General features: G+C 69.2%; 52 protein-coding genes, 1 tRNA gene and 2 pseudogenes. 34 read left to right on the top strand and 21 right to left on the bottom strand.

The features are described 5' to 3' along the window. Positions 1 to 12: 12 nt before the first annotated feature. Positions 13 to 195, top strand: a complete 183-nt coding sequence (locus ACQPXB_RS28130; RefSeq protein ID WP_432845012.1) for a hypothetical protein — start codon at positions 13 to 15, stop codon at positions 193 to 195. Positions 196 to 362: 167 nt separating this feature from the next. Here ACQPXB_RS28130 and ACQPXB_RS28125 read toward each other — a convergent pair whose 3' ends face one another. After that, positions 363 to 995 carry a hypothetical protein gene (locus tag ACQPXB_RS28125; protein WP_432845011.1) on the bottom strand — a complete coding sequence of 211 codons (633 nt, stop codon included), beginning with the start codon at positions 993 to 995 and terminating at the stop codon, positions 363 to 365. A 200-nt stretch (positions 996 to 1195) separates the two neighbouring features. On the opposite strand from ACQPXB_RS28125, the gene ACQPXB_RS28120 reads away from it, so the two are divergent. From ACQPXB_RS28120 to ACQPXB_RS28095, 6 genes are all read left to right on the top strand, one after another. Next, positions 1196 to 2053 (top strand): universal stress protein, encoded by an 858-nt coding sequence (locus ACQPXB_RS28120; protein ID WP_432845010.1) that lies wholly within the window; start codon positions 1196 to 1198, stop codon positions 2051 to 2053. 156 nt (positions 2054 to 2209) lie between these two features. Continuing rightward, positions 2210 to 2392, top strand: coding sequence for a hypothetical protein (locus ACQPXB_RS28115; protein ID WP_432845009.1), 183 nt, complete (start codon positions 2210 to 2212; stop codon positions 2390 to 2392). Then, a complete protein-coding gene (locus ACQPXB_RS28110) occupies positions 2389 to 2649 on the top strand; it encodes a flavodoxin domain-containing protein (RefSeq protein ID WP_432845008.1) in 261 nt (86 codons plus the stop codon). Before ACQPXB_RS28115 ends, ACQPXB_RS28110 begins: the two co-directional genes overlap by 4 nt. A 66-nt stretch (positions 2650 to 2715) precedes the next feature. Then, positions 2716 to 2961 (top strand): hypothetical protein, encoded by a 246-nt coding sequence (locus ACQPXB_RS28105; protein ID WP_432845007.1) that lies wholly within the window; start codon positions 2716 to 2718, stop codon positions 2959 to 2961. Positions 2962 to 3126: 165 nt separating this feature from the next. Then, entirely contained in the window at positions 3127 to 3432 is a 306-nt protein-coding gene (locus ACQPXB_RS28100) for a hypothetical protein (protein WP_432845006.1), read from the top strand. Between the two features lie 58 nt (positions 3433 to 3490). Beyond that, positions 3491 to 4576: an acetate/propionate family kinase gene (locus ACQPXB_RS28095; RefSeq protein ID WP_432845005.1), complete on the top strand. Its 1086-nt coding sequence runs from the start codon at positions 3491 to 3493 to the stop codon at positions 4574 to 4576. Between the two features lie 957 nt (positions 4577 to 5533). Here the strand turns inward: ACQPXB_RS28095 and ACQPXB_RS28090 are convergent. After that, positions 5534 to 6013, bottom strand: coding sequence for a universal stress protein (locus ACQPXB_RS28090; protein WP_432845004.1), 480 nt, complete (start codon positions 6011 to 6013; stop codon positions 5534 to 5536). Between the two features lie 192 nt (positions 6014 to 6205). Here ACQPXB_RS28090 and ACQPXB_RS28085 point away from each other — a divergent pair, with 192 nt between their 5' ends. The 6 genes and pseudogenes from ACQPXB_RS28085 (at position 6206) to ACQPXB_RS28060 (ending at position 12562) form a co-directional block, all read left to right on the top strand. After that, positions 6206 to 7198 (top strand): Acg family FMN-binding oxidoreductase, encoded by a 993-nt coding sequence (locus ACQPXB_RS28085; protein ID WP_432845003.1) that lies wholly within the window; start codon positions 6206 to 6208, stop codon positions 7196 to 7198. Beyond that, complete coding sequence (gene ppsA, locus ACQPXB_RS28080; RefSeq protein WP_432845002.1) at positions 7195 to 9435, top strand: phosphoenolpyruvate synthase; 2241 nt, start codon at positions 7195 to 7197, stop codon at positions 9433 to 9435. The genes ACQPXB_RS28085 and ppsA overlap by 4 nt, the downstream gene beginning before the upstream one ends. A gap of 133 nt (positions 9436 to 9568) precedes the next feature. After that, positions 9569 to 10570: pseudogene (locus tag ACQPXB_RS28075) on the top strand (Acg family FMN-binding oxidoreductase); the annotation flags it as partial. 124 nt (positions 10571 to 10694) lie between these two features. Continuing rightward, positions 10695 to 11315 carry an Rv1733c family protein gene (locus tag ACQPXB_RS28070; RefSeq protein WP_432845001.1) on the top strand — a complete coding sequence of 207 codons (621 nt, stop codon included), beginning with the start codon at positions 10695 to 10697 and terminating at the stop codon, positions 11313 to 11315. 28 nt (positions 11316 to 11343) lie between these two features. Further along, positions 11344 to 11850 carry a universal stress protein gene (locus ACQPXB_RS28065; RefSeq protein ID WP_432845000.1) on the top strand — a complete coding sequence of 169 codons (507 nt, stop codon included), beginning with the start codon at positions 11344 to 11346 and terminating at the stop codon, positions 11848 to 11850. 10 nt (positions 11851 to 11860) lie between these two features. After that, the gene (locus tag ACQPXB_RS28060; RefSeq protein ID WP_432844999.1) at positions 11861 to 12562 is read left to right on the top strand and encodes a CBS domain-containing protein; all 702 of its coding nucleotides are present in this window, start codon (positions 11861 to 11863) and stop codon (positions 12560 to 12562) included. 64 nt (positions 12563 to 12626) lie between these two features. Here the strand turns inward: ACQPXB_RS28060 and ACQPXB_RS28055 are convergent, their stop codons facing one another. Further along, on the bottom strand, positions 12627 to 12863 hold the full coding sequence (locus tag ACQPXB_RS28055) for an SHOCT domain-containing protein (protein WP_432844998.1): 237 nt from the start codon (positions 12861 to 12863) through the stop codon (positions 12627 to 12629). Positions 12864 to 12886: 23 nt separating this feature from the next. Beyond that, positions 12887 to 13906 carry an Acg family FMN-binding oxidoreductase gene (locus ACQPXB_RS28050; RefSeq protein ID WP_432844997.1) on the bottom strand — a complete coding sequence of 340 codons (1020 nt, stop codon included), beginning with the start codon at positions 13904 to 13906 and terminating at the stop codon, positions 12887 to 12889. A gap of 497 nt (positions 13907 to 14403) precedes the next feature. Here ACQPXB_RS28050 and ACQPXB_RS28045 point away from each other — a divergent pair, with 497 nt between their 5' ends. The 6 genes from ACQPXB_RS28045 to ACQPXB_RS28020 all read left to right on the top strand — a co-directional run bounded on the left by ACQPXB_RS28045 (position 14404) and on the right by ACQPXB_RS28020 (position 20166). Further along, on the top strand, positions 14404 to 15762 hold the full coding sequence (locus ACQPXB_RS28045) for an MBL fold metallo-hydrolase (RefSeq protein WP_432844996.1): 1359 nt from the start codon (positions 14404 to 14406) through the stop codon (positions 15760 to 15762). Between the two features lie 392 nt (positions 15763 to 16154). Next, entirely contained in the window at positions 16155 to 16394 is a 240-nt protein-coding gene (locus ACQPXB_RS28040; RefSeq protein WP_432844995.1) for an SHOCT domain-containing protein, read from the top strand. Then, positions 16391 to 17851 carry a multicopper oxidase family protein gene (locus tag ACQPXB_RS28035; protein ID WP_432844994.1) on the top strand — a complete coding sequence of 487 codons (1461 nt, stop codon included), beginning with the start codon at positions 16391 to 16393 and terminating at the stop codon, positions 17849 to 17851. Before ACQPXB_RS28040 ends, ACQPXB_RS28035 begins: the two co-directional genes overlap by 4 nt. Positions 17852 to 18187: 336 nt before the next feature. Continuing rightward, complete coding sequence (locus tag ACQPXB_RS28030; protein WP_432844993.1) at positions 18188 to 19093, top strand: universal stress protein; 906 nt, start codon at positions 18188 to 18190, stop codon at positions 19091 to 19093. A gap of 322 nt (positions 19094 to 19415) precedes the next feature. Next, positions 19416 to 19646, top strand: a complete 231-nt coding sequence (locus ACQPXB_RS28025; RefSeq protein ID WP_432844992.1) for a hypothetical protein — start codon at positions 19416 to 19418, stop codon at positions 19644 to 19646. Positions 19647 to 19659: 13 nt separating this feature from the next. Continuing rightward, positions 19660 to 20166, top strand: a complete 507-nt coding sequence (locus ACQPXB_RS28020; RefSeq protein ID WP_432844991.1) for an NUDIX domain-containing protein — start codon at positions 19660 to 19662, stop codon at positions 20164 to 20166. Between the two features lie 346 nt (positions 20167 to 20512). Here ACQPXB_RS28020 and ACQPXB_RS28015 read toward each other — a convergent pair whose 3' ends face one another. Next, complete coding sequence (locus ACQPXB_RS28015) at positions 20513 to 20968, bottom strand: 5-formyltetrahydrofolate cyclo-ligase (protein WP_432844990.1); 456 nt, start codon at positions 20966 to 20968, stop codon at positions 20513 to 20515. Between the two features lie 432 nt (positions 20969 to 21400). Between ACQPXB_RS28015 and ACQPXB_RS28010 the strand changes: the two genes are divergently transcribed. Then, positions 21401 to 21907, top strand: a complete 507-nt coding sequence (locus ACQPXB_RS28010; RefSeq protein ID WP_432844989.1) for a hypothetical protein — start codon at positions 21401 to 21403, stop codon at positions 21905 to 21907. A gap of 607 nt (positions 21908 to 22514) precedes the next feature. Here the strand turns inward: ACQPXB_RS28010 and ACQPXB_RS28005 are convergent. Together ACQPXB_RS28005 and ACQPXB_RS28000 are read right to left on the bottom strand one after the other, a co-directional pair. After that, a complete protein-coding gene (locus ACQPXB_RS28005) occupies positions 22515 to 22709 on the bottom strand; it encodes a hypothetical protein (RefSeq protein WP_432844988.1) in 195 nt (64 codons plus the stop codon). Positions 22710 to 22923: 214 nt separating this feature from the next. Further along, positions 22924 to 23532, bottom strand: a complete 609-nt coding sequence (locus ACQPXB_RS28000; RefSeq protein ID WP_432844987.1) for a TetR/AcrR family transcriptional regulator — start codon at positions 23530 to 23532, stop codon at positions 22924 to 22926. Between the two features lie 214 nt (positions 23533 to 23746). Between ACQPXB_RS28000 and ACQPXB_RS27995 the strand changes: the two genes are divergently transcribed. The 6 genes and pseudogenes from ACQPXB_RS27995 to ACQPXB_RS27970 all read left to right on the top strand — a co-directional run. Then, the gene (locus ACQPXB_RS27995) at positions 23747 to 24511 is read left to right on the top strand and encodes an SDR family NAD(P)-dependent oxidoreductase (RefSeq protein WP_432844986.1); all 765 of its coding nucleotides are present in this window, start codon (positions 23747 to 23749) and stop codon (positions 24509 to 24511) included. Between the two features lie 52 nt (positions 24512 to 24563). Then, complete coding sequence (locus ACQPXB_RS27990; protein ID WP_432844985.1) at positions 24564 to 26651, top strand: hydantoinase/oxoprolinase family protein; 2088 nt, start codon at positions 24564 to 24566, stop codon at positions 26649 to 26651. Further along, the gene (locus tag ACQPXB_RS27985) at positions 26651 to 28948 is read left to right on the top strand and encodes a hydantoinase B/oxoprolinase family protein (RefSeq protein ID WP_432844984.1); all 2298 of its coding nucleotides are present in this window, start codon (positions 26651 to 26653) and stop codon (positions 28946 to 28948) included. The genes ACQPXB_RS27990 and ACQPXB_RS27985 overlap by 1 nt, the downstream gene beginning before the upstream one ends. Further along, positions 28948 to 30471, top strand: coding sequence for a class I adenylate-forming enzyme family protein (locus tag ACQPXB_RS27980; protein ID WP_432844983.1), 1524 nt, complete (start codon positions 28948 to 28950; stop codon positions 30469 to 30471). The genes ACQPXB_RS27985 and ACQPXB_RS27980 overlap by 1 nt, the downstream gene beginning before the upstream one ends. Beyond that, a complete protein-coding gene (locus tag ACQPXB_RS27975) occupies positions 30468 to 31979 on the top strand; it encodes a flavin-containing monooxygenase (RefSeq protein WP_432844982.1) in 1512 nt (503 codons plus the stop codon). The genes ACQPXB_RS27980 and ACQPXB_RS27975 overlap by 4 nt, the downstream gene beginning before the upstream one ends. 272 nt (positions 31980 to 32251) lie before the next feature. Continuing rightward, positions 32252 to 32518, top strand: a pseudogene (locus ACQPXB_RS27970) (SAM-dependent methyltransferase); the annotation flags it as partial. Between the two features lie 428 nt (positions 32519 to 32946). Here ACQPXB_RS27970 and ACQPXB_RS27965 read toward each other — a convergent pair. Then, positions 32947 to 35439, bottom strand: coding sequence for an FtsX-like permease family protein (locus tag ACQPXB_RS27965; RefSeq protein WP_432844981.1), 2493 nt, complete (start codon positions 35437 to 35439; stop codon positions 32947 to 32949). Continuing rightward, complete coding sequence (locus ACQPXB_RS27960) at positions 35439 to 36185, bottom strand: ABC transporter ATP-binding protein (RefSeq protein ID WP_432844979.1); 747 nt, start codon at positions 36183 to 36185, stop codon at positions 35439 to 35441. Before ACQPXB_RS27960 ends, ACQPXB_RS27965 begins: the two co-directional genes overlap by 1 nt. 134 nt (positions 36186 to 36319) lie before the next feature. Here ACQPXB_RS27960 and ACQPXB_RS27955 point away from each other — a divergent pair, with 134 nt between their 5' ends. Genes ACQPXB_RS27955 through ACQPXB_RS27945 form a run of 3 tightly spaced genes read left to right on the top strand, consistent with a single transcriptional unit; the run spans position 36320 to position 38624 of the window. Next, positions 36320 to 37012, top strand: coding sequence for a response regulator transcription factor (locus ACQPXB_RS27955; RefSeq protein ID WP_366576930.1), 693 nt, complete (start codon positions 36320 to 36322; stop codon positions 37010 to 37012). Continuing rightward, on the top strand, positions 37005 to 38459 hold the full coding sequence (locus ACQPXB_RS27950; protein ID WP_432844978.1) for a sensor histidine kinase: 1455 nt from the start codon (positions 37005 to 37007) through the stop codon (positions 38457 to 38459). The genes ACQPXB_RS27955 and ACQPXB_RS27950 overlap by 8 nt, the downstream gene beginning before the upstream one ends. 15 nt (positions 38460 to 38474) lie before the next feature. Then, on the top strand, positions 38475 to 38624 hold the full coding sequence (locus ACQPXB_RS27945; RefSeq protein WP_432844977.1) for a hypothetical protein: 150 nt from the start codon (positions 38475 to 38477) through the stop codon (positions 38622 to 38624). Positions 38625 to 39004: 380 nt separating this feature from the next. Here ACQPXB_RS27945 and ACQPXB_RS27940 read toward each other — a convergent pair. From ACQPXB_RS27940 to ACQPXB_RS27930, 3 genes are all read right to left on the bottom strand, one after another. Further along, a tRNA-Val gene (locus ACQPXB_RS27940) sits at positions 39005 to 39146 on the bottom strand. Between the two features lie 572 nt (positions 39147 to 39718). Beyond that, positions 39719 to 41740, bottom strand: a complete 2022-nt coding sequence (locus tag ACQPXB_RS27935) for an ABC transporter ATP-binding protein (RefSeq protein WP_432844976.1) — start codon at positions 41738 to 41740, stop codon at positions 39719 to 39721. A gap of 1162 nt (positions 41741 to 42902) precedes the next feature. Continuing rightward, a complete protein-coding gene (locus tag ACQPXB_RS27930) occupies positions 42903 to 43295 on the bottom strand; it encodes a hypothetical protein (protein ID WP_432844975.1) in 393 nt (130 codons plus the stop codon). 596 nt (positions 43296 to 43891) lie between these two features. Here ACQPXB_RS27930 and ACQPXB_RS27925 point away from each other — a divergent pair. Beyond that, positions 43892 to 44218 carry a YkvA family protein gene (locus tag ACQPXB_RS27925; protein ID WP_432856816.1) on the top strand — a complete coding sequence of 109 codons (327 nt, stop codon included), beginning with the start codon at positions 43892 to 43894 and terminating at the stop codon, positions 44216 to 44218. Between the two features lie 183 nt (positions 44219 to 44401). On the opposite strand, the gene ACQPXB_RS27920 is transcribed toward ACQPXB_RS27925, so the two are convergent. Continuing rightward, a complete protein-coding gene (locus ACQPXB_RS27920) occupies positions 44402 to 45133 on the bottom strand; it encodes an SDR family oxidoreductase (protein WP_432844974.1) in 732 nt (243 codons plus the stop codon). A gap of 116 nt (positions 45134 to 45249) precedes the next feature. Between ACQPXB_RS27920 and ACQPXB_RS27915 the strand changes: the two genes are divergently transcribed. After that, the gene (locus ACQPXB_RS27915; protein WP_432844973.1) at positions 45250 to 45717 is read left to right on the top strand and encodes an RrF2 family transcriptional regulator; all 468 of its coding nucleotides are present in this window, start codon (positions 45250 to 45252) and stop codon (positions 45715 to 45717) included. 232 nt (positions 45718 to 45949) lie between these two features. On the opposite strand, the gene ACQPXB_RS27910 is transcribed toward ACQPXB_RS27915, so the two are convergent. The 8 genes from ACQPXB_RS27910 to ACQPXB_RS27875 form a co-directional block, all read right to left on the bottom strand. After that, entirely contained in the window at positions 45950 to 46180 is a 231-nt protein-coding gene (locus ACQPXB_RS27910; RefSeq protein WP_432844972.1) for a hypothetical protein, read from the bottom strand. Next, positions 46177 to 47495 (bottom strand): IS3 family transposase gene (locus ACQPXB_RS27905; protein ID WP_432844971.1). Its coding sequence is split into 2 segments (ribosomal slippage): positions 46177 to 47201 and positions 47201 to 47495, totalling 1320 coding nucleotides; the frame shifts between segments, so codons are not numbered across the junction. Before ACQPXB_RS27905 ends, ACQPXB_RS27910 begins: the two co-directional genes overlap by 4 nt. Before the next feature lie 20 nt (positions 47496 to 47515). After that, on the bottom strand, positions 47516 to 48364 hold the full coding sequence (locus ACQPXB_RS27900) for a hypothetical protein (protein ID WP_432844970.1): 849 nt from the start codon (positions 48362 to 48364) through the stop codon (positions 47516 to 47518). A 701-nt stretch (positions 48365 to 49065) separates the two neighbouring features. Further along, a complete protein-coding gene (locus tag ACQPXB_RS27895) occupies positions 49066 to 49776 on the bottom strand; it encodes an isochorismatase family protein (protein ID WP_432844969.1) in 711 nt (236 codons plus the stop codon). 1095 nt (positions 49777 to 50871) lie between these two features. Beyond that, positions 50872 to 51330 carry a carboxymuconolactone decarboxylase family protein gene (locus ACQPXB_RS27890; RefSeq protein WP_432844968.1) on the bottom strand — a complete coding sequence of 153 codons (459 nt, stop codon included), beginning with the start codon at positions 51328 to 51330 and terminating at the stop codon, positions 50872 to 50874. 198 nt (positions 51331 to 51528) lie between these two features. After that, positions 51529 to 51912 carry a cupin domain-containing protein gene (locus tag ACQPXB_RS27885; protein ID WP_432844967.1) on the bottom strand — a complete coding sequence of 128 codons (384 nt, stop codon included), beginning with the start codon at positions 51910 to 51912 and terminating at the stop codon, positions 51529 to 51531. 243 nt (positions 51913 to 52155) lie between these two features. Beyond that, positions 52156 to 52401, bottom strand: a complete 246-nt coding sequence (locus tag ACQPXB_RS27880) for a hypothetical protein (RefSeq protein WP_432844966.1) — start codon at positions 52399 to 52401, stop codon at positions 52156 to 52158. A 157-nt stretch (positions 52402 to 52558) separates the two neighbouring features. Beyond that, on the bottom strand, positions 52559 to 53050 hold the full coding sequence (locus ACQPXB_RS27875; protein WP_432844965.1) for a MarR family winged helix-turn-helix transcriptional regulator: 492 nt from the start codon (positions 53048 to 53050) through the stop codon (positions 52559 to 52561). Positions 53051 to 53454: 404 nt separating this feature from the next. Here ACQPXB_RS27875 and ACQPXB_RS27870 point away from each other — a divergent pair, with 404 nt between their 5' ends. The 3 genes from ACQPXB_RS27870 (at position 53455) to ACQPXB_RS27860 (ending at position 56206) form a co-directional block, all read left to right on the top strand. Beyond that, on the top strand, positions 53455 to 54033 hold the full coding sequence (locus ACQPXB_RS27870; RefSeq protein WP_432844964.1) for a VOC family protein: 579 nt from the start codon (positions 53455 to 53457) through the stop codon (positions 54031 to 54033). An 80-nt stretch (positions 54034 to 54113) separates the two neighbouring features. Then, positions 54114 to 55133 (top strand): iron-containing alcohol dehydrogenase, encoded by a 1020-nt coding sequence (locus tag ACQPXB_RS27865; RefSeq protein WP_432844963.1) that lies wholly within the window; start codon positions 54114 to 54116, stop codon positions 55131 to 55133. After that, positions 55130 to 56206, top strand: coding sequence for a maleylacetate reductase (locus ACQPXB_RS27860; RefSeq protein ID WP_432844962.1), 1077 nt, complete (start codon positions 55130 to 55132; stop codon positions 56204 to 56206). The genes ACQPXB_RS27865 and ACQPXB_RS27860 overlap by 4 nt, the downstream gene beginning before the upstream one ends. Positions 56207 to 56309 lie beyond the last annotated feature (103 nt).

Raw genomic sequence — 56309 nt, 5'->3', positions numbered from 1 at the left:
TGAGCCGAGCAAATGCCGGCGGCGGGGGAGATCATGCTGTCCGACCGCGCCTGGTACAACCGGGCCGGCGTCGAACAGGTCCTCGGGTCCCGCAATCCCGAACAGCACCGGCGATCCTCCGACAGTGCCCGGTCTTCGAACGACTGCTTCTTCACCCGAGCGTGCCGTGCTACGAGGCACCTCGCCATGCGGTGACCCTGACGCCGAGACCGGAGCCCACCGGCTACTCGGGCACGGACCGGCGGCTCCACACGAGCGTCCCGGACCACGACGCCGGTTGCACGCCCACCGAGGCGAACCGGGGAACGCGAACCCGCTGAACAGCGGGCGGTCTCCCACCGCGGGGCAGGAGGCCGCCCTGGTCACCCGTCGTCGGTGCGCCGGTACGAGCCCAGTGCCTGCTCCCGCGCCACGGCGGCGATCGTCCGCAGCAGCGCCGTGTGCATCGCGCCCGCGACGGGGTACGCGACCCGCCAGTACCGGCGGAACTTCACCCAGCTCGGCGGGTCGGACAGCTGCACGCGGGTGTCGATCGTCAGCAGGCTCCGGTGCGCGCCATACGGCCGGACGCTGAAGGTGACGGCGAGCTTGCCGTAACCCGGCTCGGCGAATGAGGCGAACTCGGCGGGTTCGACGCGCCGCCAGGTGATGACCGGACGCCAGAACTTCCCCGCGACGCCGAGGGCGAAATCGCTGCCCGGGTGTTCGCCGAGCAGCGCCCAATCGGACCCCGCGTCGAGGTCGTCGATCGTGAGCCGGGTCGGGCGCCGAGGCGGGCCGTGCCCGCGGTCGCGCCAGCGCTCGGGCAGTTCGCTGACCCATCCGGCGGCCGAGATCAGCCCATTGTGGATGTTCGTCAGGTCCAGGTCGCGAGCTGCGAAATACGTTTCCTTGACCGGCGCGTCCACGATGAGGTGGCGCACGAGCGTGAAGTGGGGGTGGGGAATGAGCCGGTCGCCCAGCAAGTCGGCACCCGGCTGGTCCTGTTCCGTCATGGTTCCTCCTGCGGCTGGTGGAAGAGGTTTCCAGGATCGGCTGGTACTTCCCGCGGAGACCAGGATCGAGTGACCTCGCGCTGCCCGATTTCGTCATCGGCGGAGGGGACTTCATGCCCTGTCGGGGATTCGACCGGGCGGGCCACCGTTGGCTGCAAACGGCGTTGGCGACGTCGCGGTGCGGCGGAAGGAGGTTGATGATGCCCGGGACCGGAGTCGACAACGCCATTGTCGTAGGCATCGACGCTTCCGAGCCTTCGCTCGCGGCGGTCCGGTGGGCGGCGGAAGAGGCAGTGCGACGGGGGAGCGTCCTCAGGGTCGTCCACGCCGCGTTGTTCGACGAAGCGGACCTGGCACCTCGCGAGAGAGCGCACGGCGATGAATCTGCGCTCCTGCTCGAGCCCGCTCACCGCTGGCTCCAGCGCGCCGAAGCCGTCGCTCGTGAGGCCGCACCAGGGGTTCGCGTCGAATCGTCAGTCTGCCTCGGGCTCGCGGTCGAGCTGCTGATCGAGCTGTCGGAGGACGTACCGCTCGTAGTACTGGGCTCGCACGGCTCGGGCGGCCTTCGCGGCGCGGACATCGGCTCCGTCGCGCTACGCGTGGCCGCTTCCGCGCGCTGCACAGTGGTCGTCGTCCGCGGGCCCCCGCGGAACACCGGCCCCGTGGTGGTCGGCGTCGGCCCTGAGACCGAGGACGAGCGGGTGCTGGCCGTCGCCCTCGAAACCGCCGCCGGGCGTGGTGTGCCGCTGCTTGCTGTTCGCGTCCGGCGTGACGTCCTGTGGTGCGACGAGCTCGTGCAGAAGGAACCAGACGTCGAAGCGGAGCGCGGGTTGGCAAGCCGGCTCTCGGGTTGGATCGAGAAGTACCCGTCAGTGGCCACGCGGGCTTTGCTCGTGCGCGATCGGTCGACGGGCCACGCGTTGCTGGACGCGGCGCCCGATGCGCAGCTGATCGTCGTGGGCACCCGCGGCAGAGGGCCCGTCTCGGGAGGCTTGCTCGGCCCCACCGGCAACCGTCTGCTCGCGCACGCGCCCTGCCCCGTCGCCGTGGCGCGGTGACCGGGCCGTCCAGCGGAGGTGTGCCGTGCCGGCACGGGAGATCATGCCCAGTCCGGTGGTGCGGGTCGATCCCCCGCGACCCGGGTTCGCGAGGGGATCGCGTTGCTCACCGAGCGCAGTGTGGCGGCATCGCCGGTCGTGGACGCGGAGAACCAGGTGACCGGGTTCACGGACCATTCGGGTTGTCGCGACCGCTGGACGATCTCCGTCACCGCGGGTCTGGTGACGGTCACCGGGGCCTCGCGGACGAGGCCGAGCGACGGGTCGTGGCCGCGCTCGCACGGACCCGTCCACGGCGTCGTCGACGTCGACTTCCGCACGAGGGGCGCGGGAACGTGAGGGTCCTCCTAGCGGTGGCGACCCGGCACGGGGCCACCAGGGAGATCGCCGAACAGGTCGCCCTCGCGATGACGTCCGCGCTGAACGACGCGGATGTCAGGGCGGACGTCGACGTGCTCGACGTCGCGCATGTCACCGCGGTGGCCGGGTACGACGCGGTGGTGCTCGGCAGCGCCGTCTACATCGGACACTGGCTGGAGGCCGCGCGCCACCTCGCGCGCGAACACCGCGACAAGTGGCGCCGCGTGCCCGTGTAGTTGTTCTCCAGCCGGCCTGTCGGAGAACTCGTCCGGCCTGGGGAGGGACCGGTCGACGTCACCGACGTGCCGGCCGCCACCGGCGCCCACGCTCACCGCCTCTCCGACGGGAAGATCGACCGGGCTGCGTTGCACTGCCCCGAGCGCGCCTTCGTCACCGCGCTGCGCGTGCCCGACGGCGACAACCGCGACTGGCCGATGATCAAGGCCTGGGGTCGTGAAAACGCGGCCGAGCTGATCGCGCTGCCGTCTGGGCTGCTGGTCGCCCTCATCAGCCTCGCGTGGTTCGGGCGCAGGGCACCGGCCTCGTGACCACGACCGCGAACTCCCGGCACGTCGACGGGGCCGCCGATCCGCCACGCAGGATGTGGCCGGTTCTGCCGGAATCCCCGATGCCGGGGCGCCCGGGCGGGTCTTTCGCCTGCTTGAGGGTCGTCGCCTGGTTGGGAGACTGGGTGTCCCAGACGAGCGGCCCGCGTGGTGCACGACGGCCCCGGCGAAGACAGGCACGGCTGTGAGCGCAGCTCGGTCCGGCTGCGCGGCCTTCTGCGCGCGACCACGATGATCACGAGCGACCTCGCCTTGCCGAGTCTGCGCACGCGCATCGTCGAGGCGGCTCGCGAGCTGGTGGGGGCGCACCACGCAGCACTGGGTGTGATCGGCCCGGACGGGCAGCTGGCCGAGTTCGTGCACGTGGGCATGGCCGCGCAGATGTGCCACGGCGTTGACCATCGCGGCGGTGACCTTCGTCCTCGGTGTTCGGGCAATCCGGCAGCGTCCTGACGGACCGCGGCCGCGATGGAGTGGAGACGACACCGGCCCGCCCCCCGAGGAGACGATCGTGCGAGTCCTGACGTTGAACCCCGGCTCGTCGAGCCTGAAAGCTGCGATGGTCCACGACGACGTGGCGGTGGGGTGGGCGGCCTGGCCGACGACCGACCCCAAGGACGTCCTGGACGCGGTCCACCGGTGGCCGGAGGCCGACGCGGTGGCGGTGCGGTTCGTTCACGGAGGAGCGCAGAAAGCTCCGGCTGTGGTCACCGGGGATCTGGTAGCCGACCTCGAACGGCTCGTTCCGCTGGCACCGACACACCAGCCGCTGTCGCTGTCGGTGGTCCGCGAAGTGCAGGCTCGGCTCCCTGGTGTTCCGATCGTCGCGTGTTTCGACACCGCGTTCCACCACGGGCTGCCGGAAGCCGCGGCACACTACCCCCTCCCGCGCGAGTGGACCCGCCAGAACCGCTTGCGTCGTTACGGGTTCCACGGTCTTTCCTGCCGGTACGCCGCGCGCCGGACGGCGGAACTGCTGCAGCGCCCCGAAACCGATCTGCAGCTGGTGTGTGCGCACGTAGGCGCCGGAGTGTCGGTCACCGCCGTCCGCGACGGTTCCAGCGTGGACACCTCGATGGGCTACACGCCGCTCGAAGGTCCGGCGATGGCAACCCGCTCCGGGTCTGTCGACCCGGGGTTGCTCCTGCACGTGATGAAGACCGCGCCGATGGACCCGGACGAGATGGCCGACGCGCTCTACCACCGCTCGGGACTTTCCGGCATGAGCGGGACGACCGGGGACATGGGCGTGGTGCTCACGGCGGCGGCGGCCGGGAGCGCAGACGCCGAACTCGCGGTGGCTGTGTACCGCCACCGGCTCCGCCGGGAGATCGGCGCGGCGGCCATGAGCTTGGACCGGCTGGACGCCCTGGTGTTCACCGGAGGAGTGGCCGAATACCAGCCGGAGCTCGTGGCCGATGTCGCAGCCGGCCTCAGCGTCCTCGGGCTGCGCCTCGGTCCTCTCGAAAGCCCGGACGCGGACCGGGTGATCAGCACACCCGACTCCGCGGCGGCCGTTGTCGTGGTACGCACCCGCGAAGAACTCGAGCTCGCCCGCGGCGCCGAGGCCGTCCTCGCGCAACCCGCGGTTCGGTGACCGCGGGGACGTCGGGTTGGTCGAAGCGCAGCACGCCCGCGCGGTTACGGCGCCCTCACCTGCGAAAACTCCGCCCGCGCAGTGCTCGTCGACGCGCTCTCCCGGCTGCACGGCCGCCGCTTCGTCGCAGAGGCTCGGGAGCAGGAGCTCGCGATAGCCGTGACGGGTTCCCTCCGACAAGACCGCCGGCCCACCGCCGCACTCGCCCCTTACGCCGCAGCCCTGTGCACGGCCGCGGTCGTTCTCCGGGCGCTGGGCTTCGCACCGACCGCGGCTTTTCCGCACGACGCGGAACACCCCCGAACGTCCGACGGCGCGAGACTGCGATCGCTACACCGCACTCCGGTCGGACCGCGAGCGCACTAGCAGAACCTGCGCCGCGGCCCCGCGTCCGGACGCTCTTGCCACGGCGATCTCCTGGCCGCACACGATCGTCCTGCCCGGCCAACCGGAGGGGAACCTGGTGCCGGAGGGCTCGGCGCCGAGCCCTCCGGGGCGCCGACCTCGTCGGTGGTCACCGAAGGCACAGCCCCTGACGGCATCGCCCTCGCCGGCGTCGCCGCTCAGGACGTTCGCGTCGAAGCGACGGCATCGGGCATCGACGCGTCGCCAGCGACCGTCCTCGTGGGGCTCATCGCCCTCGAAATGGCTGACGGTAGAGATCGATTCGGTAAAAACGTCACGTTCCGCTCCTCGCGGCGACCTCGCAGTAAAGGGGGGGGGCACGCCTCGGGAGAACCCGGGAGCCGGCGGGGTGCGGTGTGATCATCGCCGATGAGCCCGGCAGCGATGCCGCGGAGCAGAAGGCTTGGCTCGCGGGAATACTGCCCTTGACGACGAACGGTACTCGTTGGAACTCGCCCGCCCCGCGTACTCAACGGGGAGTGACCTACGACTTGCCTTGCGAACGCTGGGATTACTTCGCGGGCGACGGGCTGCCGGCGTCCTAGCCCACCGTCATGAACTCGGCTCGGGAACCAGCCGGTGGGCGGCTTCCGGCGTGATGACCACGACAGGGCAACGCGCATTGCGTACACATTCCCGCGATACGCTGCCCATCAGAAAGTCCGTCGCGCGCCCCGAGCCGTGGGAGCCGACGACGAGCAGGTCGGCGTCAGCGGACGAGGCGACGAGTACGTTGGCCGCATCGCCCTCCGGAGTGGTGACGGTGATTTCGGGCGCTGCTGGGAACTCGGCGCGGATCCGGGCGATGTGGGCGTGCGGGGAGTACATCCCTTCAGGCTGCCGGCTGTGGGGCTGGAATGCGTACGAGGTCCCGGGAAGCAGGGTGCGCGCAGGACGCGCCATCATCGCGTGGACAGTGTCAGCAGGCAGCGCGATGTACTTCAGCGTCCAGCGCAGGGCGGCGTCCCCGTGGTGCGAGCCGTCGACACCGACGACGATCAGGCGGCCAGGGGCCACTTTCGCGGAGTCCATCAGATGCCTCTTTCTCCGGGGGGCGACGTGATCGTGCGCCGAGACAGCACGAGCCAGATAGGGCCGGAGGTCATCGGTGCCGGCGAGGCCGTCCGGCGTCGGCGCGGTGACTTTGGGCCCCGGCGCGCCTGGAGCTGCGCTCGTGAGCATGGAACCGCCGGAGCGACCGCCTCCGGGTATGGAGCCATCGGGATGACCTCAGCACCCACGACCGTCTTCACCGGCTCGGAGATCGTCCTGCTCGCGCGGGCGATCAGCCGGGCGCCGTCGGTGCACAACACCCAGCCGTGGAGCCTGCGGGTTCGCGGGGCGGACATCGACCTCCTCGAGAGTGACGTGGCGTTGCCCAGCCACGACCCCGACGGCCGCGACCGCGCCGTCTCCTGCGGCGCCGCGCTCGCCCACCTCGCCCTCGCCGCCCGAGTGCTCGGCCGCGAACCCAGCACGACGTTTCCCGCCGACGGGGACGTGGTCGCCACCGTGCACACGGCACCGGGCGGCGGTGCCCGGGCTGACGAAGCAGCGCGCTACCACGCCATCCCCCGCCGGCGCAGCCATCGGCAGTGGTTCGCCCCCGAACCGGTCAGCGACGCCGACCGGACAGCCGTGGCTTCGGCCGGCGCCGAAGCGGGGGTCCGGCTCGTGGTGCCGGGACACCTCGACGCGCTCGCGGCGATGCTCGGGTTCGCCACCCGCGTCTTCCGCGCGGACCCGGCGTACCAGCGTGAGCTCGACATGTGGACTGCCCGCACCTTCGTGCCGCACGCGCTCGGCGCGGCCGACGGCATCCCCGAGGACGCCCTCAGCGGCGAGTCCCTCCCTGCGGCCGGCGTGATCCGTCGTGACACACCAGTACCCGACGACGCGCGTCTGGCGAAGCGCCTCGAGAGCGAGAGCCTGCTGGTGATCTGCACCGACGGCGACACTCGCCGCGACGACCTCGCCGCGGGTGTGGCACTGGAGCGTGCGTGGCTGCAGGCCACGGTCCGCGCTCTGGCCGCGTCGGTGATCACGCAGCCGCTGCACCTGCTCGGCTTCCGTGAGCTGCTTGCGGAACGCCTCGAGCTGCCGGGCGTTCCGCAGGCGATCTTCCGGTTCGGCCACCCTGCGACCCCGGCGACTCCGGCGCCCCGCCTTCCGCTCGATGAACTCTTTCCCGACGCCCCTTCCGGAGGACTGTCATGACGCACGTACGAGACCTCGCCGACGTCCGGCTCGCCGACGCCGAGACCGTGGGCGGCAAGGGCGCCAACCTCGGTGAGCTGATCGCAGCCGGATTCCCGGTGCCCGGTGGCTTCGTGGTCTCGCGCGACGGGTACTGGGCGGCGCTGGACGCCGCCGGCGTGCGGGGCCAGGTCGCCGACTTGCACGCGAAGGCACTGGCCAATGTGGACGACCCGCAGCAGCTCGCCGATGCGTGTGAGCAGCTGGGCGCGCTCGTGCGTTCGGCCGGGCTCACGGAGGAGCTGGCCGCCGATGTGACCGCCGCCTACGAGGCGCTGGGCGATACTCCCGCCGTCGCCGTGCGCTCGTCGGCGACGGGCGAGGACGGCGCGGAAGCTTCGTTCGCCGGCATGAACGCCAGCTACACCAATGTCTGGGGCGGCAAAGCGCTGACCGAACGGGTGGTCGACTGCTGGGCCTCCCTGTTTTCCCCACGGGTGGTGAGTTATCGCGCCGGCCGTGGGTTCACCGGCGAGCCGGCTATCGCCGTCGTGGTCCAGCGGATGGTCCGCGCCGAGCGTTCCGGTGTGGTGTTCACGGCCGATCCCCGCACGGGTGACCGGGGTCGGCTGGTGATCGAAGCGGTGTTCGGCCAAGGTGAGGCGATCGTCAGCGGCGCCGTCGAACCGGACACCTACGTGGTGGCGAAGGACGACCTGCGGGTGCTCAGCGCCCGGGTGGGCACCCAGACCCACAAGATCATCCCGGAGGTGGGTGGCGGAGACGTGAAGGTCCCTCTCACACCCACGGCAGGCAAGCTTCGCGCCCTCGACGATGCCACCGTGCTGGAACTGACGCGTCTCGCCGCGCGGGTGGAAGACCACTACGGCGTGCCGCAGGACATCGAGTTCGCGGTCGCCGATCGCACGATCTGGCTCGTCCAGTCGCGCCCGATCACGACGCTGCCCGCGGCCGAAGCGAGGACCGGCGTCCTCGTCACGGGGCTCGCGGCCTCGCCCGGCGACGGCAGCGGCGCCGTCCGCGTACTGCACGACCCCGCGGAGGCGAAGCGCCTGCGCGACGGTGAGATCCTCGTGGCACCGATGACCAACCCCGACTGGGTGCCGGCCATCCGGCGGGCCGGCGCGCTCGTGACCGACGGCGGTGGCATGACGTGCCACGCCGCGGTCGTCGCGCGTGAGCTGGGCGTGCCGTGCGTGGTGGGCACCGGTGACGCGACCCGGGTGCTCGCCGACCGCACGCTGGTCACGGTGGACGGGACGAACGGCGAGGTCCGCGCCGGTGCCCCCGTCCACGAGACCGCGCACGTCGGACCGGTCGCCACGCCGACCGTCGCCGAGACGATCGGAACGCGGTTGTACGTCAACCTCGCGATGCCCGACCATGTCGAAGAGGTCGCGGCACAGCCCGTCGACGGGGTCGGGCTGCTCCGGGCTGAGTTCCTCCTCACCGAGGCGCTCGGCGGACGGCATCCACGTGACCTGCTCGCCCGGGGCGAGGAAGAGTCCTTCGTGGACTCGATGGCGAAGTCACTGCTCGAGATCACGACCGCGTTCGGCAGGCGGCCGGTCGTCTACCGGGCCACGGATCTGCGCACCAACGAGTTCCGCGGGCTCGCGGGCGGTGAGGCGTTCGAACCCGTCGAGAGCAACCCGATGATCGGCTACCGCGGCTGCTACCGCTATGTGCGGGAGCACGATCTGTTCGCCCTTGAGCTGCGCACGCTCGCCCGGGTGCGCGAGCAGACGCCGAACCTGCACCTGATGATCCCGTTCGTGCGCACCAAATGGGAGCTGGAGGCGTGTCTGGAAGCAGTCGACGCGAGCCCGCTCGGCAGGCAGCGCGGGCTGAAGCGGTGGATCATGGCCGAGGTTTCCTCGGTTGTCTACTGGCTGCCGGAGTACGCGGGCCTGGGGATCGACGGGGTGTCGATCGGCAGCAACGACCTGACCCAGCTCGTGCTCGGTGTCGACCGCGACTCGGCGGTGTGCGCGGAGCTGTTCGACGAGGCGGATCCCGCGGTGCTGGACGCGATCACCAAGATCGTCGGCACCGCCGAGGCCCGCGGAATCACGTCCTCGCTGTGCGGGCAGGCGCCTTCGACCAACCCGGCGTTCACCGAGCACCTGGTGCGGCTCGGGATCACGTCGATCTCCGTCAACCCTGACGCAATCGATCCCGCGCGCCGGGCGATCGCCGCAGCGGAACGGCGGCTCCTCCTCGACCACGTGCGATGAGACCGAGCGGCCACGAGGGCACTGCTACGTCGGAGCTGCGCAGCGGGGGACATAGGTCCCTTAGCCTCGTGACTGCAGCCCGTACGTCGAGCAGGTCGCGCGGAGAAGGCTCGACGGTGCCTCTTGTCGCCACTTCACGGAGACCGCGATGAACGACCAGCTCCCCACCGCATTCGACCAAGCCCTCGCAGCGGCGGTACGGGCGCCGTCTCCGCACAACACCCAGCCGTGGCGGTTCGTGGTGGACGGCGGCGCCGTCGAGGTGTGGCTCGACCGCGCCCGGGTGCTCGCGGTCGCGGATCCCGCGGCGCGGGAAGCGAGAGTGTCGTGTGGCGCGGCAGTGCTGAACCTCGTGATCACCCTGCGGCTCAACGGGCTCGGCGCGCGGGTGCGGATCCTGCCGGACCCCGCGTCGCCCGACCTGCTCGCCCTGGTCAGCCTTGACGGCGCTCGGCGTTCGACGGAACAGGAGCGCAGACTTGCCGAGGCGGTGCACCGCAGGCACACGAATCGCCGCCCGTTCGCCGACCGCGCGGTGCCGCCGGTCGCCCGCGCGCGGCTGAAGTCGGCGGCGCTGACCGAGGGCGGGCAGCTCGAGTTCCTGGACGCGTCGGGGCGCTACCCGAGGGTCGCGGCGCTCGTGCGGCGTGCGGAGGCGCTGCAGTCCGAGGACCCGTCGTTCCGGGCGGAGTCGGCCTGCTGGACCGGGCGCCCGGTGGAGAGCCCGGACGGGGTGCCGACGGTCGCTTTCGGGCCGCCGCACGAGATCCCCGGTGTCGTGTCCCATCGCGCCTCGCACACGAACCCGGCCGTTCCCTCACGGGCGTTCGAGCAGGATCCGTTGCTGGCGGTCGTGCTGACGCGCGACCACGGCGCGGCCGCCGAAGTCCGGGCGGGTATGGCGATGCAGCGGGTCCTGCTGACTGCCACCGCGGAGGGCCTTGCCACCTCGTTCCTGTCCCAGCCGCTGGAGGTCCACGGCACCCGGCGAGAGTTCCTGGATCTGTTCCGCGGGCTGGGGCAGGTGCACGCGCTGCTGCGGATCGGGTACGGCCACCCCACGCGGATGACGTCGCGGCGGCCGGCCGCCGAGGTGACGACACAGCGCACCGAACCCCGCTTACCGGCCCTCTGACCGTCCGATGGGACCAGCTCCAAGCGGTGTCCCTCGTGAAGAGGACCGTCGGCCCGCGAGGCGGGGCCGAACGCCACTTCGGCCGTCCACTGGTCCGGAAGATGCTGGTGGGCAAGGAGATCTGGTGCGCAGGAAGGCAGGAACCATGGACACGTTGGCGAACCGGCTGATGCGTTGGTGGCACGCCATCGCTCCCGGCCGCGATTCGGTCGCCCGGCCCTCGGACCGCTTCCAGGCCGCCCTGCTCGCCCTGTGCGTTCTCACGGCCCTGGCCGCCGTGCCGTTCGCAGCCGCAGCGGGATCGAGGCTGTACGAGAGCCAGGCGGCGCAGTCAGCCGAGCAGCTCCCGGACCGCTACTCCGTGACCGCGACGTTGCTGGCCGACGGCCCCGAGCTCACCACGAGCGGGCGCAGCGGGGCCGTGGGCAGTCCGAAACCGACGGACGCGACGTGGGAGCTGGCCGACGGCAGCCGCCGGGTCGGCCGCGTCGACGCGAACGAGGGAACCCACCGGGGCGACACTTTCCCCATTTGGGTGGACCGCTCCGGAACGCCCGTGGACCCGCCGCTGACGCCGGCTGCCGCCGTGGTTAACGCGGCGGCAGGTGCCACCGGGCTCTGGCTTGCCGCCTGTCTGGCACTCGCGACCCTCTACGGCTCGGTGGCGTTCGTCCTCAACCGGCGCCGCGGCGCGCAATGGCAGCGCGAATGGCTGGCCGGGCAGGCGAAGCGGGCGCATTCGTGAGTTCCATCCGTGAGCGAAGGAGAAGATGATGAACACAGCCAACCAGGGCGACGTCGTCGTCGGCGTCGACGGTTCGGCGGTGAGCCTGGCCGCGCTGCGCTGGGCGCTGTCCGAGGCACGGGCGAGCGGCCGGACGGTGGTCGCGGTGCGGGCCTGGACGTTCGACCCCTTCGCCGATTTCGCGTCGGCCGCCGTCCGGTCGCCGGTCGAGCGGGCGGCGCTGCAGCGCCGCGAACTGGAGTCCGAAGTCGCCGACGCGCTGGCGGAGGTCGGCGAGACGCAGGTCCGCGTCGAGGCGATCGACGGTGCTGCCGGGCCCGTTCTCGTCCGGCTTGCCGAGGACGCGGCGATGCTGGTCGTCGGTAGCCACGGTCACGGCAGGCTGCTGCGGTTGCTCGTCGGCTCGGTGTCGGCGTATTGCTTGCGCAAGGCCCACTGTCCCGTCGTGATCCTGCCGGCGGGCACTGTCGAAGAGCCCGAAGCGGCCCTCGAAGCGGAGACCGCCGGGAACTACTACCCCGGCCCGCTGCTGTGAGGAGCCAAGGATGACCACGAAGCACCCCGTCCGCGCGGTGATGACGACCCCCGTGGACCAGCTCGCACCCGGAACCCCGTTCAAGGCCGTCGTCGCTCTCCTCGAAGCCCGCGGAATCGGTGGCGCACCGATCGTCGACGAGCACGGCCGGGTCCTCGGCGTCGTGACGCAGGCCGACCTGCTCACGCGAAAGCTGCCGCACCGCGGACTCGGGCCCGGCGCGCGCCGCGGCCGACGCAAGGCCGAGGCGGTGTTCGCTGCGGACCTGATGAGCACGCCGGCGGTCACCGTCGGCCCGGACGATGACGTCGTCCGTGCCGTGCAGCTGATGGAGACCCACCACGTCCACCGGCTCCCTGTGGTCGACGGCGACGGTGCACTGGTCGGCATCGTGACGAGGGCCGACCTGCTGCGTGTTTTCCTGAGGCCGGACGTGGACATCTGCCACGAAGTCGTCGGCGAGGTGCTGGAGAGGGAGATGTGCGTCGATCCACGGACGCTGAACGTCACTGTGCACGACGGGATCGTCTCGATCAGTGGCGTCGTCGAGCGCTACAGCATGATCCCGCTGATCGCGGCTCTCGTCCGCCGGGTGGACGGCGTGGTCGAGGTGCGCGAACACCTCAAGGCCGATCTGGACGACCGGGGTGTCCGCCAGGACGGTCCGATCGCGAGCGGCCTGTTCGGCGGGCGTTCGGCGCGCAATCCTTGACCCGTCGAGAAAGCGGCCACTGTCCGGAATGGATGGTGGCCGCGTCCCTGGCCGGATCCGCGGCTCAGCGCTTGAGCGCCTCACGGCGGCGCTCGTACTCCTCTTGGTCGATCTCGCCGCGAGCGAAACGCTCACGCAGGATGCCCAGGGCACTGTCGTGCTCCTGGGGCGACCGGGTGCCGCGTCGGACGACGAGCGCCGCGATCAGTCCGGCGGCGGCCAGGACAACGACCAGGACGACGACCGCGAGCACGGGCCCGAGCCAGCCCATCCCCGCGTCGTAGTGCCACCAGTACGGCATGGCGACCTCCATTTCCGCCCGGTTCAGCGCCACGGTTCGCCGCCGCCCGGTGGGTCCGCGGTGTCGAGCGGCGTCAGCACGTCGTCGAGGTCACGGCGCGGGGTGGCGGGCAGCGGGTCGGCGTTGACCGGTGCCCAGCCGATACGCAGCACCATCTGCGGAACCGTGCCGCCCGAGACCTTCTCCTCGACGGTGCGGCGGACGTCCCGGATCTCCAGCGGTTCGGTGAGGGGGCAACTGGCGAGGCCCAGGCTCGTCGCCGTGAGCAGCACCGCGCTCGTCGCCTCGCCGGCGCGCAACCTCGAGAGGCGATCGTCGGACGCGGTGCTCAGGACGAGCAGCACGGTCTCGTCGTCCTCGCCCGCGGCGCCCACTGCCTCGGAGAGCTCGGGGTCTGCGAACCGCCGCGACGGAATCGCGCCCGGTGTCCTGTCGGGCAGCGGGGTGTTGCGCGACGGGACCCCGTCGGGTGCTGCGTGGCGGCCGCTCCACGCGGCCAGCTCGGCGCGGTAGGCCGGGTCGGCGAGATGTTCTTTGGACGCGTCTTGGATCGCGACGGCCAGGTAGTACCGCTCAGCGTCTTTCGCGATGCGCAGGACCACGCCCTCGTCTCCCGCGGCGACGGCCAGCGCTTCGAGGTGCCCGCGCGGCACCTCCCACGAACTGTGCCGGCGGCGGTCGGTCCGGCGGCGGGGGATCGCGGCGGCGAGCGCGACTTCATCCATCGACGGCTCGTGCCGATGCAGCTCGATTGCCGCCAAGTGGTCCGGCTCGTCCGGGTTGGGCAGCCGGCGCACCTCGGCCTGCCAGCCCAGCGCGGCGAACCCGACACGCGCGTGGTGCAGCGCGGCGCCACAGCTGATGAGCAGGTCACGCCCGTCCGGATCGGTCTCCGTGAGCTGCCGCGACGGATCCGCGTACAAGTGCAGGGACTGTGAGCCGACGGCCCAGCGCCAGGGCTGCGAATTGTGCACCGACGGCGCGCGGACGGCCATCGCCACCGCGGTCTTGACGGTGAAATCGTCCGGAAGTCCACGTTCCATGGTGAGCCTGCCTAGTCGTGTCGTCCGATGGTCACCCCGACCCTGTCACCGGCGGGCCTCGCCAGTGCAGGGCAGGAGTTCCCCGGCACGAAGGACTTTCGCCGTGTCCGACGATGCGGCGATCCGCCTCGTCGCTCAGGCCGGCGAACGTCGTGCGCGGCACTGTCCTATAACGATCGAGACGGACTTCGGCGCACCACGCGGTGAATACGGCGGATCCGATCTTCTGCGTCCCGGTGCGGAGCGCCTTCGCCACATCGGGTGTTCCTCCACGAGTCATGGGCCGTATGCCGAGCTTCCATATACCCCGCGAGGGTACGAAGCTCAGGGATGCCGGCGCCATCCCGGGATGACTGCGGTTGTGCATCCCTGGGACCAAGTCCTCTGTGTGCGGCGCCTGAATGCTGCGACGCTGCTTTCCGAGCGGAGAAGAGTCAGGTGTTCCGTAATACTTCCGGGGTGACCCGGAGCGCCGGCGGCGAATGAGGAGGGGCCTCATGATCGAGATCATCGCCATCGACACACCGAGCCTCGGCGACCGCAGCTACCTCGTAGAGGACGGCGAGACAGCCTTTGTGGTCGATCCGCAGCGCGACATCGACCGGGTGCTGGACCTGGCCCACGTGCGAGGGTTGCGGATCACCGACGTGTTCGAGACCCACATCCACAATGACTACGTGACCGGCGGTCTCGCGCTGGCTCGCGTGACCGGCGCGACCTACCACGTCAACGCCGCGGATCCGGTGTCCTTCGCGCGCGCCCCTATCGAGGACGGGAACGTGATCGACGTCGGGCCCCACATGCACGTGCGCGCGTTGGCGACACCGGGACACACGTTCACCCACCTGTCCTACGTCCTCGAGGTGCTCGGACGCGTTCCCGCGGTGTTCACCGGCGGTTCGCTGCTGTACGGCTCCACCGGCCGGCCCGACCTGCTCGGCCGGGCCCACACCGGTGAGCTGGTGAAGCGTCAGTACGCGTCCGCCCACCGGCTGGCCGCCGTGCTGCCGGACGACGCACGCGTCTATCCCGCCCATGGCTTCGGCAGCTTCTGCTCTGCCACCCCGTCCGACGCCGGCCAGTCGACGATCGGCCGGGAGAAGCAGGTCAACCCGGTGCTGACCCAGCAGGAGCACGACTATGTCGACGCACTGCTCGCCGGCCTGGACGCCTACCCGGCCTACTACGCCCACATGGGTCCGGCGAACAGGGTCGGTCCGGACGCCCCGGACCTCGCCGAACCGAAGACCGCCGATCCGGCCGAGCTGCGCTCGCGCATCGAGGCCGGCGAGTGGGTGGTGGACCTGCGCTCGCGGACCGCGTTCGCCGCTCGGCACGTGGCCGGCACCCTGAACTTCGGCGCGGACGGCAGTTTCGCCACCTACCTGGGCTGGCTCATCCCCTGGGGCACCCCGCTCTCCCTGCTCGGCGACACCGCCGCGCAGGTCGCCGACGCGCAACGCGAACTGGTCCGGATCGGCATCGATCGCGTCGAAGCCGCGGCCACCGGAACCCCCGAAGCGTGGTCAGGTGCCGCGCGCCTCGGGTCATTCCCGCGAGCGGACTTCAGTGAGCTGGCCATGGTCCGCCACCACCGGCCGGTGACGATCCTCGATGTACGGCGCAACCTGGAATGGACGCAGAACCACATCGACGGCGCACTGCACATCCCCTTGCACGAACTGCTCGATCGGCTCGGCGAGGTGCCGGTCGGAGAAGTGTGGGTGCACTGCCAGGCGGGATACCGCGCATCGATCGCGGCCTCGGTGCTCGCCGCGGCGGGGCACCAGGTCGTCGCGGTGGACGACGAGTTCGACCGGGCGGCGTCGGCCGGGCTGCCTGTGACCGCCGGCTGATGCGGATTCCCTGACGATCCTGCCGGCGGCGGTGTTCGGCCTGGTCGTCGGCACTGGCCGGGACCTGCTCGGCGCGGGCGGCTCCATCGTGGCGATCCCCGGCCTTGGTCCAGCGGGTCGGGCCGCCGCTCAGCTCGGCGATCCCCGACGTCGCTCCTGGTCGCCTTCCGCCCCGCCCCGCCCCGCCCCGGCGCGGGGCGCCGCCCGCCTGACCATCGGCGGTGGGGTGACCTGACGAAGCCGTGACCACGTTGCCAGGACTCACCGCGCCGGAGGCCGACGGTGAAACACATGGGGTGCAGTGCCGGGACGCGGGGATGGACACTGAGCGCAGAGACGGTCCGGAGGGCCACTCGCAGGCGTGCGCCCTGATCAATCAAGAGGGGCCACAGATGAGGGATGGCGATTGGGTGATGGGCTGGTGGTGGATCTGGCCCGCGTTGATCGTGGTCGGTCTGGTGATTTTGGGTTACCTGGGGGTCCTGCTGGCGCGGGGCAGGGTCCGCGGCTCCCGAGAGGGAGAGCCTGACGGCGGCGTCAGGTCCTCGGCGCGCCGAATTCTCGACGAGCGGTACGCCCGGGGGGAGATCGACGAGGAAGAGTACCTGCGCCGGAAAGCCGAGCTCCGGTGAGCAGCGAGCCGATCAGCCGTCGTCGCGCCTTCGGTCTGGTCGGGGTGGGGGTCGCAAGCGTCGCGGCCGGCGCCACGGGGTGGGCGACGGGGCTGGGTGCAGTCGACGGGAAGGCGGGCCGGTCAGCCGGTGCGAGCGGGCAGCCTCTGGCCGAACCGCTGGAGTTGAGCAGCCGGGCCGGCGTGCTGCCGGTGGAGCTGACGGCAGCACCGGGAGTGCGCCTCGCTGGCCGCGACACCGCGGCATGGGGGTTCAACGGCACGTCACCTGGCCCGACGCTGCGGGTGCGGCCGGGGGATCTGCTGCGCATCCGGCTGGTCAATCAGCTGGGTCAAGCGACCAACCTGCACACCCACGGCCTGCATGTCTCCCCGCAGGGCAACAGCGACAACCCGTTCCTGAGAATCGAAACGGGGACCAGCTTCGACTACGAGGTTCGCGTTCCGGACGATCATCCGGCCGGGACGTTCTGGTACCACCCGCACCACCACGGCACCGTGGCTGATCAGATCTTCGCCGGTCTCGCCGGGGCACTGCTCGTCGACGGCGGCCCCGCGCTCGCCGCACAGGAGCGGATTCTGCTGATCACCGACACCACGTTGAATGCCGCGGGCCGGGTGGCGTCGGTGACTGCCATGAGCAGGATGACGGGCCGCGAGGGCACGGTGGTGCTGGTCAACGGCCAGCACCAACCCGTTGTCGCGGCCGCGCCCGGTGCCGCGCAGCGGTGGCGAGTCATCAACGCCTGCACATCCCGTGTACTGGCGCTGCGGTTGCAGGGCCACCAACTCACCGAAGTGGCCTTCGACGGCCGGTTCCTGCCCGCCCCCACGGTGCAGGCGCCCGTCGTGCTGGCACCCGGCAACCGCGCGGACCTCCTCGTCCGGCCCGCTGCGCCCGGCCGCTACGCGCTGATCAGCGACGCCTACGACCGCGGCAGCGTGATGGGTGGGGGCTCGGTCACCAGCAGCCAGGTCGTTCTGGGCACCCTGGACGTGACTGGGCCCGCGGCGGCGGCACCGACATCGCCCGCCGCACTGCCGGCTCCACCCGCGCCGTCAGGCCCGATCGTGCGGCAGCGTCAAGTCACCCTCGGCACGGCTATGGGTGGTATGGGCGCGGGCGAGATGATGAGCTTCACCATCGACGGACGCACATACGATCCGACCCGCGATGATCAAACCATCCGGCTCGGCACCACCGAAGACTGGACGGTGATCAATACCAGCCCCATGGTGCACCCGTTTCACCTGCACGTCTGGCCCATGCACGTCGTGGGAGACAGCACCGGCACGGCTCCGATCAGGAGACAGCAAGACGTCGTCCTCGTTCCCGCCCGTGGCTGGGTCCGCCTGCGCATCGCCTTCGCCGACTACCCGGGCCGCAGCGTCTACCACTGCCACATCCTCGATCACGAAGATGTCGGCATGATGGCCACCGTCCACGTCCGGAGCTAGCAACGAGGCGTGACCGGTGATCGCACACCAACCTGATCGCCTTGCCCACCGCGAAGAGTGCTGGATTGCTGACACGTGCCGTACGTCAGGTCCGTCGCCCCCTGACCTGCGTGCCGCTCCCGCTGGTGTAACCACCGCCGGGTTGCGTGAGTACACCGGACCAACGCCGATCGGCGCGGCAAGGACCCGGAGCCGAAAGACCCGCCGTGTATGGGCGTCGGCCCCTACTCGGAGCCGACGCAGGCAAACATGCTCGGGGAAGTCCGGTGACAGTCACAGAAGTCCGCGATGGCACGTCCGTCTCCCGTAGCGGTGGTGTTCTTGACGACCGGGAGGATGATCAGGAAGGCGCTGGTCGTGAACGAAAGCAGTCGGTCGGTTGTGGTCGGTGTGGATGGATCGTCCTCGGCCCGACATGCGGTGCGTTGGGCCGCACGTGAGGCCGAGTGCCGTCGTCTGATGCTGGTGATCGTGCACGTGTGCGCACTGGTGCCTGTCGCCGTGCCGCACGCGGTGGCGCTGCGCCGATACCAGGCTGCGCTGGTGGAGCAGGGGCACCAGTGGCTTGCCGAAGCCGCTGGAGCAGCCCGGGAGTCAGCACCCGACGTGGCCGTGCGCACCGACCTGACCGGCGGCTCGGCGGCCGATCAGCTGATCGGGCTGTCAGCCTCGGCAGAGCTGATGGTGCTCGGCTCACGAGGGCTGGGCGGGTTCACCGGTCTGGTGGTCGGATCGACCGCCGTGGCGGTAGCCACCCACGGGCACTGCCCGGTTGTGGTCGTACGAGGAGCTGATGCTCAGACCGAACCACGCCAGGACGGTCCGGTGGTGGTGGGCGTCGACGGAGCACCGAGCAGTCAGATGGCGATTTCCTTTGCATTCCAGGCCGCGGCTACCCGGAACGCGCCCCTGGTGGCCGTGCATGCTGTGAACGACGTGCCCATCGCGGCCGTCCGGAGATCTGCGGCGGATCGGCAGCCGATCGAGCTCCACGACTCAAGGCTGCTGAGCCAGTGGCTGGCCGAGTACCAGGAGAAGTATCCCGTTGTGTCGGTCGAGCAGGTCGTGGCGCGTGACCGTCCGACTCACATCCTGCTTGATCACGCCAAGAGTGCACGGTTGGTCGTGGTCGGGTCCCGCGGCCGTGGTGGTTTCCGAGGTCTGCTGCTGGGATCGACTGGCCAGGCCTTGATCTACCACGCAGCCTGCCCAGTGGCCGTCGTGCCATCACCGCGACCATGACCATCCCCATCACGACGGGCCCGACAACCGCTGCAGGTTACGAGGAACGGCAGCATGGTGTGTCGGACTGTGCCGACTGCTGACCGCGCCGGTGCCGACATCGGCTGCCGGTCGCGGCCGGCCAGAGGCGAAGGTTTCCGGCCTCGGCTGCTGCGCAGCAGCCGAGGCATTCTCTCGTGCGTGCGGTCCTCACCGGTAGAACCGCGCCGCGCGGTCCCGAATCCTCGCTCGCCTCGAAGGGTCGGCGGCAGCACGATGAACTCGTGCTCGAGCCAGCCGGGCAGCCGGCAGATGTGCCGCGAAGTGCGCGGCACTTTCGACCGTGAGCCGGCCGCTCACTGTCGCGTCGCCCATGCTCAATCCGATGATCGCCGGGACCGCCGCGATGGAGTTCTCGCCGGTGTTCCTGGTCAGCCATAGCCTGTGGCTACGACGTTTTCACAGCCCCCTGAACACCGCGCAGACCGCCTCGCCGGGCGCCCCTGAGAGCTACAACCGCCGCTACGTATCGAGTGCATGCGCCGGGGTACGACGTTGGCGCTCGTCACCGTGAGGAATCAGCCCGCATGCCCGAAACGCCGCACACGATCATCGACGTCCACATCATCCTCGAGCGCGACGACCTGATCCTCTTGACCGAGCACAAGGGCACGTACGGCAACGGGATGTGGCACTTGCCGTCCGGGAAGCTCGAGCACGGCGAGTCACTACCTCACGGCGCCGCCCGCGAAGCGCTGGAAGAAGTCGGCGTCGAGATCGACCAGGCTGACCTCCGGATCGTCTACACCATCTACGTCACCGGCCCCGGCCCGGACGCGCGCCTCGGGTTCTTCTTCGCCACCGACCGATGGACGGGCGAATCGGTCAACCGCGAACGCGGCAAGTGCAGCGAGATCACCTGGTTCCCCCGGAACGCCCTGCCCAGCGCTGTGATCGAGTACCCGTTGACGGGCATTCACGGAAGCCAAGCCACAGCAACGCTCAGCATCCTCAGCTGGGACGAGGAACGCGCGGCCGGATGCGGCCGCCACATGGAACTGCTGATCGAAGGACGACGACAAGCGCCGGTTTGACGAACTCCTCGCGGCCGCGCCCCTCACCAGAGAGGTAGTGCGTCTGCTGCAAGGAGAAACCTGCATGGCCGATAGCGCCTGGGAGGTCCGCCAGCGGCTCCTGTGTCAGAGGCCCGCCGGCGCGCGGGGAAGTCTCGCCGGCGGGGCGGGGCAGCGCAATGCCGAGTACCACAGCAGACCTGGGTCAATCTGCTGGTGTTACAGCGGCGCGGCGTGGCGAACGGTCAAGTCCGTCGCCCGTCCACTTCCATTGATGCGCGGCCCGCGCGATTCTGGCACCCGGGTGGCCCTGCCCGGGGCGGGGTGCTCACCGCAGAGCCCATGCGACGGGACTCGCCTCGCGGCGTCAGGGCTGGCTTTCTCGGCGAGCCGCTAGGGCAGGGATCGACTTGATCTTGTCGGGGTTGAGGTGTTCCAACGCGATGCCGGTGGGGCGTGGCCGTGGTGCGCAGAAGATGACCTCGTCGGGCGTGACGATGATGTCGACGCTGAAGTCGTGGGAGGTGTCGGGAATCTTGTCGTCGACGACTTGGAGTTGGTGCACGGTGGTGACGATGGTCGTGTGGGGGCCGATGAGTCCGGCTTCGGTTAGGAGCGCGACTTCGAGGTCGGAGTATCCGGCGCCCTTGCCGACGCGGACCTTCGCGCCGGTCGACGGCCACGGGGCCGCAGACGACGAGGTCGCTGGAGCGCATCCGTTCGGGGGCGACGGTCGGTGCGACGCCGGCGGCGTGCTTGCTCTGCGCGGCCTCGACCCCGACATGGCGCGGGTCGAGGGCGTGAACGACTCGGGCGTGGCCATGGCCGGTACCGCCAGACCAGCTTGCCCTCGCGCAGCGCCGTCTCGCGGTCCTCCGGCTGCCCACCGGCCTGGGCCACCCGGCGGGCAGCAGCCCCGGCGGCCGGATCTGCTCTGACCCGACCTCGAGTCGGCGCGCGGCAGCACTCAGACCGTCTGATCGGTAGTTCTAACGCTGACCTGGGGATGCACGGAATACCTGGTCACGGCAGGCAGCAGTTACGCCAAACTGGGCGCGTCCGGCGTCAGGGGGCAGCAGCTCGTGGACCAAGATCAGCTTCGGTGAAGCGATCACATGCCGTTCGACTACGGCCGCGACCTCCAACACGGTGGCGGTCTTCATCGCGGTAACGCCGACGCTCACACACCAGATGTATGCGACGACGGCTTGCCTCTGTTCCGGCCGCCGCCGTGGGGGTCGGCGAGTAGGCGCGCATGAAACACGCCGCGTCCCACGCAGACAGGAGCGCGCCGCGCATCTTCGTGAAGCCGCCGCGATGGTGGATCTGGACCGCAACACCGCTCGTTGTGCCGGCCGTGCTCGTCGCAGCGCTTGCACCGATGGACCTGATCGGCCGGGTTATCTGGGTCTTACTGGCCGTCGGCATGCAAGGGCTGGCGGTCGCCACTCTGCGAAACCGCGTCATCGTCGAGGGCAACCAGCTCGCGATCCGCGGCGTATTCGCCTGGCGCCGCGTCGCACTCGACCGGCTGGTGTTCGTGCACGCCCGACGCGAGAGCAACGCGCCGCTCTGGCGGCTGAAGCTCAGCGACGCCGACGGCAATGGCCTTCCACTGAGCCTGAACGGCTACCGGCCCCACGACCGAGCACGCGTCATGGACGCGATCGGTCCATTCCTGATGTCCGGCGGCGTCGCTCGAAATGGACCCGTCAAGCAAGCCGTCGACGGGACGCTCTGGCGCCCACGCCGGAAGCGGTAGCTTCAGCGTCGAACAGGCCTTAATCCGTCCAAACTCGCCCTGCAGAAGTGGTGCTCCGCCCCATTGGGAGAGTCTGTAGCTGATCAGGCTGCTTCCGCAGTCATCATGACTGTCATTGATCAACTTCTCCGGCCGTCGAACAACCCCGGACGACTGAGCTCAGGGGCCACCGGCCGTGGACCAATCGGCTCCCGAGCCGGCCGCAGCATCTCGAATCCCGGTTCGCGTGAACGTGTCCAGCGGCCGGCCCTCCGAGGCGTACGGTGGACTCTCGCTGTGATCCCCAATTTGGGGGATCCTGTCAAACCCAAGGGATTATGGACGGAACGCTCGCCACTGACCTGCGTTTTCGCAGGTCAGCACACCGCTGACCCCAGGAGGACTCATAATCCCTTGGCCGTCAGGTCGAGCCCGACCCGGCCCACTCTTCACGCCTTGATCGCGCCTCTGACTTGCTCAAACATCGCCTGAAGTTAATCTTGTAGACCGTTTTGGCAGTTCGTCAATAAACGGCAGGTCTTCGTCATGAGATGCAGTTCGGCGCCAGGCCGCCGCGGGGGATGGAAGCCCGGTCTCGTCTCGGATCGGTCAAGAACTGACGTGTTCGTCAGCCTGTGAATTGCAGGGCTCGTGGTGCACCGTCGACCAATTCGTCGTACGTGAGGACCTGGACTCGAGTCAGGTGCGCGTCGTACGACCTGATGGTTTGGTGGATCTTCTTACCCGTGATCGTTCCTGTGGCCTCTGACTCGGCGTTGCCGATCACCACGGTGCCTCTTGCCCGTCGGAAGTCTTCGGTCACGTCGAGCTCGTTGTCCTCATAGGTCGCGCAGTCTCAACACGTGTAATCGAGGGGCAACTTTCGTTGTGAGATAGGAGAGCTGATGGCGATTCTTGCGCACACACTCGGTCGCCGAGTGGGTTGAACTGCGACCGAAGCTCGTCTGCGGCCCGTCGTGCCGTCGGCTTCCGGCTTGCGGCCGACTCGCAGACTGCCTGTGAACGGTGAGCGGCTGCTACCGAGCCGGTCGTGCGCCCAGGATCGTCGTGACGATGTCGGTGTAGTGGTCGACAAGCTCGGAGCGGGTCAGGGGGCCTCCCGGGGCGAACCATTCGCGGACACCGTTGAGCATGTCAAGCACGGCCATGGTCGTGATCGGGACGTTTTGTACGCTGAATTCTCCGCAGCGGCAGCCGTCCTCGATGGTGTCCCGTACTGCGTCGTGGTAAGCGGACTGCAGTTTGATGCCCTGTTCTTTCTGGGCTTGGTTGAGGGCATAGCGGATCGGGTTGCCCACGAGGAGCTCGGGGCGGCGGTGATCGCTGATCTCGATATGGAGGCGGACTGCCCGCCGGATTCGCTCGGTCGGGTTCACCGTGCGGTCGCGAAGCATCGGGACGGTGGCATCCACGAAGTCGGTCATGAATCGCGAGACTATGGCGTACAGGACGTCCTGCTTGTTCGCGAAATGGTGGTACATCGTCGAGGACGAGATTCCGGCCGCGTCGGCGATGTCCCGAATCGAGGTGGACCCGTATCCCCGCTCGTAGAACAGTCGGCCGGCCTTCTCGAGGATGTGCCCGCGCAGCACAGGCCCGTCGTCGAGCGACTTCTTCCTGGCCACGCGCGCACCTCCTGTCGAGCCCCGCCGGCCCCGGGTTCGGCGATGGTAGCGGACAACGGCGTTGTGTCGATCGAGTGATCGACATATGTGCCGAAACCATTGACGCCGTGGTCGGCGTCACTATACCGTTCGTGTCGATCGAACGATCGACATTGCCGCAGGGGCCGTGACCTGGGGCGATCGTGGTGCGAGTCGGATGACAAGGTGGTCATGCATGGCGGAGTTCGGTTCGGGATGGTCGACGACGCCTGTCACGGGAAGCCGGGTCGTGGTCACCGGAGCGGCCGGTGGTCTCGGCCGTGAGCTCACTTCCGTGCTGGCCGGCATCGGGGCGGACGTGGTCGGGATCGATCGCCCGGGCGCCACGAGCGCGCCCGGAGTGCGACTCGTCGAAGCCGACCTCACCGACGACGGCGCCGCACGCCGCGCCCTCGACCAGGCCGGTGAAATACTCGGCGGTATTGACGCGCTGATCTGCGGCGCGGGAATCGTCGACACCATCCATCGGGCGAAGACGTTCCCCCTCGCGGCTTTCCGTGCCGACGTCGAGGCGAATTTGCTCTCGCAGTTTGTGGTCGCGCAGGCCGCATATTCCGCGTTGGCGGCGGCGGACTCGTCCTCGATCGTATTCCTGGCCTCGATCGCGGCGCAGGATGGCTTGCCCGGTCAGGCCTCGTATGCCGCGGCGAAGGCCGGGGTGCTGGGCCTGACCAGGAGCCTGGCCGCGGAGTGGGCACCCGACGGGATCCGGGTGAACGCGGTCGCGCCCGGGTTGTTCGCGACGCCGAAAGTGCTCGCGATGCCGGATTCGGCGCGGGACCGGCTTCTCGCCTCGGTGCCGATGAAACGGGTCGCCAGCCTCGGCGAGGTGGTCGGCTCGGTGCTCTATCTGCTTTCCCCGGCCGCCGGTTACGCGACCGGCCTGATCCTGCGCCTCGACGGCGGCGCCGGTCTCACTCTCGGCGGCTTTTACCGCTGATCCCCTCGACCTCCGCCGCGGCATCGCGCCGCCGCGGAGCAACAGTCAGGAGTTGCGTTTGTACTACATCGGCGTAGACATCGGTGGCACCTTTACCGACTGTGTCCTCGTTGACCAGAACGGCAAGCACCGCACGGCGAAGGCGTTGTCCACAAAGGATGATCCAGTGTCCGGGGTGATGACCGGGCTCGGGCGGCTCGCGGAGGCCGAGGGACTCGATTTGGCCACCCTGCTGGCGCGAACCAACCGGTTCGGGCACGGCACGACGATCGGTACCAACGCGGTTCTCGAGCGGGCGGGCGCCAGGGTGGGCTTGGTCGCGACCGCGGGCCACGGCGACGCCCTGTTGATGATGCGCGGATCCGGACGGGTGGCCGGCCGGTCCATCGAGGACGTCTTCGCGGTACACGGCAGCCGGCTCCCGCAGCCGATCACTGTGCCCGGAGCGATTCAGGAGGTGCACGAGCGGATCGACGCTTCCGGCGCGGTCGTGGTCGACCTCAACACGGAGCAGGCGGTCGAGGACATCACGCGGATGATCGCCGAGCACCGGCTGGACTCGATCGCGATCTCGCTGCTGTGGTCTTTCGCCAACGCCAAGCACGAGAGGGCCTTGGCCGAGGCGCTCGCAGCGGCGGCTCCTGATGTGTTCGTGTCCAGTTCGGCGGTGGTGTCGCCGCGGCTGGGCGAGTACGAGCGCACCGTCGCGACTGTGATGAACGGCTACGTCGGGCCGGCGTGCTCCCGCTACCTCAGCCGGCTCGCCGACCGTCTCGGTCACACCGGGCTCACCGAGCCACTGCTGGTCATGCAGTCCAACGGCGGTGTCCTCCCGGGAGAGGCGGCCGCGGCGACGTCGCTGGGCACCATCGACTCCGGTCCCGCCGGTGGGCTGACCGGAGTCGCGACCCTCGCGCAGGCGTACGGCCACGACCGGGTCGTGGCCACCGACATGGGCGGTACGTCCTTCGACATCGGTCTGGTCATCGACGGTAAGCCGGTCATGGCGGAGGACAACGTCATCGACCAGTACACCTACCGGCTCCCGCACCTGGCGGTGAAGACCATTGCCTGCGGCGGAGGAACCCTCGCGCGTTTCGACGAGGCGACAGGCGGTCTGCGGGTCGGGCCGCAGAGCGCGGGTTCCGAGCCGGGGCCCGCCAGCTACGGCCGTGGCGGCACCGAGCCCACGGTCACCGACGCGGACGTCGTGCTCGGGCTCCTGCGGCCGGCGGCCTTTTTGGACGGACGGATGCCGCTGGATCGCGATGCGGCGGTCGGCGCGGTCGGGCGGCTGGCCGAGCAGCTCGGGTTGTCGTTGGAGGAGACCGCCGCCGGGATCCTGGAGATCAACAACATGCGTGCCGCGACGGTGATCCGGCAGCAGACGCTCGAACGCGGGCACGACCCGCGCGACTACGTGCTCTACGCCTACGGCGGCGCGGGCCCGGTGCACGCCTTCGGCTACGCGGCCGAGTCCGGGGTGCGGGAAGTCGTCATCCCCTTGGGCAACGGAGCATCGACCTTGTCGGCCTACGGGATCGCCTCCGGCGACGTGGTGCTCTACAAGGAGCTCGAACGCGGCCTGCTCGCACCGTTCGACGGTGAGCAGGCCGATGCCCTCGCCGCAGGCGTCGCGGAGGTGGAAGCCGCCGCCCGTGCGGACCTGGCCGCGGCCGGATTCGGGGATGACGTGGTCGTCGAGATCGACGCGCTGATGCGCTTCCGCGAGCAGCTGATGCACAGCCTGGAGATTCCGGTGACGCTGCCTTCGGACGGCAAGCGACTGCTGGCCGATTTCGACGCGGAGTACGTGCGCCGGTACGGCTCCGGCGGGACCGCGATGTTCCAGACCGTCGAGGTGTTCGCGTTCCGGGCCCGGGCGTCGGTCGCCGCAGGTATCCCGATTCCCGCGCCGCACAGCGAGCCGGCCGCCCCGGTCGAACGCGCCGATGTCTACTGGCCCGGCCGCGGATGGACCTCGACCGAGGTGCACCGTGGTTCCGTGACCGGAACGGTCTCCGGCCCGGCGCTCGTCGAGCTCGCGCACACGACCATCGCCGTCCCGCCCGGCGCGTCCCTGTCCACCGGGACCCGCAACGAGCTCCGCCTGCAGCTTCCGACCACGAAGGAGTCCTGATGCCCATCTCTCCCGAGGCCCCGGGTGTCGTCTGGGACGGTGTCGCGCGCGGGTACATCCCGAGCGAGCCGCTCACCGTGCCGTCAACCGTGCAGCTGCACACTACGGCTTCCGCCGCCGTCGACCCGGTGACGTTCGAGGTCGTGCGCTATTCGCTGATGAACATCAATCTCGAGCACGGCCAGACCCTGCAGCGGCTCTGCGTCTCGCCGGTCACCATGATCACGCGGGACTTCCAGCCGTCGATCCTGACCCAGGAGGGCGATGTCGTCTTCCTGGGGCCGTACCTGCAGTACTTCTCCAACTCCCAGTCACTGACCATCAAGTGGGTCCTGGAGAACCGGGCCGAGGACCCCGGCATCGCTCCGGGGGACATGTACGTCTCGAACGACCCGTTCGTCGGGTCGCCGCACCAGCCCGACGCCGTTGTCGCCGCGCCGGTCTTCGTGGGTGAGGAGATCTTCTGCTGGGTCTCCAACGTTCTGCACCACAGCGACGTCGGTGGCTCGGTGATGGGCAGCTTCTGCGTCGACGCCACCGATATCTTCCTCGACCCGCCGGCCTTCCCGCCGTTCAAGCTCGTGGACCGCGGGAAGATCCGGCCGGATCTGGAACAGATGTTCCTGCGCCAGTCCCGGGTTCCGACGAACGTGCACATGGATCTGCGCGCGGCGATCTCGGCGAACCTCGTGGCCGTGGAGAAGATCACCAAGCTGTTGGAGCGCTACGGCGCGGACACGGTGAAGGCTGTCATGAACCGCGTGCTGGACGCGGGGGAGCGAACCGTCGCGGAGCGGCTGGCGAAGATCCCCGACGGCACCTGGTCTCACCGCATGTACGCCGAGGCCGCGCACACGGGCGACAATGCCACGTACGTCTACCAGACGACGGTGCGGAAGGTCGGCGAGCACCTCTACGTCGACAACCGCGGGACCGATCCGCAGACCGGGTCGATCAACGTCGCCTACGCGGGGTTCGCCGGTGCCTTCCTGGCTGCCCTGACGGCGTCGCTGACCTCGGATCTCGCCGGTGCCTACGGCGGGGTCTACCGGCGGGTGCATTTCGAGCCGGTCCCCGGAACGCTGTCGTGCGCGGACTTTCCCGCCGCGGTCAGTCCGGCGGGTATGTACACCATGGAGACATTGATCAGCCTGGCCAGCACCGTGATCGGCAAGATGCTGGCGTGCGCCGAGCCGGAGATCGCCGGGCTCGCGATCGGGCCGGCCCACCCCGCGTTCTACGCGATGATCTCCGGTGGCGTCACGGCGGAGGGAAATCAGTTCATCGGCACCAACGCCAACAACATGATCGGTTCGCTGGCGGCTTCTCCCGCGGGCGACGGCGTGGATTTCGGCGGTCATTTCTGGATCCCCGAGGGCACGGCGAGCAACGTGGAGGAGCTCGAACTGCTGTGGCCGATGCTCTACCTCTACCGGCGGGCACTTCCGGGCGGCGCCGACGGTGCGGGGCAGTTCCGCGGTGGGCGCGGGTTCCTCGAGGCCGCCATCCCGTGGGGGGGCCCGGGTCTGGCCGCGGCGGTCTACATCGACGAGTCGTTCCCCAAGGTGGTCGGTGCGTTCGGCGCCAATCCGGGGTCGGTCGGGCATTTCCGGCTCAAGCACGGCTCGGACGTCCGCAAGTCGTTCGAGGCCGGCGTGATCCCTCAGGACTTCGACGCCATCGGGGGCGCTGAGGCGGCTGTCGAGGCGAAGGGCCCGGCGCTCATGGTCGGCGATGACGGGGTGTGGGAATGGACCGGTGCCAACGCGACCGGTTTCGGTGACCCGCTGGCCCGCGAGTCCGACTCGGTCGCCGCGGATGTGGCCGCGGGTGCACTGCCCGCCGATGCCGCGGACCGGGTCTACGGCGTGGTGCTCCGCTCGGGCGGCGAGGTCGACGCGCCGGCGACGACCTCGCGGCGAGCTCAGCTGCTGCGAGACCGCCTCGCCGCGGCGACCGTCCCGGACGGCGTGCGCACCGCACCCGAGTCGGCTGAGCTGCACCTGCTCGGCGGTGAGCTCGCACTGGTCCAGCACGAAGGGGCGTGGCACTTCGTCACCGCGTCCGGCCGCGCCTTGCTCGCGCCGGTGACCGCGAACTACAAGGACGGCTGTGCGGTGCTCGAGCGCCCGGTGCGGGAACTGGGGCCTGAGTTCTCGACACACGAGACGCGCGCCGGCTACACCGTGCGGTACCGCGAGTACCTGTGCCCGGTCACGGGACGCCGGATCGAAACCGAGATCCTGCGGGACGGCGACGAGCCCCTTTGCGACATGGCTCTCCAAGAGCGAGCGTGATGACGGCGACCAATGTGGCGGGACGGTTCGTCGAGGTCGCCGGTGCCCACGCTGCTCGCGAGGCATTGGTCGACGGACCCGTGCGGCTCAAGCACCAGGAGGCCCTGCGCCACTCGACAGCCGTCGCGGTCCGGTTGCTGGCCCGGGGTATCGCGCCGGGCGACCGGGTCGCGATCCTGCTGCCCAACGGCTGGCAGTACGCGATCGGGTACTGCGGCGCACAATTGGCCGGCGCGATCGTCGTGCTCGTGAACACCCGGTTGACCGAGCCGGAACTCGATCACATCCTGAACGACAGCGGTGCCACCGTGATCGTCACCGATGACACGCTCGGCGCCCGGGTGCCGGCGGCGCTCGCCGACCGGATCGTCACCGCGGACCTTCTCACGGCCGAGCCAGGCGCAGCCGAGGATGTCGATCCCGCGACCCTGCCCGGGTGTGCCCGCGCTCCGCACGACGTCGCCCACCTGCTCTACACATCCGGGACGACGGGCCGGCCCAAGGGGGCCATGCACACGCATGCGAACCTGCTGTTCAACGCGCGCACCGTCCGGGAACGGCTCGGTGCGGCCGCGAACGAGCGGACGCTGATCGCGGCGCCGATGTTCCACGCGACCGGCACCGTCTCCCAGCTCATCGGCTTCTTCACCGCGGGAGCGTGCTGTGTGTTCACCCCCGCGTTCAAGGCCGAGACCGCCGTGGCGTTGATGACGCGTGAGCGAGTCACGTTCTTCGCGGGAGTCGCCGCGATGCTCAGGCTCATCCTGCTCAAGGCGGCCGACACCGCCGCGGATCTGTCCGCGCTGCGGTTGTTCGTCCTGGGCGGCTCCGCGGTGCCCGAGGGGTTTCCCGCGGAGGTCGCGCGGCAGCTTCCCGGGCTCACCCTCGGCAACGTGTGGGGCCTGACGGAAGGAACCTCGATCGTCACCTACACCGAAGGCAAGGAGTACCTCGGCCGCACCCAGACGGTGGGCAAGCCGGTCACCGGCGTGCAGGTCGCCGTTTCCCTCGAAGGTGGGCGGCCCCGGGATGTGCGCGACACTGTCGGCGAACTGTGCGTCCGGGGGCCGGTGGTCGCGGGCGGCTACTGGAACAACCCTGAGGCCACCGCCTCGACCTTCGTCGACGGCTGGCTGCACACCGGCGACGTGGGCAGTATCGACGCCGACGGGTTCGTCCGGGTCCTCGACCGGCTGAAGGACATGATCATCCGGGGTGGCGAGAACGTCTACAGCCTCGAGGTGGAGAACGTCCTCGCCACCCATCCGGACGTGGCCGAGGTGGCCGTCGTCGGGGTGCCGGACCCGATCTTCGACGAACGGGTGCGGGCGGTCGTGGTCCCGCGGCCGGGGCGCACTCCGAGCGTGGCGTCGTTGCGCGCCCATGCCGCCGGCGCGCTGGCCGACTACAAGGTGCCCGCCGAAATCCGCTTCGTCGGCGAACTACCCCGCAACCCCTCCGGAAAAGTCCTCAAACGCCGCCTCGTCGAGGACGCGGCCGCCACCGGCGAAGGAGTTCGATGACTTCCGCGGCTGACACTTCCTCGGCCGAGGCCGAGGTACCGGCCGTCAACGACGTCGACGTCGTGATCGTCGGCGCCGGATTCAGCGGGCTGGGCGTCGCGGCGATGCTCGGCAAGGCCGGCATCCGGTCCTTCAGGATCCTCGAGGAAGCCGACGACCTCGGCGGAACCTGGCGGGACAACACCTACCCCGGCTGCGGTTGCGACATCCCTTCGCCGCTCTACTCCTACTCGTTCGACCAGAAACCCGACTGGACCCGGCTTTTCGCCGGCCAAGCGGAAATCCTGGACTACCTGCGTGAGGTCGCCCGGCGCCGCGGCCTGATCGACCACACCCGGTTCGGGCAGCGCGTGCAGCGGGCACGGTGGATCGAGGCGGACGCCCGCTGGGAAATCCTGACCTCGACAGGGGACAGCTACCGCGCGCAATTCCTGATCTGCGCGGTCGGGCCCCTGCACCATCCGGCCTACCCGGACCTGCCCGGTGTGGAGACCTTCCGGGGGCCGGTGTTCCACTCGGCGAACTGGCGGCACGACGTCGACTTGAACGGCAAGCGGGTCGCGGTCATCGGGACGGGTGCCAGCGCCATCCAGTTCGTCCCCGCGATCGTCGATCAGGTCGCCTCCCTGACCGTCTTCCAGCGGACTCCGCCGTGGATCGTCCCCAAGGCCGACCGGCCCTTCGACGAGCGGCACCGCAGGCTGGCGCGATGGCTGCCGCCCTACCGATGGTGGGTGCGGGAGCGGCTGTTCTGGATCCACGAAAACCGCGCCGCGGGCTTCGTCAGCGACCCGGCCGCGATGGAGCAGACCGCGGCGCTCGCCCGACGGCTGATCAAGAAGCAGGTGCCGGACCCGGAACTGCGCGAGATCGTCACGCCGGACTACACCATCGGCTGTAAACGGTTGCTGATCTCCAGCGACTGGTACCCCGCGTTGTCGAAGCCGCACGTCACCGTGCACCAGGGCGGAGTCGCCCGGGTTCGGGCCGACGCCGTCGTCGGTGCGGACGGCGCCGAGACCACCGCCGACGTCCTCATCTACGGCACCGGGTTCGACTCTCAGAACACTGTGCGCATCGACATCGCCGGACGCGACGGCCGCACGCTCGCCGAGGCCTGGAGCGAGGGGAACAAGGCCTACCTCGGCACCGTCGTCGCCGGATTCCCGAACATGTTCCTGATGGTCGGGCCGAACACCGCGCTGGGCCACAATTCGCAGGTGTTCATGATCGAGTCGCAGGCCCGCTACATCGTCGACAGCCTGCGCAGGCTCCGGCGGCGAGGAGCGGAGTGCGTGGAGGTCCGGCCGGAAGTACAGGACTCGTACAACGAATGGCTCGATTCACGCATGGCCGGCACCGTGTGGCAGACCGGCGGCTGCCGCAGCTGGTACCAGGACCCTCGCTCCGGGCGCAACACAGTCCTGTGGCCGGACACGACGATCGCTTTCTGGCGCCGAACCCGGCGGGCCCGGATGTCGGACTTTCAGCTGCGAATGTCGCGGTAATCCCATTGACCGTGAACCTGCAGTCGCGCTGGCGACTGCATCCGCCGGACCACGCGGCACCGAATCGTATCCAGATTTCCGGTTACGAGACGCCACTTCCCGTTGACCTCGGAATGTGCGCCCGGGTTCTGCGGGGCGGGGCGCTGCGGGAGCAGACCCCTGTCGCGCCCTGACCAGGGCGCGACAGGGGCTCACCCAAGCCGCATTGGTGGGCGGGAACAGCTGGTACGAGGTCGACAAGGTCGCAGCCAAGCAGATCGTCGCGTCCATGCCCGAGGTGCGCGCGGTTCGCGCGGGAGAACCGCAACTTCCTGACCCGCGCCTGCCGGTGGCTGGTCGAGCAGACCGAGGTCCGCCAGTTCCTCGACCTCGGGTCCGGGTTGCCGACGGCGGAGAACGTGCACCGGATGCGTGATGGGCAGGGGCAGGCCGCGCGTACCGGTGTCACTTGGTGGGCCGCGCGGGAGATACGTCTCAGCTTGTTCCGCCGAGCGTTAGGGCGTAGATCAGGTAGTTCTCGACGGGTTCCTGGACGTTGAGAGTGGGGCGATGTCGCGGCCGCGTGCGTGTACGCGGACTCGGTAGGAGTCGGGCCCCGTGTCGGCCAGTTCGGGGAACGCGCCGTGGTCTTCGTAGTAGAGCTCGATCGGCGCGCCGTTTTCTTCCCCGACTGTCACCTTGGGCATGAGCTGTCCTCTCGTGCGCGAAACGGAGTGGGTGCGGAGCCTCGGGTCGTGGCCTCGTTGCCGGCACCGGTGCTGCCGAGGTGAACGCCAGTCCGGTGCGGTGGTGTGGCGGCAGCACCACGACCGGTGAACTTCCGGTGCCCGGCGCCGTGACCTGCGTGTCGTTCGCCGAAATTGTCCTATCGGACAAGGGGAACCCGCCGGCAGCACACTTTTTGCCGACGGCGCGTTCCCCGATCGACCACGGACCGAGGTAAGAACGGACGTCCTCTGTGGACTGGTTATTGCCCGGCCATCCCGGCGGTGAGCGAGCCCCGGGCGGCGCGCCGGGCCGGCAGTGCCGCCGCGATCGGGGCCGCGAGCACGGCGGCGGCCAGCAGCACCGCGAGGCGGGCCCAGGGCAGCGCGAAGAGCACGGGCTCGGCGTCGGTCGAGGCCACGCGGGCGATCAGCCACGCCGAGCCGATCCCGAGCAGCAGGCCGCAGGCCGCGCCGAACACGGCGACGAACACCGACTCGGCTGCCAATGCGGCGCGCAGGCCACCCCTCGTCAGGCCGAGGGCACGGAGCAGGGCCGATTCGCGGGTGCGTTCGAGGACCGAGAGCGACAGCGTGTTGGCGATCCCGGCGAACGCGATCAGCACGGCGAGCGCCGTCAGCGCCCACAGCAGCTCGAGCGTGCTGCGCAGCGGCGCCGACAGTTGGTCTTCCAGGTCCGCGATCGTGCTCAGCTTCGCCAGCGGAGTCGGTTGCAGCGCCCGATCGAGCGCGGCCGCGGCCTGGTCGGCGTCGGCGTCCGGAGTGAGTTTCACCAGCACACTGCCGTCGTGTTCGCTGTCCGGCATCGCGATCTTCGGCAGCTCACCCTGGTCGACGAGCGCGAGGCCGAGGTCGGCGCCCGGCGCGTCGACGCTGTCGTAAACGGCCACGACCCGCAGCGACGACCCCGAAGCCGTGCGCACGGTCGCGCCCGCCGCCAGCCCGGTCTCTTCGGACAGCTGCCGGCTCACGGCCAGCTCGCCGGGGCCGAGCCGGTCGAGTGCACCGGAGAGGACGACCGGTCGCAGCAGCGTGCCGAGCGAGTCGCCGCGCACGGCGGTCATGCCGTAGCCACCGAGCGAGCCGAGGTCGCCCGTGAACTCGGTGACCGACGCCGTGGCCGCGACCCCTGGCACCGCCGCGAGCGTCGCGGGGAGGGTCGCGGGCAGTCCTTGCCCGTTGACCACCGAAGTCACCGTGAAGTCTGCTCGCAGCTGCTGCTCTACGCCTTGGCTGCGGCCGGCCTCGACGCCCGCGGTCACCGTGGTCACGAGCGCGACGACGGCCAGTCCGATGGTCAGCGCCGCAGCGGTTGCGGCTGTGCGGCGGGGGTTGCGGTCGGCGTTGAGCGCCGCGAGCTTCGCCGGCTCGCGCAGCACCGGGGCGGTGACGGCGCCCAATACCCGCACGGCGGGTCCGGCCAGCAGCGGCCCGACCGCGAGCAGCGCGCCGAGCAACGCGACCATCGCGGCGACGGCCAGCACCGCGCCGTCCTGGGCGTCCGCCGCGAGCGCGGCCACCGCCGCCCCGACTCCGGCCACGAACAGCACGGCCGCGACGATCGCGCGGGGCCGTCCCGCGCGGGCCTGACGTCCTTCGACCGGCTTTCGCAACGCCGCCACGGGCGCCACCCGCGTCGCCGCCCGCGCCGGGGGCACGGCCGCCAGCACCGTGACCAGCACGCCGACGACGAGCGCCAGCACCGCCGTCCGCGCGGTGAGCGGGACGTAGACCGGCGCTCCCGGAGAGCCGGTGATCGCCTGCAGCGCGGCGGCGACCCCGAGCCCGCCGAACAGTCCGACGACGGACGCCACCACCCCGACCACGGCCGCTTCGGCCAGCACCGCGCCGAACACCTGCCGTTTCCCGGCGCCCACGCACCTCAGCATTGCCAGCTCGTTCGCCCGCTGCGCGACCAGGATGGTGAACGCGTTGGCGATCACCATCGCGGCCACGACCATCGCCAGCACGGCGAACGCGGTGAAGAACTTCGTGAGCTCCGCCGAATCGGGCGCGGTCGTGTTCAGCAGCTCGGCGGCGGCCCGGCTTCCCGTCACTACGGAAATGCCCTGCCCGCCTACCGCCTGGTCGAGGTTGGTGACGAGTTGAGACGGGGCGACCCCCTGCGCCGCCCGCACCACGATCTCGTCGAACTCCGCGCCGGGTGCGACCTGGCGCAGCCCCTCGGGTGTGAGGACCAGGTCGTCGGCCCCGATCCCGGCGTCCGTCGGCCGGCTGAAGGTGCCGACGAGCGTGTAGGCGTGTTCTTTGCCCTGCTGATCGAACAGCGTTACCTGCTGCCCGAGCGAGAAGTCCCGGGCGGTGGTCGCTTCCATCGCGAGCTCGCCGGGCTGCTGAGGGAACCGGCCACCGGCCAGGTCGAACGGCCGCAGCGCGGCATCGGCGGGCAGCGCGGTTGCGGCCGCGTCGGTCGCGTGCCCGGAGGCGTCGCGGATCGGCGCGCTGACGGTGACGCGGCCGTCCGCCGCCGCGACGCCGGACACCCCGCGCACCTTCGCGAGCAGCGCGTCGTCCAAGGCCGCGCCGCGGGTCTGGCTGACGACCGCGTCGGCTCCGCGCAGGTGGACGGACACCGCGTCGTGGAGCCCGGCGCCGACGGCACCGGAGAGGATGAACGAACCGGACACGAACGCCACGCCGAGGGCGATCGCGACGGCTGAGAGCAGCAGGCGCAGGGGCCGGGCCCGGACCCCGGCGGCGATGACGCGCAGCATCACACCCCCAGGCCGGTCAGGGCGGCCAGCACGGAGTCGGCCGTCGGACGGGGCACGTGGGCGGCGACGCGACCGTCGGCCAGCAGCACGCCGTGGTCGGTGTAGGAGGCGGCCACGGGATCGTGCGTCACCATCACCACCGTCTGGCCCAGCTCGCGCACCGACGCGCGCAGGAAGCCGAGCACCTCGGCACCGGAGCGCGAGTCGAGGTTGCCGGTGGGCTCGTCGGCGAACACGACCTGCGGCCGCCCGATCAGCGCTCGCGCGCACGCCACGCGCTGTTGCTGACCGCCGGACAGTTCCCTGGGGTGGTGGCGCAGGCGTTGCCGCAGGCCGAGCGCGTCGACGACCACACGCAACCAGGCCGGGTCGGGCTTGCGGCCGGCCAGGCGCAGGCCGAGCAGGATGTTCTCCTCGGCCGTCATGGTCGGCAGCAGGTTGAACGACTGGAACACGAACCCGACGTGGTCGCGCCGCAGCCGGGTGAGCGCCGCGTCGGAGAACCCGGTGAGCTCGGTCCGTCCGATCCGGACGCTGCCGGCGTCCACGGTGTCCAGCCCGGCGAGGCAGTGCATCAGCGTGGATTTGCCGGAGCCCGACGGCCCGAGCACGGAGGTGAACCGCCGCGCCGGGAAGTCGAGGGACACGTGGTCCAAGGCCCGCACCGCCGTGTCGCCGCGTCCGTGGATCTTCACGACCTGCCGCACTCCCGCTGCGACGGGACTGTCCACTGTGTCTGGTTGCATCCGCTCTCTCCCCGACCTCGTCGCGCCGTTCTCGGCGCCTCGGCCCGAGCTTGGCGGGCCCGTGCTGAAGCACTCCTGAAGAACCCTGAAGATCGCTTCAGGTTCCCGCGCGGGCTTCTGGGAAGATCGGGTTCATGAGGGTGCTCGTGGTCGAGGACGAGAAGCGATTGGCCGAGACGCTGCGGTGGGGGCTCGAGGCCGACGGATACGCCGTGGACCTTGCCCACGACGGCGAGACGGGGCTGGAATGGGGGCAGCTCCACCCGTACCAGGTGATCGTGCTGGACATCATGCTGCCGAAGCTCAACGGCTACCGGGTGTGCGCCGCGCTGCGCGAGCGCGGGGTGACGACGCCGATCCTCATGCTGACGGCCAAGAACGGCGAGTACGACGAGGCTGAGGCCCTCGACACGGGCGCCGACGACTTCCTGAGCAAACCGTTCTCCTACGTGGTGCTCACCGCCCGGCTGCGCGCGCTGGTCCGCCGCGGCCGGGCAGGCGCGGCGGCGACGCTGACGTTCGGCGACCTGGTGCTCGATCCCGCGAAACGCACGTGCCGGCGCGGCGGCACGCCGGTCGCATTGACCACGAAGGAGTTCGCCGTGCTCGAATGCCTGCTGCGCCACGACGGGCACGTGGTGGCCAAGCACGAGATCCTCGGGCAGGTGTGGGACGTCGCGTACGAGGGCGATCCGAACATCGTGGAGGTCTACGTGAGCGCGTTGCGGCGCAAGCTGGACACGCCGTTCGGGCGGCGCACGATCGCCACCGTGCGCGGCGTGGGGTACCGGCTGGTCGCCGACGGACCCGGTGCGTCGCATGAGTAGGTGGTGGCCCGAGTCCGTGCGGCGGAGCACGGCGCTCGCGGCGGTGCTGCTCAGCGTGCTGGTGTTCGGGCTGGGCTGGTGGGGGATCCGGCAGTTCGTGGCGACGCAGCTCTCGCGCAACGCCGTGCAGGCGACCCGGGCGCAGCTCGAGCGCGTTGCCGACGCGTATCGCCTGGGCGTGATCGACTCCGCGGCGCTCAACGGCGACGCGATGTTCGAGGTGGTCGGCGACGACGGCCGGGCCGTGGTCCACAGTGGCAACCTGACCCAGCTGGATCCCGCATGGAAGCCACTGCCGCCGGCCCCTCGCGACGCGCCGCACGGGTGGACGACCACCACGACCGCCGCGCTGCACCCGGGCACCCACCCGCAGTGGCGCGAGTACCGCACCTACACCGTGGTGGGCACGGTCGTCGACGATGTGCCGGGCAGCCTGGTGGAACCGCTCGGCCGTGAAGGATCCACTGTGGACACCGGCTTGTCGCGTGCCGCCTCGAGCACGCACTACCGGTTGACGCTTTACCTGTTCGTGCTCCCGTGGGACACGCTCACCACACTGACGCTGCTCGACGACATCCTCGAGGTGTTCGTGCCGCTGGCCGTGCTCCTCACGGCGCTCGTCGCGTGGTTCGCCGCCGGGCGCGCGCTGCGCCCCGTGGAGGCGATCCGCGGCGAGCTCGCCGAAGTGAGCGGCAGCCAGCTCGGCCGCCGCGTGCCGGTGCCGCGCTCGCGTGACGAGATCGCACGCCTGGCGCACACGACCAACGCCACGCTCGACCGTCTGCAGCACACCCACGAGCAGCAGGAACGATTTGTCGCCGACGCGAGCCACGAGCTGCGCAGCCCCCTGGCGAACCTGCGGACCGGCCTGGAGGTCGCCCTCGCACACCCGGAGCGCGCCGACTGGCCCGCCGTCGCCGAACGCTCGTTGCTCGACGTCCGGCGCCTGCACCGCATCACCGCCGACCTTCTGCAGCTCGCCGTCGACCCCGGTCGCGTCGCGCCGGTGGAGGTCGACCTGGCGGACGTGGTGCGTGAGCAGGTCGCCGAACGTTCGGCCGTGCCGGGCCGCCCGGCCGTGCGATCCTTTGTGGACGGCCCCGCGCGAGTGCTCGGTGAACCCGTGCAACTCGAACGCCTGCTGCGCAACCTCCTAGACAACGCCGTCCGCCACGCGACCTCCGCCGTGACCGTCACCGTGGGTCGCGACGGCACCTCCGTGGTGCTGGAAGTGCTAGACGACGGCCCCGGCATTCCCCCTGGCGATCGGGAACGCGTCTTCGACCGCTTCGCCCGCCTCGACGACGCCCGCACCCGCGACGCCGGCGGCTCCGGACTGGGCCTCACACTGGCACGCGAAATCGCCCGGCGCCACGGCGGTTCCCTGGTGGTGGCCGACTCGGAAACCGGCGCCCGCCTGGTTGCGCGGCTACCTGCCGCGGACTGAGGTGGTCGTTACGTCGTGCCGGGAGTACTCGACACGCTCGTGGCGCCGCACATCGAGACGATGGCGCTGACCTGTGTCGCGGCCGGCTTGCCCGGCGACGAGTGCGGCCGTTTCCGTGGCCAGATTCCGCCCCGTCGTGGCGGTCGCGGTGTACTCGACGCGTGATTCACCCCAACTGGGCGCGGACGACGCCGATCAGCTGCGCTCGGATTTACATCACGGGAGGCCAACACCTGGCTCGATGTTCGGACATTTTCTCGAAGTAGTCCATAGAGCTCGCGCAGGGCGGTCATGTCCCGGCAGGGAAAGCAGGTCAGTGGCCCCGGCTAATCGTCACCGTTCGCCGCGCTCTCTCGTCGCCGGCGACCTTGGCCAGAAGCTGACCTGGAGAGACGTACCTGAGTTCGCCTCGGCTGCCTCGGCGGGCGACGGTCCGGTGCGTCTCCTCGACCCGCGTTTTGGGCCTACCGCGATTTCATCGCCATCTGACGACTGAAGGCCCGCCCCTCCGGCGAGGGACAGGGCTTCTGACCTGCGGTTTTGGCTGGTGCGCGATACTGGGATTGAACCAGTGACCTCTTCGGTGTCAGCGAAGTGGGACACGCGTCTCGACCAGGCAAAACGTGTACTACCGCAGGTTGCCGGCCCGCGTTGCTCCCCGCAGGGGTCGCTTCGACACTGCCGCGCCGGGTTACCGCCGCCGAGGAATCGCCATCGGCCGCGGACATGGCTCAGATGCGCAAGCGGTCTCGAGTTGCTCGGCTCCTACGCGGTCGGTGATCGGGGCAGGGCGATGAGGGCGACGAATGACGCGCTGCTAGCTCTCCCCGGGGCCCGATGCCAGGGGCCCACACCGACATGAGCCTTCTCGACGTCGCTGCGCGGCCATGGTCTGCACCCCTGCTGGCCCCGGTGATTCGATTCTGAGCAGGATGTAACGGCGTGGGCGTTGGCGGCCTCTTTCGGGGAGGGCTGGATTGCCGGCGTCGGAAGGTGCGAGGCTCGGCATGGTGTGGCGGCAGTTCGGGGTGTACGGCGCCGCCGGTGGACTCCTTGTCGAGCTGCTTGCGCTCTTCGGCGCTGTCACCGCTTGGCAGGCGGCTCTGCGGACACAGAGCGGCCGCGTTGCGAAGCGTCCGGCGCGCCTGAGGACGTTCGTCGATGTTCAGACGCACAGCTGCACCGGTTTCGGTGAACACTGGTACTCACCGCCGGCGCGGAAGCAACCCGTGCCTGGAGATCGATGCATTCTTGCCCAGTCACTGCGAAAGGGCGGAACGGTGGCCATCCTCTGGGTCGAAAAGCTGGCCCTGTATCCGCCAGCGGACGGGTTCCATCCCCGGACGCCGCTCGCCTTCGCCTCGCGCGGCTGTCACGGAACCGTGGATAGTGGAAGGGTCAGTCGTCTGGGGACCACCGGCCTCCGGCCTTGCCTGCGAGCCCACCAGCGCCCATGGCGACGTGGGTGGGGTTTTCGCTTCAGCGCGGTGCTGCGCGTACAGCTTGGCGTACGGTCCGCCAAGGTCGAGCAGGTCTTGGTGCCGACCGGATTCGATCAGCCGGCCGTGGTCCAACATCAGGATGTGATCTGAAGCCGGTGCCAGGGACAGATCATGGCTGATCAGGATCGTCGTCTTGTCGCTGGTCAGTCGGCGCAGTGGTTCGATCACGCGCTGGACGGCACGCGCGTCCAGCCCGGCGGTGGGCTCGTCCAGGACCAGGATCGGGGTGTCGCGGACGATGGCCCTGGCGATCGCCAGCCGTTGCCGCTGCCCACCGGAGAGCCGCTGGCCGGAGCTGTCCAGCACGGTCTGATATCCCTCCGGCAGGGCGGAGATGAACTCGTGGGCGTCCGCCGCGACCGCCGCGGCCACGATCTGGGCATCGGTGGCCGAGGGCCGTCCGTAGGCGATGTTGTCACGCACGGTGCCATGGAAGACCTGGGTCTGCTGCAGCACCAGGGTCACCTGTTCGCGCAGCGATTCGGTGGTGATACCGCGCAGGTCGAAGCCGTCGAGCCGAATACTGCCTGAAGACGGGTCGGCGAAGCGCAGCAGCAATTTTGTGATGGTCGACTTGCCGGCGCCGCTGGCCCCGGTGATCACCACCAACTGGCCACGGCGGACCGTGAACGACAGCTCGGTCAGCGCGGGCCGGTCGGCGTCAGGATAGCGGTAGCTGACCCGGTCCACGCTGATCTCGCCACGGGAGTGGGCCAGCACGTGGGCACCCGCGTGGTCGACGACCGTCGGTCTTGTGTTCAGCAATTCCGAGATGCGGTCGGAGCTCGCTGTGGCCGCGTTCACCATGATCGTCAGAGAGCCGAGCTGGCGCAGCGGAGGGTAGAGATAGCCGAGGTATGCGGTGAACGCCAGCACGCCCCCCGGGGTCAGGTGATGCTGGCTGATCTCCCAGATCCCTGCGCCGACCACCAGCAGCAGCGCCGTGACCTCCGTGATGTCCACCAACGGCGCGTACGCTCCGGACATCCGTGCTTCGCGGACCTTGGTTCGCATCCAGGACGCGCCGTGTGCGTGCAGCCGCCGCTGTTCGGTCTGCTGTTGGTTGTAGGCCTGCACCAAGGGCAGGTTCGTCAGGCTTTCCTGGACCGCAGTGGTGATCATGCCGTTGTAGTCGCGCTCGTCGCGGGACACTGTCTTGATTCTCTTCGAAAACGACCGTGCCGCCAGTCCGAACAGCGGGGCGAGAATAAATGACGCGAGTGCCAGCTGCCAGGATACGATCAGTGCCGCGCCGGCGTAGAAAATCGCGGTCACGATCGCGCTGACGGTTTCGACCGTCCCGGACGCGGTCAACTGTTCGACCATCTCGATGTCACTGGTCACCCGGGCCACCAGGTCACCGGTGTCATGCCGGGCGAAGAAGTCGGGGGAAAGCTGTTGCAGGTGCGCGTATACGGCGTCGCGCAGGCGAAGCAGGAACCGCTCTGACACCCAGGAGGTAAGGAGGCCGCCTCCGAACGAGGCGAACCCCCCGACTGCGGCCATGCCGACCCAGATCGCGGCGGGCCGCCAGAACCCGCGGAGGTCGCCCGTGGTCAAGGCGTCGTCGATGATCACACCGAAGGTCCAGATCGCCACGGTCTCCGCGACCGCACTGATCACCAGCAAGAGAATGGCCAGCAGCAGCAGACGGCGTTCGGCGCGGACATAGGGCCAGAACCTCCGGAATGCCTGACGTACCGACGCCGGCTTCGTGGGGCTGTCCGCGTCGTTCGGGTAGGTGCCGCTGTCGCTCGCCGCGGGAATAATGGCGGTCACGCACACCTCGTTTCGAGTCGTTCCATCGACTGCGGGTTGGCCGGCCGGGTTGGGGAAAGAGTGAGGGCCGGCGCCTTCGACGCGCCGGCCCCTCTCCCTCTTTCGGGATCAGGACTTGCTTGTCCTGACCATCAGAACAGGATCAGCGACCGTAGCGACGGTTGCGGTTGTACCGCCGGGAGCGGTCGTGGTCGTTGCGCCGCGAGTCGTAACGGTCGCGGTGAACCGGCTTGAAAGAACCCATCGTGATCTCCTCCTCAATACAGTTTGAATCTGTTCCGTCGGCGCGCCCCGACATCAACGACGGTACCCCGGAAATCGACAAGCGGACTTGGCGAGAGAAGTGTCGTCGAACACGTCGCGTAGACCGTGAAAACTGCGTAAGGAAAGGCGATTTCCGGCCATGGTCCGCATTTGCGCAGAGTGCGCAAATGCGACGCCAGTCGATGAAAAGTAACACACCACGCAACCCTGTAGATCAACTCCTGCGCCCACATCGGATTACAGTAAAACTGTCGCCGATCTTGACAGCTTCACGGGCCGGCTTGGCTCGCGCATACCTGACAAATGGGAAACAGGAAGCGCGGCAACCGACCTTCCTCGATTCGCTGTCTGGCCCGAGTTTTCACGTCTGAACTGGGCGATCAGGAACTTGATGATCACGCATGAAGCCCCTGGGTGATCATGCTTCCTGCGACAGAAAGTCGATCACACCAAGGCCTCCAGTTGATCAGCGTGCGCAATGCCGGCGTTGCGACATCCGGAGCCTCACCCGGTCGCGGCCGGAGCTCCACTGCCGGCGAGGGACCGGTCCGCTCGTTGCCGGAGTCATCGGCCGGGCGGACCCTGTCGTCGGGGCTCCACAGGGCGGCGAAGGCGGGCCTCGCCCGTGACGGGTAGTTCGCGAGCAGCTCGCTCGGTGAAGCCGAGTCGCCAAGCGAGCCTGACGAGCACGGCTGCCGACGGCACCGCGCAGGCGACGTGCGCCGCCGGAGTTGCCGGGGTTGACCGCGGCGTCGGTTTGGCTGTGCGCGGCGATCGTCCGAGCGTTGCTGCGTGCCTGCCGGCGCAGTCGACGGTCGGTTTTCTCCCGTGTCTCACACAGAAGTCACCCAGCGCGACGTGCCGTGCACTCACTGGTATTGGTGATGCCCGGTGGGACTCAATCGCCGCACATCCAGCCGTATTTGCCGAGTCGTGGCCGGAGTTTGCGGTCGACGCTCCACATGGCGTTGCCCGGAGCGGCCAGCAGGGCCAGGGCAGCGATGATGTACCCGATCGACGGGCCGATGTCGGTGGCGCCGGCCGCGGACCGCGGGAGGCCGAACGCCTCCGCCGCCGACCAGATCCCGAACGAGTACACGGCGCTCCCAACATACACCACATTGCACAGCGTGCCGGTGAGCAGGCCGACGGCGATGAGCGTTTCGACGATGGCCGTCGCGACGCCCATCCCGGTGGGCGCCAGGGCGGCGATGTACTGCCACAGGTCGATCCACTGGCGGATGACGGGAGTGGTGATCTGGTCGTGGATGCCGAACTGGTGGGCGAACACCTGGCCGCGCAGGAAATCGGGGCGCCACTTGAGCGAGGCGTCGATCGCCCACCACCCCGAACAGGATCCGCAGCACGCCGGCCAGCCGGCGGCGGCCGGAGACCGGAGCCGCCGACTGATTCGGCTCGTGGTACTCCTGCATCTCCCGGGGCGCCGGGGCCGTCCTGGTTTCGTCCGCGAACCCCGCCGGGTTGGCCCCGACGTCGCCGTCGTGCGGTTCTCCGTGTTTCACCGTCGCTCACTACCCAGTGAACCGCTCGTGGATTCCCAGCGCTCCTGCTGCAGCAGCTCGAGGACGCCTTTGTTGTTCTCCGCCATGGAAACCTCCTTCTTGTCACCTGAAGGCTTCCCGGGAACACGAAGTTCATGCCTCGAACTTTTCTGCGACGGCAGCTCGCCCTCGTCGCCGGAGGAACGGCGGGACCGGTGTCGGCGTGGGCGACCGCCCAGACGTCACCGGTCCCGCAGCGCAAGGGCCGGTACGTGCCGGAGTCGACTGCACACCAGGCGAAGATGCTGCCTGCTGTTGGTTCCACGCTCGGCGCCGACATCCTCGAAGTAGGCGAGCGCGGGCTCCGCCGGGTCAACCGCATGAGCTGGAGCTCGTCGACCACTGGCGCCGCTGCCTCGACAACAACGCCTCCTGCCTTGCGCTCCCGATCGACCCGATCCCCGACGTCATCTCGGTCCTGGGCTACGCCGACGACGCGATCGTGGTGACTGCGGTGCTCCGCGCGGTCGTGCGCCGCGCCGGCCTCGACACCGTTGGTGCCGCAGGCCGGGCACCGACGACGGCGTCGACGAGTTCGATGCTGTCGTGGGGCAGTGCGGTGCCGGGTGGTGAAGGGGAGGTCGTTGCAGCCGATCGATCCCGCCCCGGAGGCCATCGCCCTCGGGGACCGTTATCTCCTGTGGTGCCGTAGGCTGCTCGAACGTGTGGTGGCGTTCATCTCAGCATTGGACTTTGCAGTCCAGTTGAATCAGGATTATTAGACCCAATGACCATGCGCGAACAAAACCATGAACTGGGGCGACTGCGCCGGCCTCAGTTGCGACCGACCCTGATTGGCCGCCCCAACCGCAGGGGATCGCGGCTTCCAGCTGGACTACTTCAGCCAGTCGGCGTAGCGGGTGGGAGCGATGCGGGCCCCGTCCTTGGTGGTGAGGACGTCGTCCGTTACCGCGCTGAATATGCCTGCGTTGTTGTCGACCGTCACCGTGCGGCTGTCACCCCTGGCCGCGAGGGTGATGCGACCCAACTCATCCAGCGGGTAGGTGTCCGGGCCACCCAGGTCGAGGGTTCCGTTCAGGGGCGCGCCAGTGGCGACCTGCGCGACGGTGGCGGCAACGTCAGCCGCTGCGACGGGCTGCAGCAGAGTTTCGGGTAGGCGCACGGTGTTTTCGTCGGCGGTCCAAGTCAGAACCGGGTCGATGAACTCCATGAACTGAGTAGCCCGGACGATGGAGTATGGAACCGGACCGGCCTTGAGCAGATCCTCCTGCAGCGTCTTGGCACGGTAGTAGTCAAGCCCCGGTACCTGATCGACGCCGACGATTGACAGGACGACGAAGTGTCCGACGCCTGCCTTCTCGGCCGCGGCCACAAGGTTGCCCATTGAGGTCCGGAAGAACGTGAGCGCGGCCTCGTCGAAGGTCGGGGAATTGGTCAGGTCTACGACCACGTCAGCGCCGGCCAGCGACTCCTCCACACCTTGGCCGGTGATGATGTCGACCCCGGTGGACCTCGAATGCGGCACCGCGTCGTGCCCTGCCGCCCTCAAGTCCTCCACCACTTGCGACCCGATCAACCCGGTCCCGCCGATGACTGCGAACTTCACGACCTGCTCCCACCCTTCCGAATGCCCACAATCTCGGACACTTTCTATCCGAGAACATACACGGACACAGCGTATCCGAGTCAAGTCGTACGGTGTGATTGACTGACGGAGTGAAGATGTCGGGCGGAGTCGAGTGGGCACTGCACTGCTGTGTCGTGCTGACCTCGGTGGACGAACCAGCTCCCGCCGCCCGGCTCGCCCAGCTGCACGACGTCTCGCCCAGTTATCTCGCCAAGCAGCTCCAGGCTCTCTCCAGTGCTGGGCTGATCCGCTCGGTCCAGGGCAAGGCGGGTGGTTACATCCTCGCTCGCTCCTCTGGGTCGATCACCGTGCTCGATGTCGTCGAGGCCGTCGACGGGCCGTCACCGGCTTTCGTCTGCACGGAGATCCGCCAGCGAGGCCCGCTGGCCACCCCGGCCGAGGCCTGCACAGCACCCTGTGCGATCGCCCGCACCATGGCCGGCGCCGAACAGGCGTGGCGTGAGGCGCTCCGCTCGGTGTCCATCGCGGACCTGGCCCGCGACGTCGGCTCCTCCAACCCGGGTGCGCTGGCCGGCATCAGCACCTGGCTTCGTCAGGCATAGGGGCACGACCGCCGGACTCGCCGGCTGACCCCGCCTGCCGGTTCAGCCGGCCGGCGACCGGCCCAGCTCACGCCGCACGCAGCAGAGCGTCGACGGTGCGAGCTGCGGGCTTCGGATGGAGCATTGGTCCTACGGACGATGTTGCACGCCGTCCGCCGTACGCTACCGAATCGGACACCCGGTTCATACACCAGCGCTGCGGCCACGGCTGGTATTAGCTTCTTGACTGCCCTCAGTGGACGAATCCCGGAAGCAGCCCGAGAGCAGGAACCACCACGCCCGTGCACACCGTCATGGAGACGACGTTGCCGACGAACGGGTGGATCGTGGCGGGGAGCCGGCGGGAGGTGTATGCCGCGAGGGGTGGGGCGAGGATCGCGCCCAGGATGGCGCCGGCAGCGATGGACGGGGCGGTCGGGCCGTGATGCGCCCCGGGTCTGGTGCAGGTCTCGTTGTCTGTCACCGAGCCCGGGCAGGCTCGAAGGGCTGATCGTAACGTGACGCTTGGTGACTGGCTTCAGCCTGGGCTGGGGTGCGCTGGCCGAGTTCGCCGTGGACACGGCGGTGGATGTACCAGTCGACGTATTCGGCGACGGCGATCTCGACATCGCGAACTGATTGCCAGCCGCGGCCACGAACGACAGGGTTATGGATCAATTCGCCCTTGAACAGTGAATTGAACGCTTCGGCCATCGCGTTATCGTAGGAATCTCCGCGCGAACCGACCGAGACGACCACTGCTGCTTCCGCCAAGCGCTCGGTATAACGAATCGCTCGATATTGAACTCCGCGGTCGGAATGATGGACGAGGCCGGTCACGTCGTGTCCGGCCCGTTTCCTGGCCCAGATCCCCATCTCGAGCGCGTCGAGGGTGAGATTTGTGTGCAGCGAGGTCGACACCTGCCAGCCCACGACCATTCTTGAGAACACATCGATGACGAACGCGGCATACACCCAGCCGGAAAATGTCCGGATATAGGTGATGTCGGCCACCCAGAGCTGGTTCGGCCGGTCAGCGGTGAAGCGGCGGCCGACCAAGTCCGCCGGAGACGGCGAAGCCGCAGGTGCGATGGTGGTCCTGGGCCGCCTGCCTCGCCGTAGTCCCTGCAGGCCCTTCTGGCGCATCAGCCGCTCGACCGTGCAGCGAGCCACGCGGATTCCCTCTCGGTTGAGTTGCGCATGAATTTTCCGTGCTCCGTAGACGCCGTAATTATCGCGGAACACGCGCTCGACCTCGACGAGCAGTTCCACGTCCCGCACAGCACGTTTCGACGGCGTGCGCTTCTTGGCTGCCCAGAAAGTTCTCGGGGCGATCCGCACATCCGCATCGTTCAACACCGCGCAGATCGACTCGACCCCGAGCTTCTTCCCCTCGACAACTCGCTCGCGGTGGCCGTCGATATCGTCGACGACCACCGCGAGCGGAACCTCCCGCCAAGGGGCGGAATCGTCCGGCGCTACTTGATTTTGCGGTCGAGCTCCGCGGCGGCGAAAAACGCCGAGGCCGTCTTCAGGATCTCGTTCGCCCGCCGCAACTCACGCACCTCGCGTTCCAGCTCGGCGATCCGCGCCGCATCATCGCTGGTGCGGCCGGGTGCGGTGCCGGCGTCGATCTCGGCGCGCTTGACCCACGTCCGCAACGCCTGCGGGTGCACGTCCAACTGGCCCGCGACCCGGCGGATCGCCGCCATCCGCTGCCCCCCGGCCGCGATCGCGTCCAACGCCATCCGCGTCGCTCGCTCACGCAGCTCGTCGCTGTACTTCTTCGGTGCCAGCATGCTCTGCATCCTTCCTGGGATCAGAGCCTGCACCAGACCCGGGGCGCATCAGCCAGGACCTGCGTGGTGAGCAGGGCCGGGAGCAGCGCGGTGCCGTGGACCGGAGTCAGCGGGTTGAGCAGGTAGGTGAGCAGCGTGCCGGCGAGCAGGCCGGCCGAGCTGATTTCGTTGCCGTGGAACGGGGCTTCGGTGAAGTCGGCCAGGACGCGGCGGAGGACCCACGCCGGTCCTTGGCGGGGCGGATCGACCGGGCCGGGTGCCGGTGCCGGCCGGTGGGGGAACCACGGCAGGTTCCGGCACAGGGGAAACGCGAGCAGCGCACTGAGCCACATGCTGCCGGCCGTGCCGATCGAGGTGGGCAGCCCCAGGGGGTAGCACACGAACTGGACGAGCCCGATCGCGATCGGCGTCGTCAGCGCGGCGCCCAGGACGGCGCCGGTGAGGGCCACCCGCCAGCCCGGCCCGTAGAGCAGCACGACCGAGGGCGGGATGGACACGAACGCGACGAACGTCGGCTGCCACGCGCCCGTGGCGGGGATCGTCCAGCCCCACGCGAGGTTCGACAGCAGCAGCCCGAGCAGTGCCGAGCCGGTGAGCCACGGCCACACCCCGGTGCGGGCGGCGATCGGGAACCCGGCCCAGCGGCGCCGGCGCGTCGCGGCGACGTGGGCGAGCCAGCCGCCGGCGAGCAGGCCGAGCCCACCGAGATCGGTTTTGAACGACTGCGCCTCGGTCGTGTCGCCGAGGCACCAGCGCAGGAATGAAGGAAGCCGGGAGTACGCCCGCTCCTGCCACCCGTCGTAGCCGGGAAGCAGGTGCGGCAGCGAGCCGCCGACCGCCGAGAGCAGGTAGGCGAGACCGGCCGCCACGGCGACGAACCGCAGCGAGTGATGCCGCCTTCCGGGAACACCGGCGCGGGTCGCGCGACGAATGGGGCCCGGCGCCGTGCTCCGTGGACTCGCCGATTGAAGTCAGGCGGCCTTCTGACCCGTTTGTTCGTCGAGATGGCACAACAATGAGCAGGAAATCATCAAGGCCTGTCACGCGTTGGGGCGGTTGTACCGGCGAGGACTCACGGTGTGGGCGGTCGCGTTGCCGCCGAAGGTGTCTGGCACGACGTCGCCGTCCTCGATGAAGAACTTCTGGTACGTCTGCCACATGGGAGCGAACACAATGGACTGTCGGACGGTGAACTCATCGTACGCGTCCCTCGTCCGCCCGCCGGAGCTGATCCTTGAAGAGCGCGTTGAGGATTGCGTCGATGAGCGATCCTGCGAGCGCCTGCGCAGCTTCCGTGTGGCCGGGATCGAGAGCATCGCGCGCGGCTACCGCGAAAGGGATGTACGGAGCGACAGCCGTGGTCACGCAGGCCGTGACCACCTCGCGGCAGTCCACTGAGATGTGTCGTGGCGACCGTGGGCTCCAGCCGAGCCCACGGCCATTCGTCAAGCCACGACACCCCACCAGAGCATGGTCTTCCGCAATCAAGACCTACTTTCGCCACAGGATCGAAATACTCGACCGAGCGGCTAAACAGCGCGGCGATGCTCCGATTGCCGGAGGCCTCGGCTCATGCGGGTGCCGCTGTGTTGGCATTGTGTCCGGCGAGCAGGCGCGTGATGACGTGGTCCACCGTCATCACGTCTCCGAACATCTGCCAGAAGCTCGCGAGCGAGGCGTTGTGCTCCGCGTCGGACATCGCCGCATTGGCGTCCGACAGCATGACGGTGCGGAAATTCATCATCATCGCGTCGCGCGCGCTGCTTTCGCAGCAGAGGTTGGTGGCCGTGCCGCCGATAAGCACGGTGTCGAAGCCCTCCGTCCGGAGCCGCTCGACGATGTCGGACGAGCCCTGGATGAAGGCACTGAAGCGGCGCTTGGCCACGCGCCGGTCTTCGGGTCGCACATCCAGCGTCGGCCACAATGCATGTCCGGGGGAGCCTTCGGCCATCGCCGCCACGCGGCGGGCCCGTGCTTCCGGGGTGGCCATGCTCTGATGGACACTCCACTCCGTGTCGATGCTCGCGTCATGCACGTTCTGTACCCAGAATACGCCGCCACCGGCGTCGCGTATTGCGGCGGCGAGGCGGTTCACCGCGGGAACGATGCGTTCTGCCATCGGGCAGGCTGCGTGGCCGATCTCCGGGTCGATGAAGGTGACTTGCATGTCGATCACGACGAACGCAGTGCGGGCAGGGTCCAGATCTTCGAAAGGATGCTCGGTGCCGCACCGCCCGGCGACGCGTGCCGGAACCTCCGGTGGGATGGCGAGTTCGTGCATGGCGATCTCCTGCCTGTCTGCGACATGACCGGTGGGGGTCAACGCCTCATCTCGGCGCCTGGCCTTGGCCACGAGCCTACTGTTCATCTCATTTCCGTGTCAACGAATGTCTGAGCTGAATTCAGTACTATTGGCATTTAGGACAAAAGTTGTGCTCCGCTTCGTGATGTCAGTGTGACGAAATTGGCTTGACCGAGGGTTCGCGGCTCGGTCCGAATCCGGGGCGTAGTAGCTGCCACGACCAGGCTGGGGACGGTCTCGGCGAGCAGTTGCCACGGCTCGGTAGTCAGTGACCGCTGCTTGATCCAAAACCGGAGGCGATCATGCAGGCAGGCTTCCGTCAATGATCAGCAAAGGATGAATGGACGAGTAGCTCCTACTTCGTTGAACCGATAGGCGGTGCAGAGGCTGCGGCAACCCGCGTCCGGCTGCAAGAAAGAAGCCGACGCGCGGCGCCAGCCCGCGAACCACGGTCTTCGATGTCCCAGCTCGGCTTCGGTCGCAGAGCTGCCACGATTTCTAGCATTGCGTGAAACTTCTGTACGCAGAATCGAGAGCAGCTGTCGGTCGCGGCGTCGACCGCCGACCGGCGGGCGGTCAGTGGCAACGACCGTGCTTGCCGATCGACGCTGCAGTGTGGCGGCCGGGCGCGGAAAAGACCTCGCCTGCAGGGGTTCCGTCGAGGCGCTCGGATTGACGCCGTCGCGGCGTTTGGCTCGTCCGGGTCGGTCGATTTCGACCACGACTCCTGCGTGGTGTGTCAGGTACCGGGCCATGGCGGTGCGGGTCCTCGCTCTCCCCGGCCCGCAGCGTCGGGTGTTCGCCGGCGAGGTCCGTCCGCACGCGCGTCGACGGTGACTCGCCGAGAACACCACCTGTGCGGACATCGACCGTTGCCGCGAACTGAGTGTTCACATGGGTGCCGATCAATGACGGCATCGGGGAACTCAGTAAGCTCCCTCCGACCGGGCCGGGGCTAGCGACCGCGAGTGGACAATTCCTGGCACAGGCTTGCAACCAGTCAGTCGAAGGGCCACACCCGCGGCGGTCAGCTCACCGCCCGGCACCATCAGGCGGCGAGCGCGATCGCCACCGTCAACTGGCGACGTGGTATCGGCTGGTGATGGCGACGCGGTTGAAGGCGTTCATCACCGTGACCAGCCAGGCGACGGCGGATACCTGGTCGGCGGTGAGTGCGGCCGCGGCGGCGTCGTAGTCCTCGTCGCTGACGTGTCCGTCCGCGACGCGGGTGATCGCCTCGGCCAGGCGCAGAGCGGCGCGGTCGGTCTCGGAGAAGTAGCCAGTCTCTTCCCAAGCGGGCAGCACGGCGATGCGGTCTGGGTTTTCGCCTTTCTTGAGCGAGTCACGGGTGTGCATGCGCAGGCAGAACGCGCAGCCGTTGATCTGGGAGGTGCGGATCCGCACCAGCTCGACCAGGAGCGGGTCGAGCCCGGCTGCGACGGCGCCGGCGTCCGTCTCCGTCGAAAGGGCGATGAGGGCCTTGTAGGAGGCCGGGTGCTGCTTGTCGATGCTGACGCGCTGCGTTTTCGGCACGGTTTCTACGATTCTTTTAAGCGTTATTTGTTAGCCATTGGCTGTTTTGGTCGATACGTCCAATCTGGCCGACTTAGAACTGCTCCTGGGGTTGTCGGCACGGTGGGAGCCACCGGAAGCCGCCCTGGCCCGGCCTGCGGCGGCCGAGCCAGGGCGGCGCGACCACCGACGGTGATCACGCCGACCGGTCAGGTGTGACTACCGCTTGGGCGCCGGAATCCGCTTGCTGGCCTTGGCTGCGAGCTCCTCATCGCTGACCATGGTGAGCATCGGGACCCCAGGGGTCATCATCGCGACCACGACGAGGCGAGTCGTCCTGTCGTCCAGGAAGTTGGCGATCGTGTAGTGGATAACGTCGCCTCCCGGTTCCCAAAAGGCTTCTCCCGCCTTCACTGGGTAGGGTGCTTCGCCCTCGAGCTCGAACAGCATCTCGCCCTCGAGCATGTAGCCGAAAACGGGGCCTGAGTGACGATGCGGACCGATACCGGGGTCTCCCGGCGGCAGCTCGAGTATCCGGATCATCGCGGAGGAACCCGGCGCGATGATCGGTGGCACGACTTCCAGCAGGTCGTTCTGCTTCATATTACTGACAACGGGCATTTCGTCCTCACTAGGTTGTGTGTGTCGTGCCCTCGCCGGAACTTCACTGGATCCAGCACGTATTGCGAATCAGGCAAATTGACCATGGTTCCGATCTCTCGGGCCTCTCGGCCTCGAACAGTGGTGGCTTGCGCGGACCTGCTCGCTACCATGCCTCGTCGCCTCGTCGTGATCTCTCATGAGGGGGACGAGGTAGCCCTTCGAGGTGTGACAGCTCAGACGTGATCAAGTTTGTCCGGATTGGTGAACCTGCGGTGGGCTGGCGATCGGCCCGTCTGCGATCGGCACCGTGTCAACTGTGCGGACGCGGCCCTGCGAGAGCAACACGAGGTTGAGCTCACGGCCGACCTGGAGGGCATCGAAGCGGTCCGGGCACCGCTGCCGACCCACGCGCACCGTCACCTCAACGATGCGCTGGCCACAATGGATGAACCTGCGTACGGCCCAGACCTTGCCGGAGGTCTGCACCACGACCGGCGGGGATTCCATCGATCGTCGCGAATCGTGCGGCGTTCCTTCGCCGGTTCCGGTGAAGGAACTTTTTCTGGCCGGTGCGCCGAGTCGGCCGCGGGTGAGGATGCCCAGCTTCAGGGGCGCACCAGACGCGGCTTTCGGCGAGCGGAGAGCATCACGCCGACGGATGTGACGGCTCGGCAGGGGGGTCCAATTCCGGTGACGCCTCGCGGATCCGGGTCCAGAGCCTTATCACTCGATCGATGTCCGCCCTGTCCACGTGCTGGATGAACATACGGCGAACTCCGTCGAAGTGCACGTCCATGGCGGCAGCGATCTCGCGCTCACCGCGCGGCGTCAGGTGGGTGAGGACGGCTTGGCGCCCGGGGGTGCTGTCCCGGCGGACGAGCCCGCGTTCCTCGAGCCGGGCGACGATGCGAGTGATCCCTCCCGGGGTGACGAGCACCGCTCGGGCGAGGTCGACCATGCGCCGCCGCTTCTCGGGTGTCCGCCAGAGCTGGTATAGCACGTCGAACTCGCTCAGGGTCAGGCCGACGCTTTGGCGCAGCTCCGCTTCCAGAGCGGGCAGGATCGCCGTCTGCACTTCCAGGACACCGCGCCATGCCAACAGCTCCCGCGAACTCAGATGAGGGACGGCCTTCTCCACGATCTGGGGCGGTGGCGCCGGGGGGCGGAGACGCCGTGTCTGCTCGGGTTCCCGGTCGGGCATTCGGCATCGAGCACGGTACGCCCGCTGACGGCAGGCGGCGGAGCAGTACCGCGGCGGACGGCCCTCCTTGCCCGGGGCCAAGGGGCTTCCGCAGACGAGACACGTCGGCGTCGACACCGGGCCTCCTCGTGACGAAAGTAGTCGCTGTCACGTTACATCACGCTTTCACAGCTCCGACCGCGGGTTTTTCCGCAATAGATCGCGAGTACGAGCGGACCTGAATCGAATCAACGCGGACAGATCTCAGAAAGTTGTTGACGAAGAAACAAGATCGCGATAATGTGATCGGCGTCATACGGCGGCCGTCTGGCTCGTCGAGGGCGACGAACAGGAGAAATTACATGGGCGTGCGAACGACCGGCTGCCATCACATGGCTTTCGTCACGAACAACATGGAGGAGACTGTCAAGTTTTATAACGGCCTCCTCGGTTTCCCGGTGGTCGTGACCCTTCAGCTGCCTAACCCGGACCCGTTCCCGGGTGCGGTGCCCGGCAACCTCGGGGGCAGTCGGCACTACTTCTTCCGGATCAGCGAGCAGGACACGATCGCGTTCTTCGAGTTCCAGGACGTGGAGGTGCCGGCGGACAACTCACTGCTGGGTGCCGGCAACCACCTCGCGATCACGGTCCCCTCCGAGGCGGAGCTGCAGAAGGCCAAGAAGCTCCTGGAGGACAACGGAGTCAAGATCAAGAGCGAGCTGGACCACGGGTTCTGTCACTCGATCTACTTCGAGGACCCGGTCAACCAGATCGCGCTCGAGTTTGCCACCTGGCAGCACGCGTGCGACGTGGAGGAGCCCTTCCTCCAGGACCCGAACCCGGTCCCGGCGGCCCTGGCCGCGATCGGCCCGGAGCGCTATGCGCGATACCAGCTGCACTACAACCCCGACGGCCACGGCGGCGAGGGCTCGCGCGACTGATCCCGGCGCCGTCGAGGGACTGACGTGAACCCGGACCGACCACGGCAGCGGCGCTGTGCGCCGCGGAAGCGAGGATGTGCATGATCGGGGCCGCCGCCGATGAGAACGAGGCTCTCGCCTCTCCGGTGCTTGTCTCGGGTGGGGGATCGCTGGAGGAGCTGCCCGGGCTCGTCGACCGTCTCGGGGTGCGCAAATCGCTGTTGGTGGTCGGTCCGGGCGTAGTGCGGACCGCCGAGCGGGTGCGGAGCCTGCTCGGCGGCCGCTGCACCGGTACCTTCAGCGATGCCGTGGCGCATGTGCCCTCCTGGGAGTCGAACCTCGCGGTCGCCTCCGCGCAGGAGGTGCACGCCGATTCCGTCATTGCGATCGGCGGCGGTTCCGCCGCCGGGTACGCCAAGATCGTTGCCCTCGCGCTGCGCCTTCCCCGCGTCGCCGTACCCGCCACTCTTTCTGGGGCTGAACTGACCTCGCGGTATTTCGTCACCACGGAGAAGGGAAAGGAGAGCGGGAACTCGGAGCGGGTGGCCGTGCGGGCCGTCGTCCGCGATCCCGATCTGCTCACGGACGTACCGGTGTCCGTGCTTGCATCGAGCGGCATGGGCGCGGTGGGCGCCTGCATCGACGTGCTCGCCCGGCCGGGGGAGGCCGGTCGGGCGGACGCGACAGAGGGGCTGCGGCTGCTTTGGGACGCGTTGCCGCGGCTGATCCGCGAGCCGGCCGATCCCGGCCTGCGTGAACGGGCGCTCGCCGGCGCCGCGCGCGCGGGCGCCGCTCTCGAAGCTGCGGGCCCCGGCCTGGCGCAACTGGTCGCCGAGGACCTTGGTGCCACCCACCGCGCCGATCACGGCGCCCTCATGGCCTGCCTGGTACCGCACGTCGGCGTAGGAGTCGAGCTCGTCAGCGAGCTCGCTGGGCCGGGCTCCGTGGCCGACGCGCTGCGCTGGTTCGCCGCAAGCCTCCGCCTGCCGGTCGACCTCGGGGCCGTGTGCCCTCCCCTCGACCCTCACGCCGTAGTGGCCCGCCTCGCGGAGCGGCGGGACGTGGCCGACCGGGCCGATCCCGACTCGATGCTGATGCTCTTGAAGGAGGCGTTGCGATGACCACGCATTCTTCTGTACCGCCGATGCGCCTCGACCCCTTCGACTACGAGGCGCGGCCCGTCCGCGTGGTGTTCGGGCCGGGCCGGATCACGGAGGTGGCCGCCGAGGCGGATCGGCTGGGCCTGCACCGTGTCATGCTGATCGCGGACTCGCGCGCCCCGGGCGGGGACGCCTTAGTCACGGCGCTGGGGGAGCGGCTGGCCCTGCGCTGGGACGAGATCGCTCAGCACGTCCCGATCGACCTGGCCGAGCGCGCCCGTAAAACCGCCGCGGCGGACGGGGTCGACGGTTTGGTCAGCCTGGGCGGCGGCTCGGCCACCGGCCTGGCGAAGGCGATCGCGCTGGACACCGGGCTGCCGATCGTCGCCGTGCCCACGACTTACGCCGGCTCGGAGTTGACCACCGTGTACGGGATGACCGGCAAACAGCGCAAACGCACCGGCACGGACGAGCGGGTCCGGCCCGCCATCGTGATCTATGACCCGGAACTGACCCTCGGCCTGCCGCCCGAGGTGACCGGCCCCAGCGCCTTCAACGCCATGGCGCACTGCTTCGCCGCGTTGTGGTCGCCCAAGCGCGACCCGCTCACCTCCGCGCTGGCGATCGAGGCCCTCCGCTCGGTCGCCGCGAGCCTGCCGGCCCTGGTTGAGGATCCCGCGGACGTGCAGGCCCGCGCCGGCCTGCAGTACGCCGCGTTCCTGGCGGGAACGGCACTGGGCCGCGCAGGCACCGGGTTGCAACACAAGATTTGCCACGAGCTGGGCGGGCAGCTGAACCTGCCACACGCTGACACCCACGCCGTGGTGCTGCCGCACGTCGTGGCGCTCAACGCGACCGACGGCCCGGACTGGGCGGCGCGGCTGGAGCCCTTCCTCGGATCCGATCCGGCGCGTGGGCTGTGGGAGCTCGCCCGGCGCTGCGGGCTCTCCACCGACCTCGCTCGGCTCGGTGCCCGCCGCGAGCACCTGCCCGCCGTGGCGGAGGCCGCTGCGGGCGCAGTGAACCCCGTGCCGGTCGACGCGCCGACGATCGAGGCGCTGCTCGGGCGCGCGCTCGGCGACGAGCCCCCGTGAGCAAGCTGATCATGATGTACACCCTGGTCCTCGACGCGGGCGGGCCGGTCGGTGGAGCCGGCACCTCTCGCTTCCCGACTGACCCGGACCGAGTACCACCACA

Origin of the sequence: Amycolatopsis sp. CA-161197 (assembly GCF_050942255.1) — a bacterium.
Lineage (GTDB): Bacteria > Actinomycetota > Actinomycetes > Mycobacteriales > Pseudonocardiaceae > Amycolatopsis.
This window is presented reverse-complemented; position numbering and strand designations above follow the sequence as displayed.

Bases quoted from the DNA above. Each gene is read 5' to 3' on its own strand.
- ACQPXB_RS28130 (WP_432845012.1), top strand. From the start codon at position 13: ATGCCGGCGGCGGGGGAGATCATGCTGTCCGACCGCGCCTGGTACAAC.
- ACQPXB_RS28125 (WP_432845011.1), bottom strand. From the start codon at position 995: ATGACGGAACAGGACCAGCCGGGTGCCGACTTGCTGGGCGACCGGCTC.
- ACQPXB_RS28120 (WP_432845010.1), top strand. From the start codon at position 1,196: ATGCCCGGGACCGGAGTCGACAACGCCATTGTCGTAGGCATCGACGCT.
- ACQPXB_RS28090 (WP_432845004.1), bottom strand. From the start codon at position 6,013: ATGGACTCCGCGAAAGTGGCCCCTGGCCGCCTGATCGTCGTCGGTGTC.
- ACQPXB_RS28085 (WP_432845003.1), top strand. From the start codon at position 6,206: ATGACCTCAGCACCCACGACCGTCTTCACCGGCTCGGAGATCGTCCTG.
- ppsA (WP_432845002.1), top strand. From the start codon at position 7,195: ATGACGCACGTACGAGACCTCGCCGACGTCCGGCTCGCCGACGCCGAG.
- ACQPXB_RS28065 (WP_432845000.1), top strand. From the start codon at position 11,344: ATGAACACAGCCAACCAGGGCGACGTCGTCGTCGGCGTCGACGGTTCG.
- ACQPXB_RS28060 (WP_432844999.1), top strand. From the start codon at position 11,861: ATGACCACGAAGCACCCCGTCCGCGCGGTGATGACGACCCCCGTGGAC.
- ACQPXB_RS28055 (WP_432844998.1), bottom strand. From the start codon at position 12,863: ATGCCGTACTGGTGGCACTACGACGCGGGGATGGGCTGGCTCGGGCCC.
- ACQPXB_RS28050 (WP_432844997.1), bottom strand. From the start codon at position 13,906: ATGGAACGTGGACTTCCGGACGATTTCACCGTCAAGACCGCGGTGGCG.
- ACQPXB_RS28045 (WP_432844996.1), top strand. From the start codon at position 14,404: ATGATCGAGATCATCGCCATCGACACACCGAGCCTCGGCGACCGCAGC.
- ACQPXB_RS28040 (WP_432844995.1), top strand. From the start codon at position 16,155: ATGAGGGATGGCGATTGGGTGATGGGCTGGTGGTGGATCTGGCCCGCG.
- ACQPXB_RS28030 (WP_432844993.1), top strand. From the start codon at position 18,188: ATGATCAGGAAGGCGCTGGTCGTGAACGAAAGCAGTCGGTCGGTTGTG.
- ACQPXB_RS28020 (WP_432844991.1), top strand. From the start codon at position 19,660: ATGCCCGAAACGCCGCACACGATCATCGACGTCCACATCATCCTCGAG.
- ACQPXB_RS28015 (WP_432844990.1), bottom strand. From the start codon at position 20,968: ATGGCCACGCCCGAGTCGTTCACGCCCTCGACCCGCGCCATGTCGGGG.
- ACQPXB_RS28010 (WP_432844989.1), top strand. From the start codon at position 21,401: ATGAAACACGCCGCGTCCCACGCAGACAGGAGCGCGCCGCGCATCTTC.
- ACQPXB_RS27995 (WP_432844986.1), top strand. From the start codon at position 23,747: ATGGCGGAGTTCGGTTCGGGATGGTCGACGACGCCTGTCACGGGAAGC.
- ACQPXB_RS27985 (WP_432844984.1), top strand. From the start codon at position 26,651: ATGCCCATCTCTCCCGAGGCCCCGGGTGTCGTCTGGGACGGTGTCGCG.
- ACQPXB_RS27980 (WP_432844983.1), top strand. From the start codon at position 28,948: ATGACGGCGACCAATGTGGCGGGACGGTTCGTCGAGGTCGCCGGTGCC.
- ACQPXB_RS27975 (WP_432844982.1), top strand. From the start codon at position 30,468: ATGACTTCCGCGGCTGACACTTCCTCGGCCGAGGCCGAGGTACCGGCC.
- ACQPXB_RS27965 (WP_432844981.1), bottom strand. From the start codon at position 35,439: ATGCTGCGCGTCATCGCCGCCGGGGTCCGGGCCCGGCCCCTGCGCCTG.
- ACQPXB_RS27960 (WP_432844979.1), bottom strand. From the start codon at position 36,185: ATGCAACCAGACACAGTGGACAGTCCCGTCGCAGCGGGAGTGCGGCAG.
- ACQPXB_RS27955 (WP_366576930.1), top strand. From the start codon at position 36,320: ATGAGGGTGCTCGTGGTCGAGGACGAGAAGCGATTGGCCGAGACGCTG.
- ACQPXB_RS27950 (WP_432844978.1), top strand. From the start codon at position 37,005: ATGAGTAGGTGGTGGCCCGAGTCCGTGCGGCGGAGCACGGCGCTCGCG.
- ACQPXB_RS27915 (WP_432844973.1), top strand. From the start codon at position 45,250: ATGTCGGGCGGAGTCGAGTGGGCACTGCACTGCTGTGTCGTGCTGACC.
- ACQPXB_RS27895 (WP_432844969.1), bottom strand. From the start codon at position 49,776: ATGCACGAACTCGCCATCCCACCGGAGGTTCCGGCACGCGTCGCCGGG.
- ACQPXB_RS27885 (WP_432844967.1), bottom strand. From the start codon at position 51,912: ATGAAGCAGAACGACCTGCTGGAAGTCGTGCCACCGATCATCGCGCCG.
- ACQPXB_RS27870 (WP_432844964.1), top strand. From the start codon at position 53,455: ATGGGCGTGCGAACGACCGGCTGCCATCACATGGCTTTCGTCACGAAC.
- ACQPXB_RS27865 (WP_432844963.1), top strand. From the start codon at position 54,114: ATGATCGGGGCCGCCGCCGATGAGAACGAGGCTCTCGCCTCTCCGGTG.
- ACQPXB_RS27860 (WP_432844962.1), top strand. From the start codon at position 55,130: ATGACCACGCATTCTTCTGTACCGCCGATGCGCCTCGACCCCTTCGAC.